Origin of the sequence: Streptomyces mobaraensis NBRC 13819 = DSM 40847, from assembly GCF_017916255.1 — a bacterium.
GTDB lineage: Bacteria > Actinomycetota > Actinomycetes > Streptomycetales > Streptomycetaceae > Streptomyces > Streptomyces mobaraensis.
Map to the genome: position 1 here is coordinate 742,146 of NZ_CP072827.1, position 55,187 is coordinate 797,332.

At 74.9% G+C, this 55,187-nt stretch carries 53 protein-coding genes and 1 riboswitch (2 of these 54 cut by a window edge); of the genes, 22 read left to right on the top strand and 31 right to left on the bottom strand.

Annotated features, from left to right (window positions below; translation table 11 throughout):
• From J7W19_RS02750 to J7W19_RS02760, 3 genes are all read right to left on the bottom strand, one after another.
• Positions 1-20, bottom strand: the beginning of a protein-coding gene (locus tag J7W19_RS02750) for a M64 family metallopeptidase (protein ID WP_004944099.1). Its footprint begins 850 nt before the window's first position; the window shows 20 of its 870 coding nt (coding positions 1-20); it begins with the start codon at positions 18-20; its stop codon lies off the left edge, out of view.
• Between the two features lie 2 nt (positions 21-22).
• Entirely contained in the window at positions 23-418 is a 396-nt protein-coding gene (locus J7W19_RS02755; protein WP_158688773.1) for a hypothetical protein, read from the bottom strand.
• 118 nt (positions 419-536) lie between these two features.
• On the bottom strand, positions 537-1,520 hold the full coding sequence (locus J7W19_RS02760; RefSeq protein ID WP_004944091.1) for an NAD-dependent epimerase/dehydratase family protein: 984 nt from the start codon (positions 1,518-1,520) through the stop codon (positions 537-539).
• A gap of 128 nt (positions 1,521-1,648) precedes the next feature.
• Here J7W19_RS02760 and J7W19_RS02765 point away from each other — a divergent pair, with 128 nt between their 5' ends.
• Together J7W19_RS02765 and J7W19_RS02770 are read left to right on the top strand one after the other, a co-directional pair.
• Positions 1,649-3,157 carry an FAD/NAD(P)-binding protein gene (locus tag J7W19_RS02765; RefSeq protein ID WP_078587999.1) on the top strand — a complete coding sequence of 503 codons (1,509 nt, stop codon included), beginning with the start codon at positions 1,649-1,651 and terminating at the stop codon, positions 3,155-3,157.
• A 145-nt stretch (positions 3,158-3,302) separates the two neighbouring features.
• Positions 3,303-4,265, top strand: coding sequence for a 2OG-Fe(II) oxygenase (locus J7W19_RS02770; protein WP_004944083.1), 963 nt, complete (start codon positions 3,303-3,305; stop codon positions 4,263-4,265).
• 189 nt (positions 4,266-4,454) lie between these two features.
• Here the strand turns inward: J7W19_RS02770 and J7W19_RS02775 are convergent, their stop codons facing one another.
• On the bottom strand, positions 4,455-5,342 hold the full coding sequence (locus J7W19_RS02775) for an aldo/keto reductase (protein WP_004944080.1): 888 nt from the start codon (positions 5,340-5,342) through the stop codon (positions 4,455-4,457).
• A gap of 1 nt (position 5,343) precedes the next feature.
• Complete coding sequence (locus J7W19_RS02780; RefSeq protein ID WP_004944079.1) at positions 5,344-6,264, bottom strand: NAD-dependent epimerase/dehydratase family protein; 921 nt, start codon at positions 6,262-6,264, stop codon at positions 5,344-5,346.
• Between the two features lie 104 nt (positions 6,265-6,368).
• Here J7W19_RS02780 and J7W19_RS02785 point away from each other — a divergent pair, with 104 nt between their 5' ends.
• Positions 6,369-6,899, top strand: a complete 531-nt coding sequence (locus J7W19_RS02785; RefSeq protein WP_004944076.1) for an Lrp/AsnC family transcriptional regulator — start codon at positions 6,369-6,371, stop codon at positions 6,897-6,899.
• Positions 6,900-6,917: 18 nt separating this feature from the next.
• Here J7W19_RS02785 and J7W19_RS02790 read toward each other — a convergent pair whose 3' ends face one another.
• From J7W19_RS02790 to J7W19_RS02800, 3 genes are read right to left on the bottom strand one after another with little or no spacing between them, the layout of a single operon-like run.
• Complete coding sequence (locus J7W19_RS02790; RefSeq protein ID WP_004944073.1) at positions 6,918-7,382, bottom strand: hypothetical protein; 465 nt, start codon at positions 7,380-7,382, stop codon at positions 6,918-6,920.
• A gap of 34 nt (positions 7,383-7,416) precedes the next feature.
• Complete coding sequence (locus J7W19_RS02795) at positions 7,417-8,958, bottom strand: MFS transporter (protein WP_004944071.1); 1,542 nt, start codon at positions 8,956-8,958, stop codon at positions 7,417-7,419.
• A complete protein-coding gene (locus tag J7W19_RS02800; protein WP_004944069.1) occupies positions 8,955-9,605 on the bottom strand; it encodes a response regulator transcription factor in 651 nt (216 codons plus the stop codon). Before J7W19_RS02800 ends, J7W19_RS02795 begins: the two co-directional genes overlap by 4 nt.
• Before the next feature lie 331 nt (positions 9,606-9,936).
• Between J7W19_RS02800 and J7W19_RS02805 the strand changes: the two genes are divergently transcribed.
• From J7W19_RS02805 to J7W19_RS02815, 3 genes are all read left to right on the top strand, one after another.
• Entirely contained in the window at positions 9,937-10,518 is a 582-nt protein-coding gene (locus tag J7W19_RS02805; RefSeq protein WP_004944067.1) for a universal stress protein, read from the top strand.
• 244 nt (positions 10,519-10,762) lie between these two features.
• A complete protein-coding gene (locus tag J7W19_RS02810) occupies positions 10,763-11,971 on the top strand; it encodes a carboxylate-amine ligase (RefSeq protein ID WP_004944064.1) in 1,209 nt (402 codons plus the stop codon).
• Between the two features lie 125 nt (positions 11,972-12,096).
• Positions 12,097-12,876 (top strand): alpha/beta fold hydrolase, encoded by a 780-nt coding sequence (locus J7W19_RS02815; protein ID WP_004944061.1) that lies wholly within the window; start codon positions 12,097-12,099, stop codon positions 12,874-12,876.
• A 4-nt stretch (positions 12,877-12,880) separates the two neighbouring features.
• Here the strand turns inward: J7W19_RS02815 and J7W19_RS02820 are convergent, their stop codons facing one another.
• A complete protein-coding gene (locus tag J7W19_RS02820; protein ID WP_004944059.1) occupies positions 12,881-13,750 on the bottom strand; it encodes an arylamine N-acetyltransferase family protein in 870 nt (289 codons plus the stop codon).
• A 339-nt stretch (positions 13,751-14,089) separates the two neighbouring features.
• Between J7W19_RS02820 and J7W19_RS02825 the strand changes: the two genes are divergently transcribed.
• Entirely contained in the window at positions 14,090-14,644 is a 555-nt protein-coding gene (locus J7W19_RS02825) for a hypothetical protein (protein ID WP_004944056.1), read from the top strand.
• Positions 14,645-14,721: 77 nt separating this feature from the next.
• On the top strand, positions 14,722-15,504 hold the full coding sequence (locus tag J7W19_RS02830) for a dienelactone hydrolase family protein (RefSeq protein ID WP_233478053.1): 783 nt from the start codon (positions 14,722-14,724) through the stop codon (positions 15,502-15,504).
• 11 nt (positions 15,505-15,515) lie between these two features.
• Here J7W19_RS02830 and J7W19_RS02835 read toward each other — a convergent pair whose 3' ends face one another.
• Positions 15,516-16,394 carry a DUF5995 family protein gene (locus tag J7W19_RS02835; RefSeq protein ID WP_158688772.1) on the bottom strand — a complete coding sequence of 293 codons (879 nt, stop codon included), beginning with the start codon at positions 16,392-16,394 and terminating at the stop codon, positions 15,516-15,518.
• 378 nt (positions 16,395-16,772) lie between these two features.
• On the opposite strand from J7W19_RS02835, the gene J7W19_RS02840 reads away from it, so the two are divergent.
• The gene (locus tag J7W19_RS02840) at positions 16,773-18,917 is read left to right on the top strand and encodes a type 1 glutamine amidotransferase family protein (protein WP_233478054.1); all 2,145 of its coding nucleotides are present in this window, start codon (positions 16,773-16,775) and stop codon (positions 18,915-18,917) included.
• Here the strand turns inward: J7W19_RS02840 and J7W19_RS02845 are convergent.
• The 4 genes from J7W19_RS02845 to J7W19_RS02860 all read right to left on the bottom strand — a co-directional run bounded on the left by J7W19_RS02845 (position 18,891) and on the right by J7W19_RS02860 (position 22,637).
• Positions 18,891-19,781: a helix-turn-helix domain-containing protein gene (locus tag J7W19_RS02845; protein WP_004944045.1), complete on the bottom strand. Its 891-nt coding sequence runs from the start codon at positions 19,779-19,781 to the stop codon at positions 18,891-18,893. The genes J7W19_RS02840 and J7W19_RS02845 overlap by 27 nt on opposite strands.
• Before the next feature lie 488 nt (positions 19,782-20,269).
• On the bottom strand, positions 20,270-21,304 hold the full coding sequence (locus J7W19_RS02850; RefSeq protein WP_004944043.1) for a TolB family protein: 1,035 nt from the start codon (positions 21,302-21,304) through the stop codon (positions 20,270-20,272).
• A gap of 97 nt (positions 21,305-21,401) precedes the next feature.
• Positions 21,402-22,061 (bottom strand): pentapeptide repeat-containing protein, encoded by a 660-nt coding sequence (locus J7W19_RS33375; RefSeq protein WP_004944040.1) that lies wholly within the window; start codon positions 22,059-22,061, stop codon positions 21,402-21,404.
• A gap of 51 nt (positions 22,062-22,112) precedes the next feature.
• On the bottom strand, positions 22,113-22,637 hold the full coding sequence (locus J7W19_RS02860) for a hypothetical protein (RefSeq protein WP_004944036.1): 525 nt from the start codon (positions 22,635-22,637) through the stop codon (positions 22,113-22,115).
• 421 nt (positions 22,638-23,058) lie between these two features.
• Between J7W19_RS02860 and J7W19_RS02865 the strand changes: the two genes are divergently transcribed.
• Positions 23,059-23,463 carry a YchJ family protein gene (locus J7W19_RS02865; RefSeq protein ID WP_040889056.1) on the top strand — a complete coding sequence of 135 codons (405 nt, stop codon included), beginning with the start codon at positions 23,059-23,061 and terminating at the stop codon, positions 23,461-23,463.
• Here the strand turns inward: J7W19_RS02865 and J7W19_RS02870 are convergent.
• Complete coding sequence (locus tag J7W19_RS02870) at positions 23,445-23,960, bottom strand: GNAT family N-acetyltransferase (protein ID WP_040889058.1); 516 nt, start codon at positions 23,958-23,960, stop codon at positions 23,445-23,447. The two genes, J7W19_RS02865 and J7W19_RS02870, sit on opposite strands and share 19 nt — an antisense overlap.
• A gap of 169 nt (positions 23,961-24,129) precedes the next feature.
• Between J7W19_RS02870 and J7W19_RS02875 the strand changes: the two genes are divergently transcribed.
• Complete coding sequence (locus tag J7W19_RS02875; protein ID WP_004942532.1) at positions 24,130-24,471, top strand: DUF1330 domain-containing protein; 342 nt, start codon at positions 24,130-24,132, stop codon at positions 24,469-24,471.
• Between the two features lie 59 nt (positions 24,472-24,530).
• Here J7W19_RS02875 and J7W19_RS02880 read toward each other — a convergent pair whose 3' ends face one another.
• The 9 genes from J7W19_RS02880 to J7W19_RS32655 all read right to left on the bottom strand — a co-directional run bounded on the left by J7W19_RS02880 (position 24,531) and on the right by J7W19_RS32655 (position 35,387).
• Complete coding sequence (locus J7W19_RS02880; RefSeq protein WP_004942533.1) at positions 24,531-25,004, bottom strand: C40 family peptidase; 474 nt, start codon at positions 25,002-25,004, stop codon at positions 24,531-24,533.
• 7 nt (positions 25,005-25,011) lie between these two features.
• Positions 25,012-25,162: riboswitch (cyclic di-AMP (ydaO/yuaA leader) on the bottom strand.
• Positions 25,163-25,342: 180 nt separating this feature from the next.
• Positions 25,343-26,434, bottom strand: coding sequence for an endo alpha-1,4 polygalactosaminidase (locus J7W19_RS02885; RefSeq protein WP_004942534.1), 1,092 nt, complete (start codon positions 26,432-26,434; stop codon positions 25,343-25,345).
• A complete protein-coding gene (locus tag J7W19_RS02890) occupies positions 26,389-27,066 on the bottom strand; it encodes a spherulation-specific family 4 protein (RefSeq protein WP_040889076.1) in 678 nt (225 codons plus the stop codon). Before J7W19_RS02890 ends, J7W19_RS02885 begins: the two co-directional genes overlap by 46 nt.
• Positions 27,063-27,968: an NAD-dependent epimerase/dehydratase family protein gene (locus J7W19_RS02895; RefSeq protein ID WP_004942537.1), complete on the bottom strand. Its 906-nt coding sequence runs from the start codon at positions 27,966-27,968 to the stop codon at positions 27,063-27,065. Before J7W19_RS02895 ends, J7W19_RS02890 begins: the two co-directional genes overlap by 4 nt.
• 9 nt (positions 27,969-27,977) lie before the next feature.
• Positions 27,978-28,691: a nucleotidyltransferase family protein gene (locus tag J7W19_RS02900; protein ID WP_004942539.1), complete on the bottom strand. Its 714-nt coding sequence runs from the start codon at positions 28,689-28,691 to the stop codon at positions 27,978-27,980.
• Positions 28,692-28,811: 120 nt separating this feature from the next.
• Positions 28,812-29,858: an SDR family NAD(P)-dependent oxidoreductase gene (locus J7W19_RS02905; RefSeq protein ID WP_004942543.1), complete on the bottom strand. Its 1,047-nt coding sequence runs from the start codon at positions 29,856-29,858 to the stop codon at positions 28,812-28,814.
• A gap of 331 nt (positions 29,859-30,189) precedes the next feature.
• Positions 30,190-31,623, bottom strand: a complete 1,434-nt coding sequence (locus tag J7W19_RS02910) for a hypothetical protein (protein ID WP_004942545.1) — start codon at positions 31,621-31,623, stop codon at positions 30,190-30,192.
• A complete protein-coding gene (gene pelF / locus J7W19_RS02915) occupies positions 31,620-33,143 on the bottom strand; it encodes a GT4 family glycosyltransferase PelF (RefSeq protein ID WP_004942547.1) in 1,524 nt (507 codons plus the stop codon). The genes J7W19_RS02910 and pelF overlap by 4 nt, the downstream gene beginning before the upstream one ends.
• A gap of 66 nt (positions 33,144-33,209) precedes the next feature.
• Complete coding sequence (locus tag J7W19_RS32655) at positions 33,210-35,387, bottom strand: hypothetical protein (RefSeq protein ID WP_004942548.1); 2,178 nt, start codon at positions 35,385-35,387, stop codon at positions 33,210-33,212.
• Positions 35,388-36,056: 669 nt separating this feature from the next.
• Here J7W19_RS32655 and J7W19_RS02925 point away from each other — a divergent pair.
• On the top strand, positions 36,057-37,151 hold the full coding sequence (locus tag J7W19_RS02925) for a hypothetical protein (RefSeq protein ID WP_004942549.1): 1,095 nt from the start codon (positions 36,057-36,059) through the stop codon (positions 37,149-37,151).
• A 58-nt stretch (positions 37,152-37,209) separates the two neighbouring features.
• Here the strand turns inward: J7W19_RS02925 and J7W19_RS02930 are convergent, their stop codons facing one another.
• Together J7W19_RS02930 and J7W19_RS02935 are read right to left on the bottom strand one after the other, a co-directional pair.
• On the bottom strand, positions 37,210-37,962 hold the full coding sequence (locus J7W19_RS02930) for a 2OG-Fe dioxygenase family protein (RefSeq protein WP_004942551.1): 753 nt from the start codon (positions 37,960-37,962) through the stop codon (positions 37,210-37,212).
• A gap of 151 nt (positions 37,963-38,113) precedes the next feature.
• On the bottom strand, positions 38,114-39,004 hold the full coding sequence (locus J7W19_RS02935; RefSeq protein ID WP_004942553.1) for an alpha/beta fold hydrolase: 891 nt from the start codon (positions 39,002-39,004) through the stop codon (positions 38,114-38,116).
• A 324-nt stretch (positions 39,005-39,328) separates the two neighbouring features.
• Here J7W19_RS02935 and J7W19_RS02940 point away from each other — a divergent pair, with 324 nt between their 5' ends.
• The 4 genes from J7W19_RS02940 to J7W19_RS02950 all read left to right on the top strand — a co-directional run bounded on the left by J7W19_RS02940 (position 39,329) and on the right by J7W19_RS02950 (position 43,866).
• Positions 39,329-40,159: an alpha/beta hydrolase gene (locus tag J7W19_RS02940; RefSeq protein ID WP_233478055.1), complete on the top strand. Its 831-nt coding sequence runs from the start codon at positions 39,329-39,331 to the stop codon at positions 40,157-40,159.
• 5 nt (positions 40,160-40,164) lie between these two features.
• Complete coding sequence (locus J7W19_RS32660) at positions 40,165-40,380, top strand: hypothetical protein (RefSeq protein ID WP_233478056.1); 216 nt, start codon at positions 40,165-40,167, stop codon at positions 40,378-40,380.
• 171 nt (positions 40,381-40,551) lie between these two features.
• Positions 40,552-42,399 (top strand): protein kinase domain-containing protein, encoded by a 1,848-nt coding sequence (locus J7W19_RS32665; RefSeq protein ID WP_004942557.1) that lies wholly within the window; start codon positions 40,552-40,554, stop codon positions 42,397-42,399.
• Between the two features lie 117 nt (positions 42,400-42,516).
• On the top strand, positions 42,517-43,866 hold the full coding sequence (locus J7W19_RS02950) for a DUF6777 domain-containing protein (protein WP_004942558.1): 1,350 nt from the start codon (positions 42,517-42,519) through the stop codon (positions 43,864-43,866).
• Here the strand turns inward: J7W19_RS02950 and J7W19_RS02955 are convergent.
• Positions 43,783-44,388, bottom strand: coding sequence for a LysE family translocator (locus J7W19_RS02955; RefSeq protein ID WP_004942559.1), 606 nt, complete (start codon positions 44,386-44,388; stop codon positions 43,783-43,785). The genes J7W19_RS02950 and J7W19_RS02955 overlap by 84 nt on opposite strands.
• An 82-nt stretch (positions 44,389-44,470) precedes the next feature.
• On the opposite strand from J7W19_RS02955, the gene pdxR reads away from it, so the two are divergent.
• Positions 44,471-46,018, top strand: coding sequence for a MocR-like pyridoxine biosynthesis transcription factor PdxR (pdxR, locus tag J7W19_RS02960; RefSeq protein ID WP_078587898.1), 1,548 nt, complete (start codon positions 44,471-44,473; stop codon positions 46,016-46,018).
• A 7-nt stretch (positions 46,019-46,025) separates the two neighbouring features.
• Here pdxR and J7W19_RS02965 read toward each other — a convergent pair whose 3' ends face one another.
• A complete protein-coding gene (locus J7W19_RS02965) occupies positions 46,026-46,607 on the bottom strand; it encodes a TetR/AcrR family transcriptional regulator (RefSeq protein ID WP_004942561.1) in 582 nt (193 codons plus the stop codon).
• Between the two features lie 108 nt (positions 46,608-46,715).
• On the opposite strand from J7W19_RS02965, the gene J7W19_RS02970 reads away from it, so the two are divergent.
• The 4 genes from J7W19_RS02970 to J7W19_RS02985 all read left to right on the top strand — a co-directional run bounded on the left by J7W19_RS02970 (position 46,716) and on the right by J7W19_RS02985 (position 50,944).
• On the top strand, positions 46,716-47,159 hold the full coding sequence (locus J7W19_RS02970) for a nuclear transport factor 2 family protein (RefSeq protein WP_004942562.1): 444 nt from the start codon (positions 46,716-46,718) through the stop codon (positions 47,157-47,159).
• Positions 47,160-47,320: 161 nt separating this feature from the next.
• Positions 47,321-48,445 (top strand): serine hydrolase domain-containing protein, encoded by a 1,125-nt coding sequence (locus J7W19_RS02975; protein WP_004942567.1) that lies wholly within the window; start codon positions 47,321-47,323, stop codon positions 48,443-48,445.
• A gap of 144 nt (positions 48,446-48,589) precedes the next feature.
• Positions 48,590-49,567, top strand: a complete 978-nt coding sequence (locus tag J7W19_RS02980) for a DUF6528 family protein (RefSeq protein WP_004942568.1) — start codon at positions 48,590-48,592, stop codon at positions 49,565-49,567.
• 120 nt (positions 49,568-49,687) lie between these two features.
• Entirely contained in the window at positions 49,688-50,944 is a 1,257-nt protein-coding gene (locus tag J7W19_RS02985; protein WP_004942569.1) for an SLC13 family permease, read from the top strand.
• Positions 50,945-51,082: 138 nt separating this feature from the next.
• Here J7W19_RS02985 and J7W19_RS02990 read toward each other — a convergent pair whose 3' ends face one another.
• The 3 genes from J7W19_RS02990 to ligD form a co-directional block, all read right to left on the bottom strand.
• On the bottom strand, positions 51,083-52,276 hold the full coding sequence (locus J7W19_RS02990) for a hypothetical protein (protein WP_004942570.1): 1,194 nt from the start codon (positions 52,274-52,276) through the stop codon (positions 51,083-51,085).
• 222 nt (positions 52,277-52,498) lie between these two features.
• Positions 52,499-52,903 carry a hypothetical protein gene (locus J7W19_RS02995; protein ID WP_004942571.1) on the bottom strand — a complete coding sequence of 135 codons (405 nt, stop codon included), beginning with the start codon at positions 52,901-52,903 and terminating at the stop codon, positions 52,499-52,501.
• Between the two features lie 102 nt (positions 52,904-53,005).
• Positions 53,006-54,049 carry a non-homologous end-joining DNA ligase gene (ligD, locus tag J7W19_RS03000; protein WP_004942572.1) on the bottom strand — a complete coding sequence of 348 codons (1,044 nt, stop codon included), beginning with the start codon at positions 54,047-54,049 and terminating at the stop codon, positions 53,006-53,008.
• 78 nt (positions 54,050-54,127) lie between these two features.
• On the opposite strand from ligD, the gene J7W19_RS03005 reads away from it, so the two are divergent.
• On the top strand, positions 54,128-55,187 hold the 5' portion of the coding sequence (locus J7W19_RS03005; protein WP_004942573.1) for an ATP-dependent DNA ligase. The gene runs 2 nt beyond the window's last position; the window shows 1,060 of its 1,062 coding nt (coding positions 1-1,060); the start codon lies at positions 54,128-54,130; the stop codon is cut by the window's right edge — 1 of its three bases falls inside, at position 55,187.

Consider the following 55,187-nt stretch of genomic DNA (forward strand, 5'->3'; position numbering starts at 1 on the left):
ACGCCGTCGCCGATGCCCATGGCTACCTCCCCGCTCCGATGTCGAACCGGACGAGTTCGCGAGCCGCCTCGGCCCTCCGCTCGATCTCGGGCGGACTGCCGTGCACCACCAGCTGCCGGGCGTCGGGGAAGCTCGGCACCAGCAGCCAGAGCGTCCCGGAGGCGGGCGCTCCCGCCACCCGCGAGGGAGTCCCCGACTCCTGGTCGTACACCTCGTGTTCAGCGGAGAACGGCGTGGCCAGAACACGCCGGTACAGTACGCACTCCTGGTCGTCCCGCAGCTCGAACCAGAACCCGGAACGCTCGCCTTCACCGATCTCGGCCGAGGGGGGTACGGTCGCCTCGATCCGCTCCTCGGCGAGCAACCGCACGTCCATGCCTTCGTACCCGAGTCGGTACCTGACAGCCTGGCCGGTCATGGGATCCTCCTCTTCGCCGCGCCCGAACGCCCCGGGCACGCCCCCGAGAGGGCTTCCGTCACCCATGTTCCTCCCCCGAGACCGATCACGCCGCTCGGCGCGGGGGAGGCTCACGGGCTCAGCCGCCCAGCAGTTTCGCCTCCGTCTCCGGGGCCAGGCCGACCGCCGGGCGGTCGGGGCGCTGCGGGGGGACGCCGCCGAGGGACTCCAGCCAGGTCCAGGTGTCGGCGACCGTCTCTCGGACGGGCCGGCAGCGCAGTCCGGTGGTCAGGGCCTTGGTGACGTCCGCCGTGAAGAGCGTCGTGTGGTCCTCGCCCGGCGGGAGCCAGATCGGCAGGTCGGTCCAGGGGGCGATCCCCGCCGCGAGGATGGGTTCGGGGTCCGTCCAGCACAGTTCGGCGCCGGAGCGGGTGACGCGGACGCAGGTGTCCAGGAGTTCGCCCATGGTGGTGTGACCGGGCGGGCTGACGAGGTTGTAGGGGCCGCCGAGGCCGCGTGCGGCGGCGTCCAGGGTCCAGGCGGCCAGGTCGCGGGCGTCGATGTACTGGATCGGTGACGCGTACGGGCCAGGGGCCAGGACCCGGCCGCCGCGCGCGACGCGCAGCAGCCACCAGGGCAGCCGGCCGATGTTCTCCCCCGGCCCGAGGATCAGCCCGGCCCTGACCAGCAGCGCCCGCTCGCCGAAGGCGTCGCACGCCGCGAGTTCCCCGCCGCGCTTGGCCTCCGGGTAGGGGACGTCGCCGGCGTCCGGGGAGCCGTCCACCAGCGGGCCGTCCTCCGCGAGGCCGGCCGGGCAGGGGTGCGGGTGGACGGAGCGGCTGGAGACGTAGGCGTAGCCCGCGGCGCGGCCGGCCAGCAGCCGGGCGGTGTCGCGGACCGCCGAGGGGGCGCCCGACCAGGTGTCGGCGACCAGGTCCCACTCGCCGCGGTCCAGCGCGGCCAGCCCTCCCTCCGCCGTCCGGTCGCCGCGCAGCACGGTCGCGCCGGGCGGCGCGGGGTGCCGGCCGCGGTGGAAGACGGTCACCTCCCAGCCGCGGGCCAGGGCCTCGTCCGTCAGGGCGCGGCCGACGAATTCCGTTCCTCCGAGGATCAGCAGTCTCATGATCGTGACCCTGCCCGCACCGGGTCCCGGGCGGAACCCCCGCATGCTCTGGGCGTAATCCGGGGAGGGTCGGATTCCGGGAGGAGAGCGGGAGCGGGCGGGACGCCCACGGGGAAGGCGGTACGGACGTGACGCGACGGAACGACGACGTCAGCGGTGGCGGTGATCGTCGCAGTGACGGTGACAGTGGCGGGCGCACGGTGGCGATCGTCGGGGCCGGGGCCGCCGGGACGAGCGTGTTCGCGCAGCTGGTGGCGGCCCTGCCGCGCGCGGGCGGCGCGCCCGTCGGGTCGGTGCTGGTGGTGGACCCGTCGCCGCCCGGATGGGGCCTGGCCTTCGGGGACGACGATCCCCTGCTGATGTGCAACAGCGCCGTGAACGTCAACTCCCTGCTGGCGGACCGGCCGGACGACTTCGCCGACCACCTGCGCGCCCGGGGCTGGACGGGCGCCCCCGACACCTGCGTACCCCGCGCCGCGATGGCGGCGTACTGCGCGGACCGCTGGTCGAGCGCCCGGGACACGGCCGGTCGGGCTGGTGTGACGGTCCGTCACCTTCCCGTCCGGGCCGTGTCCGTAAGGATCGCCGACGGGCCGCCCCGGCTGCGGCTGGACGACGGATCGGAGCTCGTCGCCGACGACGTCGTCCTGGCCACCGGCGTGCACCGGCCGCGCGTGCCACGGGGGTTCGCCGCGTTCACCGGCCATCCCCGCTACCTGGACAGCCCGTACCCGTCCGCCCGGCTCCGGGCCGCGCTCGGTGCCGAGGGGCGCCGCGTCCTCGTGCTCGGCTCGCGGCAGTCCGCGGTGGACGCCGCCCTGCTGCTGTGCCGGGACGGTCACCGCACCACCCTGACCTCGCCGTCCGGCTCCCTGCCCGCGGTGCGACTCTCGCTGCACGCCCCGCCGCGCGACTTCCCGCCGTTGGAGCGGATGGCCCGGCTGGACCCCGACGACCCGCTGCTGGAACGGCGGTTGACGCGCTGCGTGGTGGAGGCCGTCCGGCTGCTCGGCGACCGTCCGCTGCGCGCGCAGACGTCCTCGGCCGCCGATCCCGTCCGGCGCCTGGCGGAGGAGACGGCGCTGGCCGAGGCGGGGGTGTGCCTGTGGCCCGGGGTGGCCGTGGCCGTGATCGAGGCGCTGACCGCCTTCGCCGACGGCCTGCCGGCCGACCGCACCCGGGCCCTGATGCGGCGCTTCGACTGGTTCGTCGGCCGCTACCTCACCGCGCTCACGGTGGTCAACGCCCGCCGCCTGCTGGCGCATTGCGCGACGGGCGCACTGCGGGTGGCGCCCGCCTACCCGGAGTCCGCCGTCTTCGCGGACGGGGTGTGGCGGGTGTCCGCGCCGGGTTCCGGCACGCCCGAGACCTACGACCACGTCGTCAACGCGACCGGCTTCCACCCGCCGGAGGTCACCTGGCGGGCGGACGGTACGGAGCTCCTGCTCCGCCCCGGCGACACCGTCCTCGACCGTCTTGAGGCGGACCTGCGGGTGCGCCGGGCCCCCGGCGCGCCGCCGGAGCGCGTCTGGCTGGCCGGGACCGGCACGCACGTCCGCATCCCGTTCGCCAATCATCTGCGGACGGTGACCCGGCAGGCCCGGTGGGTCGCCGGGCAGGTGGCGTCCGGCGGCTGAACGCGGTGGCGGGATCGCGTCCTTGCCCGCCGGGTCCCCGGGCGGTGGATACTGGCCGCGGCCGGCGCCCGGCCCGCCGGAGCGGAAGCTTCTGGGCGGCGGGCCGTCGACGCGCCGGGGCGCTGTCCGTCGGGAGGGATGACTCATGGCCATGGTCCGGACACGGCGCGGCGAGGACGGCGTCCTCAACCTTCCCCGGACGGCGACGGGGGTCGACCAGTTCTTCCACGCGGTCCGCGCCCGCCGGCCGCGCCGGCTGCCGGGGGTGCCCGGGGAGCCGCGCTGGCGCGGCGAGTTCGTCGCCCCGGACGCGGACGGGCCGCGCGTCACGCTCCAGGAGTTCGGTTACGCGTCCCGCGAACTCGCCCGCCACGGCGTCACGGTGGACGACACCGCGCTCGTCGGCCCGTTCCGCGTCCTCACGGCGGAGGGGCTGGACCGGCTCGCCGAGGTGTGCGACCGGCTGGAACCGGCCGCCGGATCCAGCCGGTTCATCGCCACCCGCCGACTGCGCGGCGCCGACCTCGTGTCGCCGTTCCTCCACAACATGATCCGCGACCGCGGCTTCCTGCTCGCCTGCTCCCGGATCGCCGGCGTCCCGCTGATCCCGCACCCGCTGCGGCTGCCGACGGCGCAGATCAACTACTTCGAGGGCCGCGGCCGTCCGGAGATCGTCCGGTGGCACCGGGACGGCATGGACTACGTCTTCACGATCCAGCTCAGCGACGGCGCCGACTACGAGGGCGGCCGGTTCACCTACTTCCAGGGCCGCACCGACGAGTTCGACGACGTGACCGCCGACGATCCGCGCATCCGCGAGGCGGACTGCACGGCCCGCGGGGCGACGCTCTTCCTGCACGGCAGCCGCATCTTCCACGCGGTGACCCCCGTGACGCGGGGCCGCCGCGTCACCCTGGTCGTCTCCCTGTTCTGCCCCTACTTCGCCCGGCGCGACTCCAACACCTTCTGGCACCTGGCCGGCGACGACGGCATCCTCGCCACCGTCCCCGGCTGGCTGCGCCTGAAGTGGCCCGTCCGGGACCCGGCCCTGGACTTCGGCCTGCGGGCGGCCAGCCCGGTGGTGACGTGGGAGGACCTGCGCCGCTGAGCCGCGGCGGGGCCCCCGGGCGCCTCTCCCCCGGCGCGCGGGCGCCCGACCCGTACCCGACGGCGCCCTTCGCGCCCGGCACGCGCCCTTCCCCGCTCGGCCGACGGGAACGCGGGCGGCTCGCGGCCCGGAGCCGACGCTCCCGCCTCCGTCCAACCGATGGGACAACCGACGTGCGCCCCCGGGCCGTCAGCCCCCGTGCCCGCCCAGCCGCGTCAGTTCCTCCTCCGTCAGGACGAGGTCGGCCGCCGCCGCCGAGTCGCGGACGGTCTGTGGGCGGGTGGCGCCGGGGATGGGGATGACCGTCGGGGAGGCGGCCAGCAGCCAGGCGAGGCAGACCTGTTGGGGGCTGACACCGCGTTCGGCGGCGATGGTGTGGAAGGCGGCGTGGGCCGCGTCCGCGGCCATGCCGGAGGTGCCGTCGAGGGAACTGCGGGAGATGCCGCCGAGGGGGCTCCACGGGAGGAAGGCGATGCCCAGTTCGGCGCAGAGCCGCAGTTCCGCCGCGCTGTCCCGGACGGCGGGCGAGTAGCGGTTCTGCACCGACACCAGCCGGTCGCCGAGGATGTCGCGGGCCAGCCGGATCTGGGCCGTGTCGACGTTGGAGACGCCGGCGAGGCGGACGGTGCCCGCGTCGAGGAGGTCGCGGAGGGCGCCGAGGGAGTCGGCGAACGGCACCCGCGGGTCGGGCTTGTGGAGTTGGTAGAGGCCGATCGCCTCGGTGCCGAGGCGGCGCAGCGACTCCTCGCAGACGCGCTTGAGGCGGCGCGGGTCGCCGTCGACCGTCCAGCCGCCGTCGGAGGTGCGGCCCCGGCCGCCCTTGGTGGCGACGAGGACGGCGTCGCGGTCGCCGCCGTACGTGGCGAGGGCGCGGGCGACCAGCAGTTCGTTGTGGCCGGGTGCGCCGTCGGGGGCGTGGTAGGAGTCGGCCGTGTCGATCAGGGTGATGCCGGCGTCGAGCGCGGCGTGCACGGTGGCGACGGCACGGGCCTCGTCGGGGCGTCCCTCGATGGACAGGGGCATCGCTCCGTAGCCGATCGCTCCGACGCGGACGTCGCCGAGTGTGCGGTGGCGCATGTCAGTTGTCTCCCTGGGCGGCGGGGGGTGCGGTGGCGGCGGCGACGACGTCCGGCAGCCATGCGGCGGTGTCACGGAAAGCGAATCCGAGCGCGGTGGCCCGGGAGTTGTCCATGGCGTAGAAGCGGTCGAAGGCGAAGGGCGAGTACGGGCCCTCGGGCACGGCCTTCAGGACCGCGCGTCCGCCGGGAATGCGTTCGGCGAGCAGGCGGCACAGTTCGGCGGCGTCGACAAGCCCGTGCGAGCAGGCGTTCACGGGCCCGGTGAATTCCCGTCCGGCCGTCCAGAAAAGGAAGTCCGCTATTTCGTCGACGTGAATGAAGACCGACGGACGGACGGTCGGCGGAACGGCGATCGGGGCGCCCGTCCGGATGCGGTCGGCGTAGTGCGCGAGGCGTCCGGTGAAGTCGTCGGTGCCGCCCAGCACATGGGCCGTTCGGACGGCGACGGACGGGAAGGCGGGGTCGGCCGCGAACACGGCCTCGGCCTGCCGCTTGCCCTCGCCGTAGCTCCAGGGCTCCGCCGGGGCGCGGTCCACCGGCAGGGAGGCGGCGTCGAAGGCGGCCTCCGGCAGCGGGCCGGAGGCGTCGGCCACACCGTCGTACACCTCGATCGTCGAGGTCATCACATAGCGCCGAGTGCGGCCGGTGAAGACCCGGCGGGCGATGTCCGCCTGGACGGGCGTGTAGCAGACCTGGTCGAGGACGACGTCGAAGGCGCGGTCGCCGAGGGCCGTCCGCAGGGCCGTCTCGTCGTCGCGGTCGGCGACGACGTGGGCGGCGCCGGGCGGGGGCGCGGCCGAGCCGCGGTTGACGACGGTCACCGACGCGCCCGCGTCGAGCAGCCGGGAAATCAGCCGTTTTCCGAAATAGCGATTCCCGCCGATGACGCAGACGTCCCGTGGTGCACCGTCGCGTGGCATGGCCGAAGTCCTCCCGTTCCGGGGCGGATTCCCCGCCCGTTCCCCATCCGTTTTCCGACGCGGACCAGTGTTACCGTGACGGGTCGTTTCCTGAAGGGGGAGTCATGGGAGATCCGGCCGTCCTGCCGAAAGAACCTCGGTATCCGCGCGCCGCGGCCAATGATTCGACGGCGGCCTTTGACGCGGTCGACCGGCGGCTGATCGGCCTGCTCCAGGCCGAGGGCCGGATCACCCTCAGTGAACTGGGCCGGCGGGTGCGGCTGAGCCCGGCCGCGGTGGCCGAGCGGGTGCGGCGGCTGGAGGGCGGCGGGGTGATCACCGGGTACGCGGCCGAGGTGTCGCCGGCCCGGCTGGGGTACGGGGTCCAGGCGTTCGTCCGCGTGAACCCGTACCCCGGCTACACGCTGCGCCACCCGGCGGTCACCGTGCTCACGGACCGTCCGGAGGTGCTGGAGGCGCATCACGTCGTCGGCGAGGACTGCTGGATGCTCAAGGTCGCCGTGGTGGACACCGGGCATCTGGAGGAGGTGCTGGAACGCGTCTCGGCGTTCGGGCGGACGACGACGTCGGTGGTGCTGTCGTCGCCCGTCCCGCGCAAGACGCTGCTGCCGGCCGAGCGGCGGCCGGTCTCCTGACACCGGGCCGGGCCGGCGTCAGCGGTTGCCGCTGCTCTGCGCCTGCTGCTCCCGCCAGTACAGGACGAGGAACAGGGCGAGCAGCAGGTCCTCGGGGAGCGCGTCCCCGTCGGCGCCCTCCAGCCGCACCACGTGCGCCCGGCTGCCGAGCTTGTCGTAGGAGATCTCCAGGGGGCCCAGCGTCCGTACCCGGCTGCCGAGTTGGTCGTAGTCGAGGGTGTACGGGCCGATGCGCCGGAGCCTGCTGTTGAGCTTGTCGTAGGTCAGTTCCCAGGTGCCGACGGCGGTGGGCCGGCCGGTCCACTTGGTGTAGGTGATCTCGGCGGGGCCGACGCGGCGGAGGCGGGTGCCCATGGTGTCGTAGTCGAGCTCCCAGGGGCCGACGCGGTTCGGCCGGCCCATCCGCTTGGCGTAGGTGATCTCGGCGGGGCCGATGCGGCGCAGCCGCGTCCCCAGCGTGTCGTAGTCGAGTGTGATCTCCATGCTCCCTCTCCCCGGCGTTCCGCCGTTTCCCCGGTCAGTGGCCGCCCGTGACCTTGAACCCGCGCGGTACCAGCCACACCGTCAGGACGGTGACGGCCGCCACGATGCCGGCGGAGACGTACGCGGTGGTCGTGAGCGCGTCGTCGAAGGCGGCGCGCGCCGCCTCCAGCACCCGCCGGCCGGTCTCGCCGCCGGTGCGCCGGGCGACGTCGGCGGCGCCGCCGACCGAGCCGCGGGCCTCGTCCAGGTCGGCGCCGCCGAGCGGCAGCCCGGTCATGTGCCCGGTGAAGACGGCGCCGTGGATGCTGCCGAGGAGGGCGACGCCCAGGCCGACGCCGAGTTCGTAGGCGGTCTCGGAGACGGCGCCCGCCTGCCCGGCGCGGTGCGGGGGCACGGCGGAGACGAGCACGGCGGCCGCTGCGGTCATGGCCAGCCCGTCGCCGAGGCCGAGCAGCGCCAGGACCCCGGCGACGACGGGGTATTCGTTGGGCACGGGGGTCAGGGCGAGCAGCAGGAAACCCGCGACCAGCGCGCCGAGTCCGGTGGCGAGGACGGTCCTGACCCCGGCGCGGTGCATGATCCAGGGCGACGCCAGCGAGCCCGCGAGCATGGCCGCCGCCGACGGCAGGGTGCGCAGCCCGGCCTGCGACGGCGAGTAGCCGTGGACGTACTGCAGCCACAGCGAGATCAGGAACAGCGCGGCGCCGATCGCGAGCATGGCGAGCAGGGTGGCCAGCGCGGCGGCCAGGAAGGGGCCGTTCCGGAACAGCCGTACATCCAGCAGCGGATCGCGGGAGGCGAGCTGCCGCCGGGCGAAGAGGGCGAGCAGCAGCACGCCCAGGAGCAGCACCCCCACGTCGGCCGGGGCAAGGCTGCCCTTGGCGACGTGTTTGACGCCCCAGGCGAGGGCCACGACGCCGACGACGGAGAGCAGGGCGCCGAGCCGGTCCAGCCGCCCCTGCTGCGGCGCGCGGTACTCGGGGAGCAGGGGCAGCCCGGCCGCCACCGTCACGACGACGATGGGGACGTTCACCCAGAACGCGGCCGACCAGCCGTACCGTTCGACGAGGAACCCGCCGATGAGCGGCCCCAGGCAGGCGCCCGCGCCCGCCACCGCCGCCCAGACGCCGATGGCCAGCGCCCGCTCGCGGTCGTCGGTGAAGACCGCCCGGATCAGCGACAGCGTCGACGGCATCACCATGGCGCCGCCGAAGCCGAGCAGCACCCGTCCGAGGATGAGCTGCCAGGAGCTGTCCGCCGTGGCGGCGACCACGGAGGCGAGGCCGAAGAGCACGAAACCGGTCAGGAAAAGTCGTTTGCGGCCGAAGCGGTCGCCGATCGCGGCGCTGGTGACCAGCAGCCCGCCGAGGACCAGACCGTAGATGTCGATGATCCAGAGCTGGGCGAGCGGGCCCGGCCGCAGGTGGTCGACGAGCGACGGCAGGGCGACGTTGAGGATGGTGGCGTCCATGGCCACCAGCAGCAGGCTGGCGCACAGCACCGCCAGGACCGCCCAGCGGTCCGCCCTCTTCCCCGGCGCGGACCCGGCGGCCCGGCGCGGGCGGGCGCCGGTCATTCGAGGAGTCCCCGGCGCATCGCCTCGGCGACGGCGGCGGCGCGGTCGGACACCCCGAGCTTCTCGTAGAGGCGCTGGGTGTGCGTTTTGACGGTGCTCGCCCCCAGGTAGAGCTCGTCGGCGAGCCGCGGGATGCTCTTGCCCTCGGCGAAGCCCCGGAGCACCTGCCGTTCGCGGTCGGACAGGACCGTCTCGTCGCGGTCGGCGCGCAGCCGGATCTGCTCGACCAGGCCGCCGGACAGGTCCTCGGAGACGACCTGTCCGCCGCGGGCGACCTTCAGCACGGCGTCCACGATCTCCGAGCGCTTGGCGTCCTTCGCGAGGTAGCCCGCGGCGCCTTCCTGGACCGCCCGGTAGACGACCGCGCCGTCGGTGGTCGCGGACAGCAGGAGGGCGCGGGTCGGCAGCCGGTCGCGGACGATCGCGTGCAGGACGGCGAGGCCGTCCAGGCCGGGGAGCCGGTAGTCGATCAGGGCGACCCGCGGTTCCAGCCGGCGGACGGCGTCGAGGGCGGCGGGTCCGTCGCCCACCTCGGCGACCACGTCGATCCGGCCGTCGAGCAGGAGGCCGCGGGTGATGCCCTCGCGGTAGACGGGATGGTCGTCGGCGACCACCACCGTCACCCGCGTACCGGAATCGGTCTCCATGGGCTCGCCACCACTTCCGTGCTCGCGGACGCCGCCGTCCGGGCGAGCCGCCGGGCCCTGCCGGGTCCCCGACGCCGTCCGGGCCGCGCCGTTGGGACTCTTCCGACGTCCCGCCGCCGTCCGGGCCACACCAAAGGGGCCCGCCAGGGCCCGGAGTGCCCCTTTCGTCCACGATAAGCGGACTGCCGCCCGTCGGCCGCTCCGGACGGGCGGTCACCGATCGGGGGACCCCCGGCTCCCCCGCCCCACGGGCCGGCCGCGGGACCCCGGGCGGGCGGGGCGTCCCGCAGCCTGGAGGGGAAGCGACGGACGAACGGAAGGAGTGAGCGGCATGGCCACGGCGAACGAGAGGGAGACGACGGCGATCGAGCGCGTCGTCGTCGGAGTGGACGGTTCCGCGGGGAGCGTGGCGGCTCTCCGGCTGGGCGCCCGGGAAGCGGCCCGGCACAACGCGGTCCTCTGCCCGGTGTACGCGTGGGCGCCGCCCGGCGGCGAGGCGGCCGACGCCCTCAGCCCCGCCCCGGCCGACGTGTGCGCCCACTGGGAGCGCGCGGCGGCGACGGTGGTGCGCGAGACGTGCGAGGCGGCGTTCGGCCCGGCCCCTCCCGGCACGGTCCTCCGCCCGCGCACCGTGCGCGCCGCCCCCGGCCCCGCGCTCGTGGCGCTGGCCCGCGACCCCGGTGCCCTCCTCGTCGTCGGCACCGGCGGGCACGGCCCGCTCCACCGCGTCCTGCGCGGCTCGGTGAGCCGCCACTGCCTGCGGCACGCCCGCTGCCCGGTCCTCGTCGTGCACCCGGCCCCGGCGGACCACCGCGCGGCGCCGGTCCCGGACGGCAGGCCGCACATGGACGCGCCGGTCCGCGGACCGGACGAGGCGCCCACGGGCCCTGCTCCGGTTCCGGCGGGGCGCTGAGCGGCGGCCGTCCCCGGACAGGCGCCGGCGGCGACCGGTCGCGACGGGGCGCCCGTCGTCCTGTCGCGGAAACGGAACGCAACAGTTCAGAACCGGTCGTGTTCGAGCGGTAGGACGGCGCCGGTGGCAGCGCCCGACACCCCCGCGGCACCCGGCGGGCCACCGCCGACGGCCGGAGCCCGCGCCCGTTCGACCTTGGCTCACTCCTGGAAGCCGCCCTCACCAAGGGTGACATCATGACTACATGACCAGCAGAGGGTGGTGGGCGGAGCAGCCGGAGGGCCACCGGGCCGCAGGCGCCGCCGAGGGCGCGCCGCGCGCCGACCGGGGTGCCGGTTCCCTGACCCTGGGGGCCGAGGAGGAGTACCTGCTCGTCGATCCGGTCTCCCGGCGGCTGCGGCCGGACGCGGAGAAGGTAGTGGCCGAGGCCGCCGCGGAACTGGGCGGGCGAGTCACCCGCGAACTCACGCGCTACCAGGTCGAGGTGCGCACGGAACCGCACCGCGACCTCGCGGACTTCGCCGACGACATCGCGTCGCTGCGGCGCGCGGTGGCCCGGGCGGCCGCGCGCCACGGGCTCGCGCTCGTCTCCAGCGGCACGCCCGTACTGGCGCGGCCCGCGCCGACGGCGTTCAGCGACGGGGAGCGTTACACGCGCAGCGTCGCCGAGTTCGGCGCGCTGGACGACGAACAGAGCGTCTGCGCCTGCCACGTGCACATCGGCGTCCCCGACCCGGACCTCGCCCTCGGCGTCTCCAACCACCTGCGCGCCCGCCTGCCGGTGCTCGTCGCACTGGCGGCCAACTCCCCCTTCTGGGACGGGCGTGACACCGGCTACGCGGGCTGGCGCACGATGACGTGGGCCCGTTGGCCGGCCGCCGGACCGCCGCCGTACCTCGCGTCCCGGGCCCACTTCGAGGACCTCGTCGCGCAGCTCGCCGCGACCGGGGCGGTCATGGACCGCTCCGGGCTGTACTGGGACATCAGGCCCTCGCACCACGTCCCGACGCTGGAGTTCAGGGCCGCCGACGCCGCGTCCTCCGCCGCCGACACCGTCCTGCTGGCGGCGCTCGTCAGGGCGTCGGTCGCCACGGCCCTGGCCGACATCGAGGCCGGGAAGGCCCCGCTCCGGCCCTCCGACGAGCTGCTGCGGGCCGCGTACTGGCGGGCGGCGCGCGACGGCCTCGCCGGTTCCGGCGTCGACGTGCGCACCGGGCGCCTCGCCCCCGCGACCGCGCTCGTGGAGCGCTTCCTGGACGGCCTCCGCCCCGACGTGCTGCGCCGCGACGACATGGCGGCCATCCGCGCCGGCTGGGCGCGGCTGCGCGCCCACGGCAACGGCGCGCACCGGCAGCGCGCCGCGTACCGGGTCCGCCGCGGCCTCACCGACGTCGTGGACCACCTGATCGGGGAGGCTTCCGGGCCGGGGGGTCCGCTTCCGGGCGGGCCGTGAGGCCGGACGGACGGCGAAGCCAGGCGGACGGTGAAGCCGGGCGGACGGTGAAGCCCCGGGCGGGCCGTGACGCCGGACACCGGCCCCCGCGCGGAGCCGCCGCCCGCACGTGATCGACTGTCCCCATGCCGCACGCCATCGCCGCCGACGGAACCCGGATCGCCTACCAGGTGCGAGGATCCGGAGCCCCCCTCGTCCTGCTCGCCGGGCAGGCCAACTCCCACCACTGGTGGGACTCCACCCGCGCCGACTTCCACCCGGCCCGCAGCACCATCACCCTCGACCACCGGGGCACGGGCGACAGCGACAAGCCCGAACGCCCCTACAGCACCGAGGAGTTCGCCGACGACGCCGTGGCGGTCCTCGACGCCCTGGGCGTCGAACGGGCGGACGTCTACGGCACGTCGATGGGCGGCCGGGTCGCGCAGTGGATGGCGATCCGGCATCCGCACCGGGTGCGCCGGCTGGTGCTCGGCTGTACGTCCCCCGGCGTCCGGGGCGTGGCGGCCGACGAGGCGGTCCGGGCCGCACTGGCCGTCCCGGACCCGGCGGCGGTCGAACGGACGCTGCTGGACCTGATGTACACCCCCGCCTGGCGGGCCGCGCACCCCGGCCCGTACGGCGTTCTCGGGGACCCGGCCATGCCGGCCCACGCGCGGCGGCGGCACCGCCTGGCCAGCGCGCGGCACGACGCCTGGGACGCCCTGCCGCGCATCGCCGCGCCCACCCTCGTCGTCCACGGCACCGACGACCGCTTCAACCCCACCGCCAACGCGCACCTCCTCGCCGAACGCATCCCGGGCGCCCGGACGCACCTCGTCCGAGGCGGCCGCCACGCCTACTTCGAGGAGTTCCGGGCGGAGGCGAGCCCGCTGGTGCTCGACTTCCTGACCGCCGGGTCCTGAAGGGTCAGGCCGCGTCCAGCCGGTCGGCGAGGCGCGCGACGTCCTCCGGGGGCAGGATGATGCCGAACTCCTCGGCGAGGCACGCCCCGAACTCGTCGGCATCCACCTTGCGCTCGGTGCGGGAGCCGTCCGTGCGGACGGTGGTCACGGCGGCGGCGTCGAGCACGAGCAGCCGTTCGGCGGTGAACCGCTGGGCGAAGGGGCGCCGGACGAACGGGGAGCGGGGGTGCGTGGAGACGTAGTGGCTGCCGACGACGTAGTCGATGGTGTGGTGCGGGGCCAGGGTGAAGGTGTGGCGGTCGAGCCAGCCGTCGGAGCGGCGCTCGTGCAGCCACCAGTCGTCGATTCCCCGCTCCCCCGGGCGCCGTTCCACGCGGAACCGCCGGCCTTCGAAGTCCGCTTCGACGCCGTCGGCCAGCTCGATCGGTTCCAGGGGGCCCGACCCGAAGCCGACGTCGCAGAGCCACGTCCGCCCGTCGTCCTCGGCCTCGACGGCCAGCAGGGCGTGCGTGGCGGGGAGCATCTTGTCCGCGCCGAGGGTGACCCGGCCCAGCAGGCCGGTGAACCGGAAGCCGAGTCTTTCGAGCGCGGCGGCGAACAGCACGACGTGCTCGAAGCAGTAGCCGCCGCGGCGCCGCCGCACCAGCTTGTCCTGGACCGACTCCACGTCCAGCGGGATCGGGACCCCGAGGATGACGTCGAAGTTCTCGAACGGGATCGACGTGACGTGCGCCCGCTGCAGCGCCCGCAGCACCTCCCGGGTGGGCCGGCGCTCGCCCGCGTACCCGATCCGTTCCAGATAGGCGTCCAGGTCCAGCAGGTCGCCGTGCCATCCCCGGCCGGTCGTCGGCCGGCCGGTGTGCGGCGAGGTCATGGCTCCACCTTTCCGGACCGTGGGGGTCCGCTGTCGTACGTGCCCGGCTAAGCGCCGGTGGCCGCCTTTCATCCTTTTCGGCGACCTGGTCCGACCCTACGTGCCGCGGGCCGCCGGGCCATCCGCCGCCGGTCGGGGACGGGGCGGAGGCCCGGCATCGGGCGGACGGCCCCGGGGAAGCGGTCTCGGGTCCTAGGACCGGCCCGGACCCTCCGGCCGGGGGACAACGGGGTCCCCCGGTCCCTCCCCCGGCCGGCCGAGGCCCGGCGGGCGGGCCGCCGCCTAGCGTGGACGGCAAGGACGAGACGGAGGAAACGGACGGAAACGGAGGAAGCGAGCATGGCGAGGATCAGGACACCGGCCGTCGGCACCGGCAAGGCCGTACGGCACACCCCGCGCACTCCCCGCCCGCACGTCCACGACGGCACCGCCGCGCTCTTCGTGGCCACCCTGGTGGTGCTGGAGGCGCTGGCCCTCCGGCTGACGCCGGTGGCCGACTGGGCGTCGGCCACGCTGGCGCTCGGCGCCGCCCTCGCCGCGGTCGCCGTGGTGGCCGGCGTCCTGGGCCACCGGCCGGGCCGCCGCCCCCTCCGTATGCGCCGCGACCGGCGGCCCCCGGCACCGGACGGTGCCGTGTTCGACGCCGCCACCCGCCGGAGCTGCCCGATCGCCGCCCTGCGCCCCACCCTCCCGGCATCGGACCCGACGGCCGAGAACCGGCTCTACGCGGCCTGGGTCCTCGCCCGGCACGGCCGCGACGCGGCCTGGCTGAGCGCCCACCTGGACCTGCCGGACGCGGTGGCGGACGCCGTGGTCCGGAGGGCGGACGCGGAACGGGCGCGGCCGGGGGCGGACGCCGACCGGGGAGGACGGACCGGGGACCGGCACCCGTGAGGCGCGGGACGGGGCACCGGCGCCGGTGCGCGGAACCCCCGGTGGACCGCGCACCGCACGCTCCCTACCATGCCCTGGTGATCGACAACTCAGGGGAACGACGACTCGCCACGACCACCACCACACTGACCATTCCCACGCCGGACGGCCGGGCCGACGCCTTCGCCGTCCACCCGGAAGGCGCGGGACGGCACCCGGGGGTGCTGCTCCACACCGACGCCTTCGGCCCGCGCCCGGTGATCCGGGAACTGGCCCGTGAACTGGCCGGGCACGGCTACTACGTGCTCGTCCCCCACCTCTACTACCGGCACGGCCCGGCACCGGTGATCGAACTGCCCGACCACATCGGGGAGAAGGAGCGGCCGGACGTCATCGCCCGGGTGATGCCCCTCATCGACGAGCACACCCCCGACCGCGTCCTGCGCGACGCCGACGCCTTCCTCGCCTTCCTGGCCTCCCGGCCCGAGGTGGCCGACGGCCCGGTCGGCGCGGTCGGCTACTGCTGGGGCGCCGTGCTGGCGATGCGCACCGCGGCGGCCCACCCCGGCCGGGTGGCCGCCGTCGCCGGGTTCCACCCGGGGGCCCTGGTCACCGACGCGCCCGACAGCCCGCACCGGCTCGTGTCCACGCTCACCGCCGAGGTCCATCTCGGCCTCGCCGAGGGCGACATGACGCCCGAGGCCCGCGACGAACTCGACCGGGCCCTGGACGCCGCGGGCGCCCTCCACACCATCGAGGTCTACCCGGGCACCGTCCACGGCTTCACCATGGCCGACACCGGCGCCTTCGCCCCCTCCGGGCTGCGCCGCCACTGGGACCGCCTGCTGCCGCTGCTCGACCGCACCCTCGCGCACGGCTGACGGACCGGCCGCTACCGGCCCCCCGCCGCCGATCCCCCGCTCCCGCCCCCGCCCGCCCGGCAGTAGGCGTCGCGCACCGCCCGGTACCCCGGGACTCCGGGGACGCCCAACAGCACCGCCCAGCGCGCCGCGTTCGACTCGATCGCGGCCTCGGCCCGCCGCCGCTCCGCGGGGCTCCCGGCGGCGGCCAGCCGGCGGGCGTGTGCCCAGGCGGTCTCGCGCCACAGGTGGAACAGCCCGCCCGCGGTGGGCCGGGCGACCGGGTTCCAGCGGGCGTCGCCGAGGGCGAGGAGGGGGGCGTAGCGCCGGGCGACGTCCTCGACGGCGGGCTGGTAGGCGCGGTCGAGGACGGCCTGGACGCGTGCGTAGTCCGGCTCGCGGGCGCGGCTCGGTCCCAGCTCCGCCAGGACGTACGGCATGTCGCGCTGGATGTGGGCGTTCGCGGCGAGCAGGACGTCCTGGCCGCCGTTGAGGTCGCCCGCGCGGGCGGCGTCGAAGGCGGCGCGCCAGGCGGCCGGGACCGGGCGGCCGGCCCGGTCCGCGTGGTAGGCGGCCAGGTAGCGGTTGACGAAGCCGGTGTTGAGGCTGCCGCCCGCCCAGGCCGGTTCCGCGAACGCGCCCGCGCGCACGGCCGCCCCCAGGGACTCCTCCAGCCGGGTGCAGACCGCGGCGAAGGGCGCCCGGTGGTCGCAGCCGAGGCCGTCGCGGAGCCGGCGCAGCACGCCGGCCGCCTCGTCCACGCAGCCGGCCGGCGGCCCGGCGCAATGGAGTTCATGGGGTACGGCGCCGGGCGGGTCCGCCGCGGCGGGGTCCGCCGCGGACGGGCCGAGCAGGAGCGGCAGCGAGGCGGCGAGGACGACCGCCCGCCGCACCCTTCCGGATCCGGTCACCGCGCCCACTCCCCGATTCCCCACCACCGTCGACGTCACACCGTGTCAACGACGGCGCGGGGCGGGCGTTGCGGCACATCGGCGAACGTCCCGGCGCCGTCCGGAAGGCCGGACCCCACCGACCCCACGATCCCGATAATCCCCTGCAAACCGCCATGCACCGGTCGTCTCACCCGCAGCCCCCGGGCGTCCGAAAACCTCCCCTCCCGGCGTCCGGCCTCTCGCAAGGGCCTTCCTCCCGGCCGCTTTCCCGACAGAATCTCTGCGCACTGCCTGACCATCCGAACCGGCCGACGGGCCCGCGGCGTCAACCGCCGGGTCGGTGTCGGTCGGTCCATTCTCGGGACACCAGGGGGGAATGTGCATCGCATGCGGGGCATGAGCCGCAGAGGACTGTTACGTGCGGGGCTGGGCGCCGGGGGCGCGGCCTGGGCGGCGGCGCACGCGCTGCCGGGGACGGCGTCGGCGGCACCGACGAGACCGATGAGGGTCGATTCCGCGCCGTGGGCCGCGCCGGCCGTACGCCAGGGGGTGTTCCCCGAGTGGGCGCGCTACGCGCGGGTCGCGGACGGCACCTTCGACGAGGACGCCGATCCCGTCCGCGACATGAAGCCGGTGATCAACACCCTCAAGGCGCAGAACGTCAGCGTGATCGAGCTGGACACCATCCTGTCGAACTGGCTCTCCCAGGCCGACTTCGACTTCCACGTCAAGCAGGTCGGACGGTTCACCGAGCTGGCCCACGCCGCCGGGATCCGGGTGGTCATGTACTACCCGTCGCTGGAGCTGATCAGCGTCGGCGGCGAGAAGGGCCGCTCGTTCTACAAGAACGACCACGGCAAGGACTGGGTGCAGATCTCCCTCGACGGGCAGCCGAACGTCTTCTACGGCAGTCTGGTCGTCTGGGTGGACCCGGGCGACGAGAGCTGCTGGCTCAGCCCCAACTCGCCCTGGCGCGACTACTACCTGGCGCGGGTCAAGGCGCTGGCCGGCTCGGGCCTGGACGCGATCTGGCCGGACGTGCCCATCTACTTCGACGGCAAGGCGAGTTGGTGCGACGCCTCGCCCTGGGCCGCGGCGGCGTTCAAGGCCGACACCGGGCTGCCGCTGCCGAAGAAGGCGGACTTCGGGGACACGGCGTTCCGCCGGTTCGTCGAGTGGCGCCACCGCAACCTGCTCCAGTGGCAGCTCGACATCGCCGCCGCGGGCCGGTCGGTCAACAAGGACCTGGTCACCTTCGTCGAGACGGTGAGCATGGACTACCAGTACGCCACGTCCATCGGCCTGGACGGCGCGTACCTGCGGCAGGCGGAGGGCGTCAGCCACGCCTGGGAGGTGGACATCCTCGGCAACTACGACGGCATGCGGCACGCCACCGCGTCCGACTGGACGTGCCTGATCTCCATGTACAAGTACGCCCGCGCGGCCAGCGGCGCCAAGCCGGCCTGGGCGTTCTCGTACGGCTGGAAGGCCGACGACGCCTCGCTGGTGATGGCCGAACTCCTGGCGGCCGGCTGCAACCCGTACGAGGTGAAGAGCCCGTTCAAGAACGCCACCACCGACGCGAGGATGCGCACCCGGATGTACGGGTTCGTGGCGGCGCACCAGCAGCGGCTCTACGACGCCGTCCCGGCCGCCGAGGTGGGTCTCTACCACTCCACCGCCTCCCGGGACTACGTCAGCCCCTCGGTCGGCACCGGCATGTACGTCAACGCCAAGAAGCCGTCCGGGGTCAAGGAGTGGTGGAGCGAGGGCACCCCGGAGGACAGCTGCGCCACGATGCCGTGGCTGGGCGAGTTCCGGGGCACGGTGAAGGCGCTGGTGTACGGGCACGTGCCGTTCGACACCGTGCCGAGCCAGGGGGTGACGGCGGCGGACCTCGCCCGGTTCAAGGTGCTGATGCTGCCCAACCTCCAGGCCGTCTCGGACGCCGAGGCGGAGGTGCTGCGCGGCTGGGTGGCGGCCGGCGGCACGGCGGTGATCACCGGACCGGCGCCCACCGCGCTCACCGAACTGGGCGCGGCTCGGGACGAGTTCGCCCTGGCCGACGTGCTGGGCTTCCGCAAGCGGGATCCGCTCCCGGCCACCCGGGAGAACCGTTTCGGGTCCGGCACCTGCCACTACGTCAAGGACCTGCCGGGCCGGGCGTTCCTGACGGCCGCCGGGCAGGCCGACCCCGGCGCGCTCCTGGCGCCGGTGCTCGCGGCGGCCCCGCCCGCGGTCACGTACAGCGGCGACCGTCGCGTCCACCTGGAGCTGAGCCGGCTCGGCGACGACACCGTCGTCCAGCTGGTCAACTTCACCTGCTTCGGCGACGGTCCGGCCGCCTTCGCCACCAAGCCCGCGGCCTGCTCCGTGACCCTGGCCGTGCCGGAGGGCAAGCGGGTGACGGCCGCCGCGGTGAGCTCCCCGGACGCGGCCTCGCCCGCCCCGCAGCCGGTGACGTGGACGACGTCCGGGGCGACGGCGACCGTCGCGCTCACGGTGGCGCAGTACTCACTGCTGACCGTCACCATGGCCTGACGGGCGGTCCGCCCGGGCCAGTTCGCGCAGCACCGCGGCGGTGGGCGAGCCCTCCGCCGCGGTGTACGCCACCATGATCTCCTCCGTGTTGTCGGTGAGCTGGAAGGTCTCCCAGGAGAGCTCCAGCGTCATCCCGGCCTCCGGGCCGCGGAGCCGGCAGGTGGCGTGGGTGGTGTCGAGGACCGGCAGCTCGGTCCAGATCCGGTCGAAGTCCGGGCTGGCGGCGCGGAGTTCGGCGACGTGCCGGGCGAGTTCCCGGTCGTAGGGCCAGCGGCCGGTCACCGTGCGCAGATAGGCCACCGTCTCGTGGGCCTTCGACTCCCAGTCGAGGTAGAGCGTCCGGGCCCGCGGGTCGGTGAAGACGATCCAGCCGATGGTCCGCCGTTCCACGGGGTACTCGCCGAAGTCGACGAACACCCGGGTCGCCAGCCGGTTCCAGGCGAGGACGGAGCCGTCTCGGCCGACGAGGTAGGCGGGGCTGCCCTCCAGGGTGTCGAGCAGCCGGCGGACGCTGGGCCGCACCCGGGGCGCGGCCTGTGGTTGGGGACCCTTCGCGGGGGCCGGCTCGGCGGGCGCCGGTTCGTGGCGTTCCGGCCGCGCCAGGTCGCGCAGGTACCGCCGCTCGCCGGGGCTGAGCCGCAGCGCGTCGGCGACGGCGTGCAGGACGGCGTCGGATACCAGGGACGCGTTGCCGCGCTCCAGCCGGATGTAGTGGTCGACGCTCACCGCGGCGAGCGCGGCCACCTCCTCGCGCCGCAGGCCGGGCACCCGGCGCGGGCCGTGCGCGGGCAGGCCCACATCACCGGGGTGCAGCCGGGTACGGCGGGAGACGAGGAAGTCCCGGAGGGCGATCTTGGCGTCCACTCCCGCATTCTGCGCACGCGGCGGGGTCGCGGGAGAGGCGGCAACCGGCCACTTTCCCGGGCCCCGGGCGCGGTGCCAACCCCGCTGCCAGGGCGAGTCCTGCCCTCCCTCGCGGCGCGCCGGCGGGGGATGCTGGTTCCGCTTTCCCGTACGTCCCGCTGTAGTCGTACGTCACTGCACATCCCTGTACGTCCCTGCCGGAGCGTCCGGTTTCGCCGGTACGTCCCGTGCTCCCCGCACGTCCGGTGCCGGGCCGCGGGTCCGGCGTACCCGGTGGCACCGCGCCCGGCCTCGGCGCGGCGACCGCCGTACGCCGGGAACGGCCCCGCGGTCCGGCACCGGCCGGTCCCTCTCCCTTCTGGAGGAGTCGAAATGCCTTGTCCTCTCCCGGCGTTCAGGACCCGGGTGGCACGGGACCACACCACCGTCGGCGGGCGTCGGCGCACCGGGTGGCGGGCCGGGCCCGCCCCACCCGGCGGCGGCGCGGTTCAGCCGCGCGGCGCGCGGACGCGCCACAGGGCGGACGGCCGGTCCTCGCCGCCCGGATGGGACTCGAACGCGATCCACTTCCCGTCCGGCGACCAGCTGGGCGCACCGTCGTACGAGGAGTCGTGGCGGGTGACGCGGACCGGGCGACCGCCCGTCACCGGCACGGCGAAGATCTGCGGCAGCTCCAGGCCGCCGGCGGTGGAGGAGAACACCACCCACTTCCCGTCGGGCGACCAGCTGGGGTCGGTGTGCTCGCCGTCCCCCTGGACGGGCAGCTCGCGGAGCCCGCCGCCGTCCGCGTCCATGACGTACAGGCGCCACTCGTCGCTGCCCTGCCGGCGGCGCTGGAAGACCAGCCGGTCGCCGGCGGGCGACCAGTTGGGCTGCCGGTTGTCGGTGTGGGTGCCCGGGCCGTCGACCAGCCGGGTGCGTCCGGTGCCGTCGCGCCGGACCTTCCAGAGGGAGCCGTCGCCGCCGGAGCCGCCCTCGCGCTCGGTGCTCTCCTGGAAGACGATCCACCGGCCGTCCGGGGAGAAGCTGGGCTCCAGGTAGCCGGTGTCGCCGTCGTGTTCCGTCACCCGCTCGGGCCGGCCGCCGGGGCGCAGCACCCACACCTCGTCGCGGCCCGCGCGGTCGGAGGCGAAGGTGACGCCGGCGGACGGGTTCCAGCTGGTCCCCGGCAGGTTGACGGCGGCCCGGTCGGACTCGTCCAGCAGCGTCCGGGGGGCCGCCTGCCGCCGGGCGCCGCCCAGGGGGAGGGTGCGCAGGGCGGCGGCGCCGGCGTTGTAGCCGTCGTGGAAGACCGTGAAGAGGAGGGACGAGCCGTCCGGCGAGAAGGCGGGGTTCTGGGCGCTGGCCCGGCCGCCGGGGCGGTGGAGGAGTTCGGCACCGTCGCGGCGGGTCTCCGCGCCCGGGCCGGCGGACCGTGGGGAACGGGGGTTCTCACGGTCGTCGGACCCGGAGTCGGAGCCCGCCTCGCAACCCGTCAGCAGGACGGCGGCGGCGAGCAGGGCGGCGAACGGTCGTCTGCGCACCGGGCCGACGGTAGCGCAGGGGGGCGCTCCGAGTCCGCCGGAGGGCGGGATGCCCCGGTTCGCGGTCTCTCCCGCGGTGGCCGGATCAGTCGCCTTCTCAGTCGTCTTCCACGATGAGGCCGATGTGCTGGGCCAGGGCGGGGGCCAGGTCGAAGAGTTGCGGGGTGCTGACGGTGGCGCCGCCCAGGTCGCCCAGCCCGGCGGTGATGCCCAGAGCGGCGGCGTCGCGCAGATCGACCTTGGCCAGCCGGGCCCGTTCGAACCGGGCGCGGTCCAGGGTGGAACCCGGGAAGCGGACGTCGGTCAGCGTCGCCCCGCCGAAGTCCACGTCCCGCAGCAGGCAGTCGACGAACGCCACCTCGCGCAGGGTGGCCCCGCGCAGGTTGACCGAGTCGAGCTTGCACTGGCGGAAGACGACGCGGCGCAGCTCGGCGCCGTGCATCTCGACGCCCGCGAGGACGCCGGCGGTGAACTCGCCGTCCAGCCAGGTGGTGTCCGCGAGGCTGGTGCCGACCATGCGGACGGTGTGCAGCCACACGTCGTCGAACCGCGAACGCCGGAGACTGCCGCGCTCGAAGACCGCCGAGGAGAACGCCGCCTCGCTGAAGAGGGAGCTGCCGCCCTGCGCGTCCTCGAAGGCGGAGCCGTCGAAGTGGACGCTCTCGTAACCGCCGCCCCGCTCCATCGGGCCCGTGAAGGGTTCGAGGCGGTGGGCGTAGGGCAGTTCGGTCAGCTCTCGGGAGGCGGGGATGCGCATGCGTCGCAGACTACGGGGTACGGCCGGGCCGCGTGCCCGCCGCCCCCCGTCCTACGGCGCGGGGGCCGCGGCGGGTGCGCCGAGTGCCTGCAGGACGACGCCGAGCAGCTGCTGGAGGTCGCCAAGGATCTTGGTCACATCGGCGGCGAGGCCGAGGACGTTGGCCGCGGCCAGGTCCATGAGGGCCTGGTTGAGGTCCTTGACGAGCTGGTCCACCACCTTCTGGACGTCCGCGACGAGGTCCCGCTGGGCGGCGCCCGGCCGGCCCGGCTGGACGTGCGCCTTGACGGAGGCGCGCAGCCGCGCGGCCTGCTCCGTCAGCTGCCGCTGCATCTCCCGCAACTTGGTGAGATCCGGCTTGGGCGCCTGGAGCTCCTTGCCGATCCGGGCGCCCAGCGAGAGGATGTCGCCCAGGCTTCCGACCGTGGTCAGCCGGTCGGCGGTGTCCGAGGCGGACACCCCCTCCGCCGCCGGGCGCTCCGGCGCCGGGTCCACCGCGAGGGCCGGCCCGGCGACGGCCAGGACCAGCGAGCAGCAGGCCGCTAGGGCGGTGGTGGTCGTTCTGCTGATGCGCATGCGGGCAACTCCCTCCAGGAACGTCCCTCAGGGGGACGAGGCCCACGGTGTGCCGCCGTGCGGGGCCTCGCAACCGCTCGCCGGAGTGGCGCGAGGCGCTTCCGCCGCGGCCCGCACCCGCTCTGACCTGGCCTCTTGCCGCGGCCGGCCGTTCTTGCCGGGGTCGGCGGGGCGTTCGGCCGGGAGGGTGCCCCGGTCCCGCCCCTTCCCGTTTCCTGCGGGGGCAAGCCCCCGCACCCCCGCAACCGCGCTCCGCGCGGTTGTCCTCAATCGCCGGACGGGCTGAAGTGGGCGCTCAGCCCGAATCCAGCCCGTCCGGCGATTGAGGACGAGCGGCGAAGCCGCGACAAGGGGGTCCGGGGCGCAGCCCTGGAAGAAACGGGAAGGGGCGGGACCGGGGCACCCTCCCCGCCGGGGCACAATGCATCACGTGCCCCGAAACACCATCACCCCCACCACCCCCTGCCCCTGCGGCCTCGACGCCACCTACGGCGACTGCTGCGGCGCCTTCCACGAAGGCGCGAAGCAAGCCCCCACCGCCGAACGCCTCATGCGCTCCCGCTACAGCGCCTTCGCCGTGGGCGACACCGCGTACCTCCTCCGCACCTGGCACTCCACGACCCGCCCGCCATCGCTCGACCTCGACCCGACGGTCCGCTGGACGGGGCTGGAGATCCTGGCGGCCTCCGCCGGGACCGCCTTCCACCAGGAGGGCACGGTGGAGTTCCGCGCCCACTGCGTGGTGCGGGGTCACGAGGACGCGCAGCACGAGCTGAGCCGTTTCGTCCGGGAGAACGGCGCCTGGGTCTACGTGGACGCCGTCTGAAGGCGCTCCGGCTCCCACTCGGCCACGTAGTACTTCACCCGCTCGTCCTCCCCCACCCTCCGCATCCCGGCGGCCGTCATGACGCGGTGGGAGGGGACGTTGTCGTGGTCGGCGTCGCCCTTCACGCACCGGATGCCCCGCTCCCGCGCGGACTCCAGGGCCGCGCGCAGCGCCTCGGAGGCGTACCCCTTGCCGCGCTCGGCGGGCAGCAGCCCGTAGCCGACGGTCACGGCCCCGTCCGCGTCCGCCGGCCCGTGGAAGTCCAGCCCGCCGACCACCCGTCCGTCCTCCCGGCGCCGTATCTCATAGGCCCCCGGATGCCGCCCGGGCCCCTCACGCTCCGCCGTCAGAAACCGCTGCGCGGCTTTCACGTCGTCGTCCTCCGGATACCCGGGCACCCAGTGCGGCAGCCGCTCCGGGCGCTCGGCGGCGATGTTCTCGGCCTCGGCGACGGTGAGGCGGTGCAGGATGAGCCGGGTCGTCACAAGATCGTCCATGACCCGATGCGTATCACCCGCCGCCGCGACCCCGCATCGGATTTTGCCGCGGCACGCAACCCGCCTCGGACCGGGTGATGACCCGCCGGGTAATCGCGGAGCCCCGGCCGCCGCGGGCAGAGTGGGGGCACGGCGAACCGCCGGACTCACAGACGGTCAGGAGACGACGATGCCCGCCTACGCACTCGGTCACTTCCACAGCACCACCCCGCACCCGGACATCGTCGAGTACGTCGAGCGGATCCAGGGGACGCTGGATCCCTACGAGGGGCGGTTCGTGGTGCACGGTGGGGAGCTGGACGTGCCGGAGGGGGTGTGGGAGGGGAGTCTGGTGCTGATCGAGTTCCCGGATCTGGAGCGGGCGCGGGAGTGGTACGCGTCGCCCGGGTACCAGGAGCTGATTCCGCTTCGTACGCCGCACGCCGTGGGGGACGTCGTCCTCGCGGCGGGGGTGCGTTCCGGTTACCAGCCGTCGGAGAAGGCGGAGAGCATTCGGGCGGCGCTGGCCTGACGGGGACGGGCCGGCGCCGCCGATGAGGCGCCGGCCCGGAGGGCGTCAGACGTCAGGTGTCAGCGGACGCGGCCGTACCAGACGCTGTTGGTCCAGATCTTCTCCAGGCGGACCTTCTTGCCGGTGCCGGGAGCGTGCCAGATCTTGTTTCCACCCGCGTAGATGCCCACGTGGTAGACGTTGCTGCCGGAGTGGAAGAACACCAGGTCGCCGACGGAGCGGGAGCCGCGCGAGATGTGCCGCGTGGCGTTGTACTGGTCGGCGGCGACGCGGGGGAGCTTCTTGCCGGCCTTCTTGAACGAGTAGAGCGTCAGGCCCGAGCAGTCGAAGCGGTTGGGGCCGGTGGCGCCCCACTGGTACGGGGAGCCGCTCTTGGACGCCGCGACCTTGACGGCCTGGGCGCCCGGGGTGGCCGCCTGGGCGTCCCCGGCCATGCCGGGGAGCAGGACGGACGCCGCGACGGTGGCGGCGGTGAGGGCCGATGCGGTTCCGGCCCGGGAGATGAGCGCGGGTATGCGAGGCAGCGCAGACATGCCGAGTAAGCCCTTCGTCATCCGCCTGCGAAAGATGACCTGTCGGGTTCGGGCTGACAAAGTTGCCCGGCCACCATGTGGCTTCACCCCTAGGACCACCGCCATCGTGGTCCGTCTTGCCTGGGTCTCCCGCTCCTGCCGATCCGCGTGTATCCGGTCCGCACCCGGAGCGGCGGCAGGACTCGGCGTCCGCCCGGGTCGCCCGCCTCTGTGACGGGTTCTTGGTTGTTCGGTGCATGATCCTGCACCATCCACCGGCGAAATCCGGTGTCGAAACGGCCGTCTGTGAGGTTCTTCACGCCGGCCGGAAGGTTTCGTTCCGGCGGCTTGACCCCCTCTCAGCAGGGGCGACGCCAGGAATTGAGACCGAGTTTCTTCTGCATGGAACTGAGTCCCAGATCCTTGGTCCGGCCGCAGAACTCCCCGGGATCCAGCTTGTATTCGACGTGGAACACCGCCTTGCCGCGCTTCACGAAGGGCGCCAGTTTGTCGCATTCGCCGAACTCGGCGCACTGTTCGTTCACGGCGAAGTCGAAGTCGCCGACGAGGTCCGGGATCTGGTCGAGGTCGTTCTTCAGGCCGACGGACATCCCGCGGTCATGGGCGAGCCGGGCGATCAGGCGGTTGAACGCCAGTTGGTGGGCGGCGGTCAGGGGGAAGCCGGTCTCGTTCCTGAACCCCTCGGTGAGGTCGGGTTCGACGGCGTCGAAGCCCTTCTTCCGGCACATGTCGAAACGTTCCGCCATGATCGGTTCAAGGACGTCCAGCCGCCGGATGTCGAGCCACTTCTCGCCCTTCCAGCCCTCGTTGTCCGCGCCGAGCACCGCCTTGGGGAACTTCTTCGCGTCGGGCCGCCAGTCCTCGTACGCGCCCACGTTGACGTAGCAGACGACCTTGCGGCCGTCGGCGTGCAGCCGTTCCACGGTCGCCGCGTCGTTCTCGAAGCCGTCGATGTCGTAGACGGGGACGTCCACCGAGGTGTCGACCTTCCCGTCGAGCTGCCACTGCCAACGGGTGCCGGGGCGCGGCTGCCAGCGCGCCGCCCGGTCGGCGGGCTTCCCGGACGACGGGGACGACGGAGAGGCCGATTCCGGTGTGGACGGGCCGGCGGACGGGGTGTCCCGGGACGGCGCCGGGCTCGTGCCGCGCCGGGGTTTCCCGGGCGCCGTGTCCCGGTGGCCGGGCCGGGGTCGCGCCGACGCGCTGGACCTGCCGTCCCGCTCGGGCCCGTCCGCTTGGTCCTCGTCCTCCGAGCCCGACCCCGAGCAGCCGGCCACGACGAGCAGGGCCGCGGCGGTCAACGCCCCTGCGCCCAGGGCCCGGCGGGCCCCGCGGCGCCGGGGACCGCCCGGTTCCGGACGTGCGGCTCCCGGAAGTCCGGAGTTCAGGCGCGCGGTTTCCAGGCGCTCGGCGGTGGTGCGGTCTGCCATGGGTTCTCTCCTGTTCCCGGCACCGCGCAGTGCACTCCCGCGCCGCGCAGCCCGGCCGTGCGGGACACATGACCGGCCCGCTCCTGGGGCACACCGTAGACCAAGTGGCAGAAGCGTGAGGGGAGATGGGTCCTCGTCCAGTCGGGGACCCCGGCCCTCCGGTACGCCTCCCAGTCGCCCTCGAAGGTCACGAGCAGGTCGGCGATCCGCGCGTACCCGGGGTCCGGGTGCGTCCCATGATTGAATACGACCGTACGGCACCCCAACGCCCGTGCGCAGACGGCGAGTCGGCGGTACCGGGCGAGGAACTCGGGGGCCGTGGGCACCTGGTCGAGGAACACCCCGTCGACGCCGTACCAGCCGCGGTGCCTGCGGACGTCCGCCAGTACCGCGCGCGGGGGGCGGCGCCCGTAGCCCGTGTCGACGTACCCCAGCACCGGGGCCCCCGCGTCCCGGAGCCGGCCGGCGGCGGTGCGGAAGGCCGGGTCGGGCCGGCGCCCCGGGCCGTCGGCGGCGTTGAGCACCACGCCGCGCAGCGCGGGGGCGGCCCGCAGCAGGGCCGCCCACGCGCCGGGGTCCACCGCCGGGTGGACGTACAGCGGCACGAGCAGCCGCCGCTCCCCAGCCGTCACCGCGCCGCCCGCACCGGCCGGAGCCGGGCCTCGGCCCACAGGTCGGCGAGGGTGTCGTCGAACGCGTACTCCGGCCGCCAGCCGAGCGCCCGGCCGGCGGCCGTGATGTCGGCCTGCTGCCAGGGCAGCGCCGCCGAGCGCGGCGAGCCGTCGCCGCCCTCGTCGACGCGCCCCCGGAACCCGGCGGCCCGCGCCAGCCCCTCGGCGACCTCCCGGGCCGTGTGCGCCGTCCCGCTCCCGATGTTGAGCACGCCGGTGACCGGCTCCGGGGCGGTGACGGCGAGCGCGACCGCGCGGGCCACGTCCCGGGCGTCGACGAAGTCCCGGTGCGCGGAGAGGTCGCCGGTGCGGACGACGCCGTCGGGGCCGGCCTCGCGGATCCCCTCGGCGAGCCGGCCGGGCAGCGAGGTGGGCGGCGAGCCGGGGCCCAGCGGGTTGAACACCCGCAGCACGAGCGCGTCCAGCCCGGACCCGGTGACCGCCAGGGTGCCGGCCAGCTTGGCGGCGCCGTAGAGGCCGAGCGGGGCGGTGGGCGCGGACTCGGTGAGCGAACGGGCGCCGTCCCCCGCCCCGTACTCGGCGGCCGACCCGAGGTGCACCAGCCGGGCGGCGGGCGCGGCCAGCCGCAGCGCCTCGCACAGCACCGCCGGGCCGCGCGCGTTGACGGCGGTCAGGGCGGTGGCGGTGCCACCGGTGACCCCCGCGCAGTTGACGACGGTGTCGGGGGCCGCGCCGCGCAGGGCGACGGCCAGGTCGGCGGGGTCGGCGCCGGCCAGGTCGCAGGGGAGGGCGGCGCCCGGCGACCGGCCGCCGTCGAGCACCCGCGCGCCGGGAAGGGCGCGCAGCCGCTCGGCGGTGTGCCGGCCCAGGAAGCCGGTCGCGCCCAGGACGAGGATCCGCATGCGGGTCGTTCACGCTCCTTTGATCAGCAGGTCGCGGCGGTGGGAGAACTCCGCGTTGGCCCGGTCGTAGTCGTCGGGGCGCCCGATGTCCAGCCAGTAGCCGTCGAACTCGTAGGCGTTCGGCGGCGTCCCGGCGGCCAGCAGGTCGAGGACCAGCTCGTCGAAGCCGAGCGGCAGGCCGGGGGTGTAGCGGGCCAGGGCGGTGCGGGTGACGCCGTAGACGCCCATCGAGACGCGGTAGTCCATGCTGGGCTTCTCGGAGAAGCCGGTGACGCGGCCGGCCTCGGTGGTCAGCACGCCGAAGTCGATGCTGACCTTGCGGGGGTAGGTGGCGATGGTGAGCGGGGCGCCGGAGGCGCGGTGGTCGCGCAGGACGTCGGCGAAGTCCAGGTCGGTGAGGACGTCGCCGTTCATCACCAGGAAGTGCTCGGGCAGCCGGTCCGCCATGGTGAGCAGCGGGCCCATGGTGCCCAGCGGGCTCTGCTCGGTGGTGTAGTCGACGCGCAGGCCCCACTGGGAGCCGTCGCCGACGTAGGCGCGGATGATGTGCCCGAGGTGGCCGATGGCCAGGGTGCAGCTGGTGAAGCCGGCGCCGGCCAGCTGTCGCATCACGATCTCGAGGATGGCGTGCTGGTCGCCGATGGGGACGAGGGGCTTGGGCAGGGCGGTGGTGTAGGGGCGCAGCCGGATGCCCTTGCCTCCGGCCAGGATCACTGCGTGCATGGGTGCCGTTTCCTCTCTGCTGACGTGGCTCGCGTGCGGGGACGGTTCGGATCGCGGGTGTGGACCGGGGGACGGTCACACGGCGTTCGGTCACACGGCGTTCGGTCGCACGGGGTGCGGTCACACGTTGTAGATGCCGGTCTTGTAGCGGGCCAGGTTGGCCGGGTCGCGGAAGAACTCGACGGTGGCGGCGAGGCCGTCCTCCAGGCTGTGCGCGGGCGCCCAGCCGGTGGCGGCCCGCAGCCGGGAGGCGTCGCAGACGAGGCGCATGACCTCGGAGGCGGCGGGCCGGACGCGGGCGGTGTCCTCGCGGACGTCCAGGTCGGTGCCCATGATCTTGCCGATCAGGCCGACCAGGTCGCCGACCGAGATCTCCTGCCCGGTACCGGAGTTGAAGGTACGGCCGACGACGCGCTCGGCGGGCGCGGTGCCGACGGCGCGGAAGGCGGCCACCGTGTCCTTGACGAAGCTGAAGTCCCGGGTGGGACGCAGGTCGCCCAGGGTGATGGTCCGCTCCCCCGCGGCGACCTGCCCGATGACGGTGGGGATGACGGCGCGCATGGACTGGCGCGGGCCGAAGGTGTTGAAGGGGCGCAGGGTGACGACGGGCAGCTCGAAGCTGGCGTGGTAGCTGTCGGCGAGCCGGTCGCCGCCCGCCTTCGAAGCGGCGTACGGGGACTGGGTGTTGATGGGGTGGTCCTCGGTGATCGGCACGGTCTGCGCGGTGCCGTACGTCTCGCTGGTGGAGGTGTGCACCAGGCGGCGGATCCCCAGGTGGCGGACGGCCTCCAGGACGTTGAGGGTGCCGGTGACGTTCGTCTCCACGTAGCTGTGCGGGGCGCGGTACGAGTACGGGATCGCGATCAGCGCGGCCAGGTGGTAGACGGTGTCCGCGCCCTTGACCAGGTCCTGGACGGACCCGGGATCGCGGACGTCACCGAGGACGACCTCGACGGAGTCGAGCACCTCGGCGGGCAGGACCTCCAGCCAGCCGTAGGAGGAGAAGGAGTTGTACTGCACCATCGCCCGCACCCGGTGGCCGTCGGCGACGAGCGCCTCGACCAGGTGCGAGCCGATGAATCCTTCGGCGCCGGTGACGGCGACGCGACCGGTCGCGGTCTCGGAGCCGGTCGCGGATGCGGTGGGGGACGGGGACTGCGGGGTCATGCGGAGTGCTCCTTCGGTGGGCGGGGCGGGCGGGGTCGTGGTAGCGAGCGGCGTGGTTCGGGGACGTACTCGGACGCGCGGTGGGCCGACGTGCGCTGCGGCGCTGTGCGGTCCTGTGGTACTCGGAACGGCCGGGCTCCGGGGCCCCAGGACCGCCGGTACTCGGTGAAGCGGGGCGCGGGCCGCGGGCCGACGCGCGTCGGGCCGGTGCCCGTACCGCCCCGCCGGCCGGCGGCCGTTCCGGCGCTGGGCCCCGGGCCCCCGGCGCGCTCGGCCGGCAGAGCCGGGCCGCCCTCGCCGCCCCGGACCGGGCGTCTCCGCCCGGGTGGCCTCAGCGGTGCGCCGTGATCCGTCCGAGCCGTCCGATCGCCGTGGCCGCCAGGGCGGCCGACGTACAGGCGCAGACGGTGAGTTGGACGGCGGCCGGGGACGGGAGCCGGGCCGCCAGGGCGGCGGCCTCCGCCGCGCCGGCCGCGAGACAGAGCAGGGCCGGAGCCCAGGCGATGCCGTACGCCTGGAGCAGCAGGCCGGTCCAGAGCACCGCGCCGAGGGCGAGCAGGGCCGCCGTGCGCAGCGGGGTCGGCGGCGGGCCGCCGGGCCAGACGGCGTCGGCGGCGAGGACCAGCGCCGCGAGGGCGGTGAGGTAGGCGGCGAGGCACAGGCCGAGGACCCGGGCGACGCCGGCCGGCAGGCCGCGGAGCGTGGTGGCGCGGGCGAGGACCTTCAGGGCCCTGCTGCGGAACCGGTAGAGCAGCCATTCGGCGGCTCCCATGCTGAGGGTGAGGGCGATGACGGCGGGGCCCGCGGGGTCGGCGTGACTGCCGTGGCGCAGTACGTCGCCGAGCGCGGCGACGCCGGTGAGGACGCCGCAGCCGAGCCCGAAGAGCCCGTAGGGGGCGGAGGCGAGCGGGGTGAGGGCGGGCGGTGGCGTGCCCTCCTCCCGTACGGCCAGGACGTTCTGGTACGCCGCGGTGCCGATGACCCCGGCCAGGGTGGCGATCAGCAGTCCGACGGCCAGGGCGCGGGGCGGTTCGGCGACGAGGACGGCCGCTCCCCCGGCGGCGACGGGCAGCAGCGTGTACAGCAGGAGGCGTTCGCGGCCCAGGACGAGCAGGACGGTGGCGGCCGACAGGTAGAGGGCCTGGCCGACGGCGAACGAGGCGGCTCCGGCGGGCCCGTGGAAGGCGAGGGCCGCCGCGGTGGCCAGGAGCGCGCCGAGCGGCGCGCCGGTGCGCAGGCAGCGTCCGGCCGCGGCCCGGCCGCCGGCGGCCAGCCGGAGGTAGGCGCGGTGGGCGAGCGCCTGGTTCCACGCCCAGGCGGTCAGCGCGGCGGCGACCAGTCCGGCGGTGCCGTCGGGCAGTCCCCCGGCGCCCCGCCCGCCGGTGAGCAGCGGTGCCCCGAGGGCGTACCCGAAGCCGGGGAGGGTGAAGACGAGGGAGCGCAGCAGGACCAGGGCGGGCTTGACCTGCCAGGGGTCGGGGGCGGGCGGGGGTTCGGGGTAGGCGCGCGAGACGCGGGCGAACAGGTCGGCGGCCAGCTCGAAGGCGTCGCGCCGCCCGTAGCGTCCGGCGATCTGTTCGCTGGTCAGGCCGTCGGCCTCCAGGACGGCGGCGATCTCGTCGGGGTGGACGGCGGCGGCGCAGACGTCGTGGAGTTCGCGGGCGAGTTCGTCGATGGGGCCGTTCCCCGGCCGGGGCCGGGGGACGGCGGTGAGGTCGGGGACGGCCTCCGGGTCGGGTGGTACGAGCCGCAGTGGACCGCTCATCGCACACCGCCGGCGGCCAGGGCCATGGCGGGCGGCGGCCCGAAGGGGACGGCCGGGGCGAAGAGGACCGAGCGCCGCCGGGAGGCGGCGAGGTCGTGGTAGATCTCGCGGAAGGCGCTGATGGTCTGCCGGAGGGTGAACTGCTCGATGACCCTTAGCCGCGCCGACTCCCCCATCCGGGCCCGGAGTTCGCGGTCGCCGAGCAGGGTGAGGGCGGCCTCGGCCATGCTCTCGGGGTCGCGCGGCGGGACGACGAGCCCGCTGTCGCCGACGGCCTCCCGTACGCCGCCCACGTCCGTCGAGACCGTGGCCCGGCCGCAGGACATGGCCTCGATGAGGGTGAAGGGGAAGCCCTCGCTGATGCTGGAGAGCATGACGACGTTGCCGGCCGCGTAGGCGTCGCGGATGTCCTCGACGCGCCCCTCGAAGGTGACGGCGGCCCCCACCCCGAGTTCGGCCGCCAGCTTCTCGCAGGCGGTCCGGTAGCCCTCGCCGCCGCGCGGGGTGCCGCCGAACAGCCGCAACCGGGCCTCCGGGACGCGCCGTTGGACGAGAGCGAAGGCGCGGATGAGCGTGTCGAGGCCCTTGATGGGATCCACGCGCCCGGCCCAGCTGAGGGTCGGCACCTCCGGTTCCGGTCCGGCGGGCGGGAACGCGGCGGGGTCCACGCCGTTGTAGACGGTGCGGATGCGGTCGGGCGGGGTGCCGCCGTGCTCCTCCCAGCGGCGGTTGTAGCGGTTGCCGGGGGTGACAAGGGCGGCGCACCGGTAGGACTCGACGGCGAGCTGCCGGAACAGGCCCAGCATCAGCGCCTTGACGGGCCAGCGGTAGGGCTCGGTGCGGAACCCGAGGTAGCGCTCGCGCAGGTAGATGCCGTGTTCGGTGAGGAGGAAGGGGGTGCCGTACCGGTGGTGGGCGATCAGGCCGGGGACGGCCGCGAGGCCCCCGCTGACGGCGTGGGTGATGCCGTCGGCGGGGACGTCGGCGGCCAGCGGGCGCAGCGCGTGTTCCAGCAGGTCGGTGGCGGTGAGGGCGTCGTGGAGGGTGGGCCGGGCGGCGGCGGTGGGCAGGGCGGGCCGGTTCCAGACGCGGACGAGGACGCGGACGGCGTCCTCGCCCTGGAGGAGGGCCGGCAGGGTGCCGCCGGCGGCGTGGTCGGCGAGCCGGTGGAAGGCGGGGGCGAAGTCGCCCTCGTGCGCCGGGTCGAGGAGGGAGAGCAGGAAGCGCTCGTAGCCGGCGAGGAAGGTGCGCAGCGCCCGGCCGCGGGGCGCGCGGCCGGCGGGCGTGGTGCCCCACAGCGGGAGGGCGTCCACGCGCCGGACGTTGGCGGGGAGCGTCCAGGCGAGCCGTTCCCGTCCGGTGCCCGTGACGGCGATGATCCGGAAGGGGATGTCGGGCATGCCCTGCACCAGCTGGTCGCACCAGACGCTGACCCCGCCGTGGCTGTGGGGGTAGGTCCCCTCGGTGAGCAGCGTCACCGAGGGGGCGTCGGCCGCGGGTGCGGCAAGGGGTCCGTGCATGGGTATTCGGTTTCTCCGCGAGAGACGGTGTGGCGTGAGGAGGTGCGCACGGAGGTACGGCGGTGCTCAGCGCCGGGGGCCGTCACCCGCGCCGCGCGGGACCCGGTGGCCGGCGCCCGGCGGGACGGGCAGGGTGGGGGCGGGCGCCTGGACCCGGGCGGCGGTGCCGGTGGCGTGCGGTGCGGCCGGGGCACCGGCGGCGGGCAGGGTGAAGACGGCCGCGCTCTGGCCGGCGGCCGGGGCGGCCCAGCCGGAGCGCTGTCCGGCGTAGGCGGCGCCGAACGGCGCCGAGGTGCCGTTCTTCACCTGGGTGGTGCCGGTGGGCAGGGTGAGGGTGGCCTCGACCCCGGCGGGCGCGGTGACGGTGACCTGGGTGCCGACGCGGTAGGCGGTGACCTTGCCCGCGTCCACGGCGGCGGACCAGGCGGCGCGCTTGCGCATCTCGGTGCCGATGTCGCTCATGCGGAGGCTGACCAGCGGGGTGTTGTCGGCGAAGAGGGCGGTGTGGTCGGCGAGGACCTTCTCCAGGACCTGGTAGCCGATCCGCTCCTCGGCGAGGTTGGACTGGTGCATGAAGTGCGGGCGCGGGTCGTTGGAGAGGACGTGCCCGAGGGCGATCCGGGCCTCCAGGGGCGCGATGTAGGAGGCGAAGCCGGTCTTGGTGTCGAGCGGGGCCTTCAGGCAGGTGGTGACGGCGGAGTTCTCGCAGATGCCGCTGCCGCCGTCGGCCTTCTTCGTGTAGAGCCAGTTGTACTCGTCGGTCTGCTCGGCGGCCGTGCCCACGTTGTAGTAGACGTTCATCGGGTAGCGGGAGACGGTCAGCGCGGGGCCGGCCTGGCGCTGCTGCGGTTCCCGGGAGCTGTCGCTGGCCAGCCACTTGACGCCGGTGACGGTGAGGGCGGCGGCCAGGTAGGGGTTGTCGTCCTTCTGCTGCGGCAGGGTGCGCAGGCCGGAGTGCTCACCGGTGACGAGCTCGTCGGGCTCCACCTTCAGGCCGCGGGCGGCGGCCCAGGACAGGTTCTGGGCGATCTCCTGGGTGACCTTCTGGCCGTCCACCCAGCGGATGCGGCCGAGGAGGTCGGTGGAGCACTTCCAGGGGACGACGCTGGTGTTCTGCACACAGCCGAGGAAGGCGTGGGTGTAGGTGTGGTTGAGCCAGCGGAAGGACTGCTGGTCGGCGACGAAGCGGTCGAGCAGCGGGTCGGCGGCGCCGTCGTGGGAGGACCGGTACTCCTCGCTGCCGACGCCGTTGAAGGCGAAGTCCAGCGGCAGGTTGTGGCTCTTCGACCACTCCTTGGCGTACGTGGCGTCGGCGGCCGTCATCCGGATCGGCGGGGCGTCGGGCGACGGGTTGCCGGGGCAGTCGACGTCGCCGGGGGTGCACTTGCGCTTGCTGTCCCAGCGGTCGTCGGAGGCGAAGAGGTCGTCGACGTGGACGCCGAGGTAGTTCCGCGAGGCGCCGAGGTGGACGCCCTGGGTGAGCCATTCGACGATGCCGCGGGAGACCAGCCGGAACTGTGTCTGGTACTGGTTGGCGACGAAGGTGACGACGAGCTCGCTGCGCCCGTCGTGGCTGTACTGGCCGATCAGCGAGCCGCGCGAGGAGGTGCCGGGGATGGGCGCGTCGACGTACGTGGTGAAGGTGGCGCCGTCGTCCTGCTTCTCCAGCGGGGTGGAGAGGTAGCCGTAACTCTCGTTGACGTCCGGGTCGTTGTTCTCGAAGGGGACGTTCTTCTTCAGGTAGCCGAAGGGTCCGCCGGCGCCCTCGGTGGTGACCGTCGCGGTCTTGCCGTCCAGGGGGCCGCTCCAGCCGTGCTCCTGGGCGGCGTTGAGGCCGACGGCGGGGCGGGCGTAGGTGTAGGCGTCCACCTGGCGGACGCCGAATCGTTTCTCGTATCCGGCCAGGGCGGCCATCTCCGGCGAACCGTCGCCGAACGGGTTGTCGTTGGGCAGCACGACGCCCTGGAACCTGGCGCGCGGTCTGCCGTCCACGGTGTCGCTGAGGTAGGCCGCGTCGATCCGCGGCCGGCCGGCGTCCTTGAGGTCGAGCTTGGTGTACGGCGTTCCGGCGGTGGCGAGTTCGGCGGCTATCGCCTCGACGGCGGGGCCGCCGTCGTCGACGAGCAGGACCCGCAGGTCGACGCGGGGCGCCGGGTCGTCGGCGCGGGCGCCGACGGTGGGCAGCGCCAGCGCCGTCAGTGTCGCGGCGGCCCAGGCCGCGAGCAGACGTGTGGTACGTACCATGGTGCAACTCCCCCCTGCTGGGACGGCGGTGGCACGGCGGCGCCGTCCTCTTGGTGAAGATGTCCGCGCGGGGTGGCCGGGCCCCGGCGCGCACGGGTGGTCGAACCCCCGGCTGTTCGGTCGCGCTCGGCCGGCTCCCCACGCCGGCCGTACTGGTCTCTCCGGCGCCCTTGGTCGAGGGCGTGGGAGCGGGGGACCACCGGGAGGCTCAACCGCCCCTCGATCGCCCAGCCATATAGTGCGCCATGCCGGAACGCGGCGTATGTCGCACGGCGCAGGAGGCCGCCGGCGTTTACGTGTGCCTGGCCGGAATCCGCCGTAGCGCGGCCGGCACGGGACGGGACGGCGCCCTTCCGCTCGTTCGCCCGGCCCTCCGGGGTGACCTGCCACGACGCCGCGGAGCCCGGGTTCCGGACTCGCGTCTCCCGAACATCAGTCCGCGCTGCCGGAGATGCGGCGTGTGCCGCGAGATCGGCCTGATGACAACTGTCGGATTTGCCGGTTTTATTCACCCTCGCGCGGTACGACATCGGACGCCGACGGACTGACACCGGAGGGGCGCCTGCGGCCGCCCGGATCCGCCGGGGCCGTTGCGACTCTTGACGCCGTCGCGCTTGTCATGGACATTACGGCTGCTTGGCATGGACCAACCCCACCGGGAGGCATCCCATGCGCAGACACCCCCATCCCCTCGCCACCGGCTGCCGGACGCTCCTCGCGGCGGCCCTCCTCCTCGCGTCCGCCGCGCTGACGGGCGCCGCCGCGCAGGGCAGCGCGGCGGCGGAACCCGACACCCGGCCGGCCGGCACGACGACGGCGGCGTCCGCCGCTCACCCCATGCGCACCACCGCGACGCCCGGCACCCGCCCCGTTCACGGAGAGTCCGCCGGCGCCGCCACCGCCGAGCCCACCGGCACCACGACCGCGTCCGCCCCCGACCCCGCCGCGCCCCACCGCGGCCGGGTGACCGGAGCCCGTACGCCCGACCGCTCCCCCGCCCGCGACCGGGCCGTCCGCGCCTTCGCCGAGGGCCGCCGCGCCGCCGCCCGCGAGGGCGGGCCGGACCGGCACCGCCGGCCGGCGCGGCCGGACGCGGACCTCACCCACGACTGGTGGGGCGTCTTCCCCCGGCCCGGCACCCACGACGGCATCACGGCCACCCACACCGTCGACCCCGCGTACCACGTCCGCGACTCCGAGAACTTCACCTACGCGCCCACCACCAAGGCCCAGAACTCCTGCATGGAAGTGGTGACGGCCTACTGGCAGAGCGGCCCCGAACTGTGGGCCTGGGACTGGTGCGGGGCGGGCGGTCCCGCCAAGACGCTGCCGATCGACGCGGCGTTCCTCGCGAAGTACACCCCCGGCGGCACCGCCCCGGCCGCCTACAGCGTCCAGTTGGTGCGCGAGGGCGGCTCGGGCAACACCTGGGGCGCCTACCTGTACAACCACCGCACGGCGAGCTGGGAGCTGCTCTACCGCCAGTCGGGGAAGGACCAGAGCGGGCTGGACCACGGCTGGGACATGTTCGAGATCTACGCGAGCGTCAACCCCGCCACCGGCGTGGGCTGGTACTGCACCGAGGCCCGGAACACCGTCTTCGACAGCTCCGCGGTCAAGCTCCGCCGCGGCGGCTCCTGGAACCCGGCGAGCCCGGCGGACTCGCCCTGGACCGACCCCGCCCCCAACGGCCGGGACTTCCTCTGCCCGGCGCTGAGGTTCCTCCGCGCGGGGGCCAACGACCACTGGACCGTCCGGCAGTGACGCGGCCCCCGGGCGGGGACGGCCGACTCCCGGGCGGGGATCGGCCCGCGAACGGGGATCAGCCCTCGCGAGCGGGTCGCCCCGCGAACGGGAAGAAGTCGACCAGCAGCATGTCCCGCACACCCCGTCCGGCCCCCGCGGCCGGACGGATGGGCGTGACGCCGTGGAAGACCCGGCGGTCGTCGAGGACGATGGTCTCGAACGGCGTGGTCAGCAGCGCCTCGTGGACGGGCACCCGGTCCAGGTCGTAGAGGCGCGAGTCCGCCCCCTCCACGTTCTCGCGCCGGATCAGCACCTGGGCCACGTAACAGTGCCCGTCCTGGTGGACGCCCTCCGGGGCCGGATGCCCCTCGGCGTCCACCGTGGCGACGACGCGGATCTGGTGCACCCCGCAGGCGTCCATCCCCTCGCGCGGCCCGGGCAGCCGCTCCCGCAGGACCCGGACCACCGTCTCCAGCGCCGGCCCCTCGGCCACGGCGTCGGCGAGCGGCGCGAACAGGCGGCCCACCCCGCCGTTCACCTTGTTCACCGCGCGGTCCTGGAAGAAGGCCACGTGCGGCAGCCGCTCCAGACCGCCGTCGGGAAGGATCCGGAACCTGCTGTACCGGCGGAAGCGGTACGGCGTGCCGGTGCCCAGGTGGGCGTCGGCGGGCAGGTCGTCCCAGGACTCGGTGAACAGGGCCACCGCCGCCGGCGGCAGAGTCCCGAGGGATCCCGCCAGCAGGTCGGCGGGGAAGTGGACGAACGGTGGCGGGAGTTGCCCGTCGACCGTCCCGGGCTGCTCGGTGACGCGCAGGGACGCAGGGGTCATCGGTCTTCCTCAGCCTTCGGTGAGCCTTCAGTGAGCCTTCAGTGAGCCGTGTACCGATGACCGAGCCTACGCACGGGCGGGACGGAAGGGCAGCGTCCGACAGCTTCCGTCACATGCATCACACTTGACACACTGGCAACAGGGTGTCGCCTCACACCTCCTTGGCCAGGAAGGCGAGGACGCGCTCGACGTACTCGGCCGGCTTCTCGGCGGGCACCAGGTGCCCCGCGCCCTCGATGAAGGCCGCCTCGGACCCCTTCGACAGCGAGGCGCCGATCGCGGCCAGCCCGGCCTCGTCCAGAACGACGCTCTTGTCCTCGGTGCCGTGGAGGTACAGGGTCGGCTGGACCGGGACCTCGCCCCAGAGGGCGGAGTGCCGGGCCGCCCATTCCGGCGTCCCCATTTCCTTCGGTGCGAAGTTCATCCGGTAGAGGTCGATGGCGGCGCGCAGCCGGGCCGGCTCGCCGAGCGCCTTTCGCACGGCCTCGAAATCCGCCGTGGCGTCATAGGCGTCCGCGGTCCACTTCTCCTGCATGACCCGGCGCACCCACGCCATGTCGTCGGCGGCGAGGACCTCGTCCGCCATGTCCATCTGGAAGAACCAGAAGTGGTTCAGCCGCTCGATGCCCTCGTAGGTGTTCGCGTATTCGCCGAAGAAGGCGAGCGGCGGGACGTCGCTGGCCACCACGCGGGCCCAGCGCTCCGGTGCGGTGTGGGCCACCGCCCAGGCCGTGGCCGCGCCCCAGTCGTGGCCGATCACGACCGCGTCGGGGCCGCCGCCCAGCGCTTCGTGCAGCGCGTTGGCGTCCGCGACCAGGTCGGCGAGGCGCATGCTGCCGTCCGCGGGCAGGGCCGAAGGGGCGAACCCGCGGATGTTCGGCGCGACGGCGCGGTAGCCGGCGGCCGCGAGCGCGGGTATGACATGGCGGTACGTGGCCTCACCGGACTCGGGGAATCCGTGAAGAAGAAGGGCGAGGGGGCCTTCGCCCTCCTCCGCATATGAAATCTCGACGCCGTTGACGACGACGCTGTTGCGCTGCATACGGGAATTACCTCATTACTGGATTGCCGGCCGATGCGTTCCCCGGCTTTCCGCCGGAGTGGTTCCCAGCCTCCGCTCCCGGCCTTTTGTGCACAAGTACCCACTTATTGGTAAGCCCTTACCGCGTGGTAATCTCCTGGTCGCCGTGCTCCGGCATCTTCACTCGTGGCGTCCGCGGGCGGATGTGCGTGCCGCCAGTGACCGCCATAACATGAGATTGCGGTGCATTTGCGGAACCGCCCCCGGCCGTCCTCCCTCTCTCTCGGGTGAAAGCACCTTCCAGGAGGAGTCACCACCGTGGGTCTCACGTCCCAGAATCTACTGTTGCTCTTGGTGTTCATCGCGGTCGCGGTGTGCGCCCTGGTTCTGTGGCTGTGGCCGCGCGCCGCCCGCAAGGGGGTGCTGTCCTGGGCCGCGCGCCTGGGCATGCTCGTCGTCGCCCAGGTGAGCGTCCTCGCGGTGCTGCTCGTCGCCGCCAACAACGAGTTCGGCTTCTACTCCACCTGGAAGGAACTGTTCGGCCAGAACTCCAGCCACCAGGAGCTCCAGCCGGGCAAGGAGGGCGAGAAGCGGCCGCCCGCACTCGTCGTCAAGGGCCAGGAGTCGGTGGGGCTCGGCCCGCGCGAGAAGGGCGGGCAGGTGGACCGGATATCGATCCACGGGCCGGTCACCGGCCTGAGCATGGACGGGTACGCGTACCTGCCGCCGCAGTACTTCCAGAAGGGCCACGAGAAGGACCGCTTCCCGGTGATCGTCGCGGTCACCGGCCAGCCGGGCGTCTCCAGAAACCTGATCACCCAGATCAAGGTCCCGCAGGCCGCGTCCAAGCTCGTCAAGGAGCGCAAGATGCGGCCGACGATCGTTCTGATGGTCCGTCCCTCGGTCGTCGCCGACCGTGACACCAACTGCACCGACGTCCCCGGCGGCCCGCAGGCGATGACCTTCTTCAACCAGGACCTGCCGGTCGCCGTCAACGACAAGTACCGGGCCGACAACTCGCGCGGCGGCTGGGGTGCCGTCGGCAACTCCACCGGCGCTACGGCGCCGGCGCCGGCCTCTCCGCCGACTTCTTCGCCCGCCAGGACCGCGAGACCGGCGACCTCTACGCCGGCAGCAAGCAGCTCAAGAACGAGGCCGACCTGGTCTGGCGCCTGACCCACATGCCCGCGCCGCCGGTGTCGCTGCTGGTCGGCGTCAGCAAGAAGGGCGAGGAGAAGTACCTCAAGCAGGCCGAGCACTTCGCCGCGAAGGCCAAGTGGCCGACCAAGGTCGAGAAGCTGATCCGCGACGAGGGCGGCCACAACTTCCAGACGTGGCGCGAGGAGTACCCCGAGGTACTGCGCTGGCTCGACAAGCAGCTCGCCGACCCTCGCTGACCCTCACGCCCCCCTCCCCGCCCCCGCCGGACCCCGTCCGCCCGCCCTTCCCGTCAACACGGTGACACTCCCCGGGAACGGGACGGCACGCCGTCGCGTCCCAGCCGGTGTGGCCCGATTGCGCGGGTGCCCGGAGCGGCCCGGGTCCCACGGGGGAGGGGGCGGGACGGCATGGACGCCAACGGCGGCGACGAGCGGTTTCCCCTGCTGGCCGGGCGGTACCGGCTGCTGGGCAGGCTCGGCAGCGGCGGCATGGGCGTGGTGTGGCGCGCCTTCGACGAGGTGCTGGGCCGCGAAGTGGCCGTCAAGGAGGTCCGCGCCCCCGAGCACCTGCGCGAGGCCGACGTGCGGGTGCTGCACGCCCGGCTGGTCCAGGAGGCCCGGGCGGCGGCCCGGATCAGCCACCCCTACGTGATCACCGTGCACGACGTGGTGGAGGAGCACGGCCGCCCGTGGATCGTCATGGAACTGGTCCGCGGCCGTTCGCTCGCGGACGTCCTGGAGACCGACGGCCTCCTGTCGCCCAAGGAGGCGGCGCGCGTCGGGTCCGCGGTGCTCCTGGCGCTCCGCAGCGCCCACGCCGCCGGCGTCCTGCACCGCGACGTCAAGCCCGCGAACGTCCTGCTCCAGGACGACGGACGGGTGGTGCTGACGGACTTCGGCATCGCCCTCGTCGAGGGCACGGGCACCCTCACCCGCACCGGCGACGTCATCGGCTCGCCCGACTACCTGGCCCCGGAGCGGGCGCTCGGCAAGCACCCCGGCACCCCCTCGGACCTGTGGTCGCTGGGCGCCACGCTCTACGCGGCCGTCGAGGGGATGTCGCCGTTCCGCCGCGCCTCGGCGCTGGGCACGCTCCAGGCCGTCGTCCACGAGGACCCGCCCCCGCCCCGCCGCGCCGGCCCGCTGGCGCCGCTCCTGCTCGGCCTGCTGCGCAAGGACCCGCACACGCGCATGGGTTCGGTGGAGGCGCAGCGGCTGCTGGACGCGGCGGCGGTGGGCGGACGGACGGGGGCAGCGGCTTCTTCCGGTGATCCGGGTCGCTCCGCCGGGAGTCACGGCGAACGCGGCACCGGCGGGGCGGCGGGCGCCGTTCCCGGCTCCTCGGGACGGCAGGCCCCGGACGGGACGACGGAGGAGCGGGCCGCCGCCGGCCCGCGTACGGGCGGGGGCACGGCGACGGGTGCGGGGACGCCCCGGCCGCGGTCGGGCACCGGCACGGCGACGGAGCCCTGGCACACCGGGCCGGGGGCACCCGCCCGGCCGGGCACGGCGGCGCGGGCCTCCGGCGCCACCGCCGGACCGGAGCCGGCTCCGGGCTCCGGCGCCCACGGCGGATCGGGGCCGCCCTCCAACCCCACGGGCCGGGGCACCCCGGTCGACCCGCGAACGCCCGCGGGCCGGAACACCTCCGGCACCGCCCGCACACCCGACGGGCCCCCGGCCGCGCCCTCGTACCCCGACCCCGGCACCCCGTCGGGGCACCTCCCCACCTACATCCCGACCTCGCCCGACGTCCGCCCCTTCACACCGTCCCCCTCCCCCGCCCCGGGCCACCCGGCTCCCGGGACCGGAACGCCCCCCGCCCCCTACGCGCCGTACACCCCCTACACCCCTGCCCCCTCCCCCGGCTCCCCGGCCGTCCTGCGGTCGGCGGGAACGCCGGGTCTCGTGACCGGCGGTGGCGGGGCGGCGCCCGCCCGCGGCGGCCGGTGGTCCGCGCGCAGGCTGGCCGCTCCCCTGCTGGCCCTGCTCATCGCGGGCGGGGGCGTCTCGGCCGTCCTGTTCCTCGACGACGGCAAGGACCCGGGGACGACCCCTTCGGGCGGGACGTCGACCCCGTCCTCGGCCCCGGGGCCGGTACGGCAGCCGGAAGCGACCTCCGGGACCGACGGCGGCCGTTCGTCGGCGCCCGCGCCGACCGGCGACGACCGCTCCGGCGGACCCGCGGAGTCCGCGCCCGGCCCCACGACGACCTGTCCGCCCGGCAGTTGGGTGGCGACCTGCCGCCCCTACTGACCGCCATTCCCCTTCCCGCGGCAGCGTCCGCGAGAAGCCCATCCGCAGGCATCAGCAACCACTGACAGTCATCGGCAGTCATCGGCAGTGCAAGAACCGGCAATCGGGGGTGCGCACATGTGGCTGATACCCGTCCCCATCGACGCGGCGAACAGGCGGAAACGGCGGCGGCTCCGGGCCGTCGCCGTGCTGGCGGTCCCCGCCCTCGCCATCGGCCCGGCCCTGGCGGCGTGTTCGTCGGACGATTCCGGCGGCGGCGACCGCAAGAAGACCATCGCCTTGGAGGCGGTCGGGCAGACCGGCGACGCGCCGTTCGTCTCCGACCCGCACAGCGACGTCCAGGGCGTCAGTTCGACGGACGGCGGGGGCACGGCGATCGGCGACGCGCCGGGCGCGTTCGGCGGCACCCGGCAGATCTCCCGTTGCGACAAGGCCCAGTTGCTCAAGGACCTGGCGGGCGACCCGGTCAAGGCGAAGGCGTGGGCCGAGGCCCGGGGCATCGCGGAGCCGGCGATCAGGGAGCACGTCACCGGCCTGACGCCGGCGGTCCTGATGCACGACACGCTCGTCACCAACCACGACTACGACGGCGACGGCCGGACGCGGGCCTATCCGGCCGTGCTGCAGGCCGGGGTGGCGGTGCTCGTCGACGCCTACGGCAAGCCGGCGGTCAAGTGCAACTGCGGCAACCCGCTGCGGGAGCCGGACTCCTCGGTGAACGTGCGCGACGCGGCGTTCGACGGGCGGCGGTGGGAGGGCTTCGCCGTGGCGACGGTCACGGTGATCCTGCCGCGGCCGGCCGAGAAGGGGCCGATGAAGGCGCTCCCGCTGGTCGACACCGACCGGAAGGACCGGATGTTCCACCGCGAGGTCGGTGACGACGGCTCGCACGACTCGGCTCCTACGCCCCGGCCGCCGACGCCGTCCGGCGCCCCGGGAAGCCCCGGTACGGGTACGGGCTCACCCTCACCGGGCGGCTCCGGCCCGTCCTCCGGCCCGTCCTCCGGCCCGTCGGCGCCCTCCTCCGGCTCCTCCGATGGGTCCGCCTCCTCGAACGCGCCCTCGGGCGCCTCCTCCCGGCCGCCCTCCTCCCGGCCGTCCCCGTCCGCCCACGACTCCGCGCCGAGCGGCTCCTCGACCCGCCCGCCCTCGACGCCGCACACCCCGGCCTCACCGCACACCCCGACGGCTCCCCTCCCGCCGTCGAAGCGTCCCTCGGCCGCCCCGCCCACCCACGTGACCCCGACGCACGACGCCGCGGTCAAGCCCTCCGCGCCGCTGATGGCCACGCCGCCGCGTCCGCCGCGGACGGTCTCGCCGCCGGCCGCCCGGCCGGCCGAACCGCCCTCGGCGGGCGGCGGGCACTCCGCGCCGCGGGCGCCGTCAGAGGAACGCCAGTCCGATCCCCAGCGCCGCGAACCCGCCCGCGAAGGCACGGCGAACCCACAGCGTGGCACGGGGACTTGAGACCACCCGGTCCCGGAAGGCCGCCGCGAACCGCCCGTAGGCGACGAACACGAGGAAGGTGAGGAGGATGAAGACGGCGCTCAACTCGACCATGCGCAGCAGGGCGTGCGGCTCGTCCTCGCTCACGAACTGCGGGAGGAAGGCGAAGAAGAACAGGGTGAGCTTCGGGTTGAGGATGTTGATCAGCACACCGTCGACGATCGTCCGGGCCGCGGAGCGGGGCGCGGCGTCCTCGTCGGCGGCCAGCGATCCCTTGTCCCGGAGCGTCGCCCAGGCCATGAACAACAGGTAGGCGACACCGGCGTACTTGAGGACCTGGAAGGCCAGGGCGCTGGTGTGCAGGAGCGCGGCCAGGCCGGTGACGGCCGCCGCCATGTGCGGCAGGGTGCCGAGCGTGCAGCCGGTGGCGGCGACGAGGCTCGCCCGGGCGCCGCGCGAGAGGCCGGCCGCCATGGTGTAGAGCACACCGGTGCCCGGAGTGGCCACGACGATCAGTGAGGTCAGCAGGAATTCGATGCTCAAGGTGCTCCGTCCCGGATGCGCGTGCCGGGTCCTGTCCGCCCCGGCGTCTTCTCCTCTCCGACCCTGCCGTCACAATGGCCCGATGGACAGGTCCAAAGAGCATGTGTCCGAAGGGTCCATAGCGCCGGGTGCCCCCGGCCCGGAGCCCACTTCCCCCGACTCGCAGCCCACCGCCCCCGACGCGGAACCGGGTGCCTCCGGTTCGGACTTCCTCCAGCTCGACGTCGGCGACGCGCCGCCGGGCGGGCTGGCCGACTGGCTGACCCGGCGGCTCCGCGAGGCCATCGCCGACGGTCGGCTGCCGGTGGGCAGCCGGCTGCCCCCGACCCGGCTGCTGGCCGGTGAACTGCGGCTGTCCCGAGGCGTGGTGATCGAGGCGTACCGCAGACTGACGGAGGACGGGCACGCGGCCGGACGCGGCCGGCACGGCACGTTCGTGGTCGCGGCACCGGCCACGGCGCACCCCGCCCGATCCGCCCGGCCCGCCCGGCCCGACGGGCTGTTCACGACCCCCGGGGCGGACGCGTTCGACGCGCTGCGCTCCGCCCCGGCCCGGATCGACCTGTCGCCCGGGCTGCCGGACCTCGCGGCGTTCCCGCGGACGGCGTGGCTGGGCGCCGAGCGCGCCGTGCTCGGCTCCCTCACCGCCTCCGCGTTCGGTTACGGCGACCCGCGCGGGACGCCGGAGCTGCGGCTGGCCCTGGTCCGCTGGCTCGCCCGGACGCGGGGGATCGTGGCGGACCCGGACGAGGTGATCGTCGTCGGCGGGGTCGCCCAGGCGATGGGCCTGGTGGCCCAGGTGCTGGTGCGGGCGGGGATCGGCGAGGTGGCGGTGGAGGACCCGGGTTCGCTGGGCGCCCGGCAGCACTTCCGGTACTGGGGGGCGGCGACGCCGCCGGTGCCGGTGGACGCGGAGGGCGTCCGCGTCGACGCGCTGCGGGCCTCCGGCGCGCGGGCCGTACTGCTCACTCCGGCGCACCAGTTCCCGACCGGGGTGGTCCTCGGGGGCGCCCGGCGGCGGGCGTTGATGGACTGGGTCGCGGACGGCGGTCTGATCGTCGAGGACGACTACGACGCGGAGCACCGCTACGACCGGCCCCCGGTGGCGGCGCTGCGGTCGATGCTCTCGGACGGCGTCTGCTACATGGGGAGCGTCTCCAAGCTGTTCGCCCCCGCCCTGCGCGTGGGCTGGCTGCTCGCGCCCGCGCGGTACCGGGAGGCGCTGGTGGACGCGAAGCGGTTCACGGACCTGGGCAACGCGGCGCTGCCGCAGCTGGTGCTGGCGCGGCTGCTGGAGTCGGGTGAGATGGAGCGCCATCTGCGGCAGTCGCGGCGGCGGCACCGGCGGCGGCGGGACGTGATGGTCGAGGCGATCGGCGCCCGGCTGCCGGGCGCGGTGGTGCACGGCGCCGCCGCCGGACTGCATCTGACGGTCACCTTCGACGGCGGTCCGGACGACGCGGCCGTGGCCGCGGCGGCCCTGGAGCGTGGCGTGAAGGTGCAGCCGCTGTCCTGGCACAGCGTCCGGCAGCGGCGGCCCGGCCTGGTGCTCGGTTACGCGGCGCTGCCCGCGTCCGACATCGTGGAGGGCGTGGCGACGGTCGCGGAGGTGATCCGCGAGCTTTCCTGACGCCTCGTCAACTCCCGTTTCCCATCAGGGCCCGCGCCGCCGCGCGCGCGTGCAGCGCGGGCTCGGGGCTGCCGGAGAGGGCCGCGGTGGTGATGGCACCCTCCGCGAGGAGGAGGAGCTGGTCGGCCAGCGCCTCGGAGCCGCCCGCGGCGGCGGTCAGTCCGGCCAGGTAGCGCCGGAAGGCGTCCTTGTGGTGCCGCGCGGCGGCGGCGACGCCGGGGTGGGTGGCGCCCAGCTCCCCGTAGGAGTTGACGAAGGCGCACCCCCGGAAGTCCGGTTCGCCGAACCACGTGTGGAGCCAGTCGAAGACGGCCAGCACCCGTTCGGCCCCGGCCGGGCGCGCGTCGGCGAACCGCTCCAGCGAGGCGCGCCAGCGCTCGTCCCGGCGGCTCAGATACGCCTCGACGAGGGAATCCTTCGAGGGGAAGAGCTGGTAGAGCCGTTTGAGCGACACCCCGGACGCGGCCCGGATCGCGTCCATGCCCACCGCTTGCAGCCCCCGGCCGTAGAACAGCTCCTCGGCCGCGTCCAGCACTCTGCCCTCCGGGCTCTCCGACAGCTCCGGCCCCGCCTGCGCCACGGACCCCACTCATCCTCTCCCTTGCCACGAGAACCACCGTTCTCCTACGCTACCGCACACCACGGAGAACGATCGTTCTCCATCCCTCGCGGCCGTCGGCCGCACAAGGAGACCGCCATGCCCGAAACCCCGAGGCCCCCGCTGCCGCCGTTCACCGCCGAGACCGCCCTGGAGAAGGTGCGCGCCGCCGAGGCGGCCTGGAACAGCCGCGATCCGGAGCGGGTCGCGCTCGCGTACACCGAGGACTCGGAGTGGCGCGACCGCGACGTCTTCCTCACCGGCCGCGCGGAGATCACCGCCTTCCTCCGCGACAAGTGGCGCCGCGAACTCGACTACCGCCTCCGCAAGGAGCTGTGGGCGTACACCGGCGACCGGATCACCGTGCGCTTCGCGTACGAGTGGCACGACGCGGCGGGCCGCTGGTTCCGCTCGTACGGCAACGAGAACTGGGAGTTCGCCGCGAACGGCCTGATGCGGCGCCGCTTCGCGAGCATCGACGACGTCCCCATCCGGCAGCACGAACGCCGCCTGACCGCACCGCCCTCCGCCCCGGGCGCCTGAGCCCGCCCCTCCCATGCACCCACCGATGCACGCACCGCGTGCATAATGGCGGCATGCGCGCGCCGGGCCGTCGGCCACCGGCGTCCCGGCGCGCCCCCATGCCCTGTTCCCCGGGTCGGACGGCCGACGCGCGGCCCGCCCCGCGGCAGACGGAAGGACGCATGACCGTGAGCAACCCACTGGACCCCGCGGCGCTCGACGCCGCCCTGGAGAACGTCCACCGCGCCGGAGTACCGGGCCTGTTCGCCGAGGTGCGCGACGGCGACCGGGTCTGGCGCGGCGCCGCCGGCGTCGCCGACACCGCCACCGGCCGTCCCGTCACCGCCGACATGCGGCACCGCGTCGGCAGCATCACCAAGACCTTCACCGCCGCCGCGGTCCTGCGACAGGTGGAGAGGGGGACGATCGGCCTGGACACCCCGATCGGCCGGTACCTCCCGGAGCTGGTCCCCGGCGCACGCGGTGCGGCGATCACGGTCCGGATGCTCGTCAACCACACCAGCGGACTGGCCGAGTACCTGCCCTACGCCTACCCGTCCCTCAAGTCGTTCCCCGACCTCACCGGCACCCGCCCCGAGAGCCTGGACGACCACCGGTTCACCCGCTTCGACTCCGCCGACCTGATCAGGATGGGCGTCACCGCCCCTCCCGTCGGCGCCCCGGGCGGCACCCCGGGCTTCTACTCCAACACCAACTACCTGCTCCTCGGCGCCCTCCTGGAGCGGGTCACCGGCACCACGGCCGAGCACTGCGTCACCCGGGACGTCATCGAACCCGCCGGCCTCCGGGACACCGAGCTCCCCACCGGCCCCCACCTCCACGGCCCCCACCCGCGGATGTACGAGGCGTGGTTCGGCATGATCGACCCGCCGCGCGACTACAGCGACTACGACATGTCCTGGGTGGGACCGGCGGGCGCCCTGATATCGACCGTCGCGGACCTCAACCGCTTCTACGGCCTGCTGCTCGCCGGCGAGATCGTCACCCCGTCCTCGCTGGCGGAGATGCGGCGCACGGTCCCGGTCGTCTCCCAGGAGGGCAAGACCATCGCCTACGGCCTCGGCCTGCACCCGATGGAGACCCCCGGCCGGGACACCTTCTGGGGCCACGGCGGCACGGTCTGGGGCGCCGGAGCGCTGTCCGCGGTCCGGGCCGACGGCGGGCGGCGGGTGTCCGTCGCGGTCAACCTCCAGCGGTGGAGCGGGTTCGACGCCTCCGGCAGGCCGCGGCCCCATCCGATCGACGACGCGCTGGCCGCGTTCCACCGCCTCGCGATGTACGGCTGACCCAGGGGCCCGCCGGTCCGTCACCGCCGCGCCCGGCGGGCGCTCCCCGGGGCGAACTCCCCGTCCCGCCGGGCGTGGCGCCGCACCGCCGCGCGCCGTCCGGCCCATTCTGGCCCTCGTGCGCACCCCTGAACCGGACCGCCCGTGCGGCGCCTGCTGACGGCCGCCCTGCTGGCCGCCGTCGCGCTGACCGGCCCCGCCGCCGGCGCGCAGCCGAGGGCGGGCGGGGGCCGGGGCGCGGCGGGGACGCCCATCGTCGCGGCCGACCAGGCGAGCCGGGCCGTGCACGTCCTGCGGTCCGAGCCGCGGAGCTGGGACGTGGCCCGGGGCACCGGCGTCCTGTGGTCGTGGAGCGCCGACGGCCAGGCGGGACTCGCCGACCTGGACCCCGGCTCGTCGTGGAGCAACCCGAGCGAGGCCAAGCTCCGCGAACTCGACGGCCGCCGCTACCTGCTGGCCACCGCCTCCGGCGGACTGGCGGCGGTGGTCGGCTACCCCGGGCGGGAGGTGTACTGGGCCGCCCACACCGGGCCGGGCAACGCGCACAGCATCGACCTGCTGCCCGACGGCAACGTCGCCGTCGCGGCCAGCACCGGCGGCTTCGTCCGCGTCTACGCGGCCTCGGCCGGCTCCCGCGCCACCCGTCACGCGGAGGTGCCGCTGCGCGGCGCGCACGGCGTCCACTGGGACCCCGGGACCCGGCTGCTGTGGGCGCTCGGGAGCCGGGAGCTCGTCGCCCTGCGGGTGGGCGGACCGGCCGACGACCCCGGCCTGGCCGTCGTCCACCGCAGTGCCCTGCCGACCCGCGACGGCCACGACCTCGCCCCCGTCCTGGGCACGAAGGGCCGCCTCTGGGTGACCACCGGCACGGCCGTCTACCAGTACGCGACGGGCCGGCGCCGCTTCGTCGACTACCCGCTGAGCTCCCGGATCAGCGCTCCCGGCGTCAAGAGCATCGGCGACGACCCCGCCACCGGCCGGATCCTGGTGGCCCGGCCCGAACCGGGCCACGCCTGCGTCTGGTGCACGTCCGTCCTCACGTTCCACCGTCCGGACGGCACCAAGCGAATGGTGCGGGGCGCGATGTACAAGGCCCGCTGGTGGACCTCGCGCCGGGACTGACGCCCCCGCCCCCGCACGGCGGGGTCCCGCGGCCGTCCTGCACACTTTCCCGGTGACAAGACGCACGACCGCACCGCCCCGGCCGACGCCCGCCCGCGCGCCCCGCACGGGAACCGCCCGATGAGCGCTCCCCTGGCCGAGTCCCTCTCCGTCGTCCTCCTCCTGGCGGTGCTGGCCTGCACGGTGGTCCGCCCCTGGGGGCGGTCCGAGGCGGTGTTCGCCGTTCCGGCGGCCGGTCTGGTGATCGCCGCCGGGGCGGTCCCCCTGGAGCACGCCCGCGCCGAGGCCGGGCGGCTCGGGCCGGTGATCGGTTTCCTGGCGGCCGTCCTGGTCCTCGCCCGGCTCTGCGACGACGAGGGGCTGTTCCGGGCCTGCGGTGCCTGGATGGCCCGTACCGCCGCCGGACGGCCGCACCGGCTCCTCGCCCAGGTCTTCGCCCTGGCCTCGCTGATCACCGCCGTCCTCAGCCTGGACGCCACGATCGTGCTGCTGACGCCGGTGGTCTTCGCCACCGTGGCCCGGCTCGGCGCCCGGCCGGGTCCGCACATACACGCCTGCGCCCACCTGTCGAACACGGCGTCGCTCCTCCTCCCCGTCTCCAACCTCACCAACCTCCTCGCGTTCGACGCGACGGGCCTGGACTTCACCCGGTTCGCGGCCCTGATGGCGCTGCCCTGGCTGGTCGCCATCGGGACGGAGTACGTGGTGTTCCGGCGCTACTTCGCCGCCGACCTGGCCGCAGGCGCCCAGGCGCCGCCCGCCGCCGCCCCGGCCGAGGTGCCGGTGTTCGCCCTGGCCACGGTGGCGGGCACGCTGGCGGGCTTCGTCGTCACCTCCGCGTTCGGGGTCGAGCCCGCGTGGGCCGCCCTCGCCGGGGCGGCCGTGCTCGCGGTCCGCGCCCTGGCCCGGCGCCGTACGACGCCCGGCGCCCTGCTGCGGGCCGCGTCGGTGCCGTTCCTCGCCTTCGTCCTGGCCCTGGGCGTCCTGGTCCGCGCGGTCGTCGACAACGGGCTCGCCGGCGGTCTCGGCCGGCTGGTCCCGGACGGCACCGGGCTGTGGGCCCTGCTCGCCCTCGCGGCGCTGGCCGCCCTGCTGGCGAACCTCGTCAACAACCTCCCCGCCGTCCTGGTGCTGCTGCCGCTCACCGCCCCCGCCGGCCCCGGCGCGGTGCTCGCGGTCCTGCTCGGGGTCAACATCGGCCCCAACCTCACCTACACCGGGTCCCTGGCCACCCTGCTCTGGCGGCGCATCGTGCACGAGCACGACGAGACGGTCGCGCTGGGCGAGTTCACCCGCCTCGGCCTGCTCACCGTGCCCGCCGCCCTGGTGCTGTCGGTGACGGCGCTGTGGGCGTCGCTCGCCCTCATCGGCCCCTGACCCCGCGCGCCAGGGGCCGGGCAGGGGCGGCCGTACCGGGCACCCGGCCCCGGTGATCGGCGCCGCGCACCGCGCCCGCGCCGGACCGCCGGCCCGCCCGCGGCCGGGCCCGGAACCGCGCCCCGTCCGGGCGCGCCCTCACCGCGAGACCGGACGCGGCCCTTCCGCCAGCCGGGCGCGGACGTCCGCGGCGGCGTCGAGGCTGCCGGGCACCCGCTCCCAGAGGGCGAGCAGGGCCGGTGCGAGCATGGGCGCCCGATCGCCGCTGTGCTGCCAGCAGTAGTGGGCGCGTTTGAGGGCCGCGACCGCCTCGGCGTCCGACGGGCCGCCGCGGGCCAGCCGGTTGGCGGCGGCGGACATCCACAGTTCGGCCGCGCGCGGGTGGTCGCCGGCCAGCCGCGCGAGGTCGGCGCGGACCTCGATCCACAGCCCGGCCTCGGCGCTCTGCGGGCCGTGCCGGCGCAGCACCTGCTGCTCCCAGGCGGCGGCCATCGCGGCGGCCTCGTTGTGCCGGCCGGCGTTGGCGGCGGCCAGGATCCGCGGCAGCGCGTCCTCCTCGCGGGCCGGCGCCGGCTCCTGCCGCGCGGGCTCGGCCGCCGCGACGGGCGCCGGAACGGAGGGCGCGGGAACGGCCGACGCCGGCGCGACGTGCACCGGGTTGGCGAGGACGGGCCCGGGCGTGCCGTGCCGCAGGACGAGCCGGTCCTCCGGCAGCCCCGCCTGGTCCAGGGCCAGTTGGTGCATCAGCGCCGGGTCGAGGACGGGCCCCGCCGTGGGGTGCCCGAGGTCGAGGACGGTGAGCAGGGACCGGGTGTAGGGCGACGCCTCGGCGGGGGCGCGGTCCGGGCTGGGGGTGACGACGCCGCACACCGCCGGTCCCGCGGTCAGCCGTCCGTCCCGGACGGCGGCGGCGACGTGCGGCCAGGATCTCCGGTCGGCCTCGACGTCGACCACGAGCAGGGTGGGTCCGGCGTGTTCGCCGAGGGTGCGGGTCAGCCACTCCCACGGCAGCCCGGTGTAGCGGACGGTGGCGGGGGTGCTGTCGCGGAGCGCCAGGTGCACCTCGCCGCCCTTGCGGGCCGGCACCATCAGGTGGCCGGTGACCCACACCAGCAGGGGTCCGGGAACGGTGGCGGCGTCACGGAGGTAGGCCAGGACGCTCTGCGGCCCGGCCATCGCCGGGAGCTGGACCACGTCCGCGGTCGCGGCGGCGAGGAAACCGCGCGGCCCGGCCCCGGCGACGGCGTGCGCGGTCGGGTTCGGCACCAGGCCCCGCCGCCGGTCGGGGGTGCCGTCCAGCAGCAGAACACAGCCATGGGTCAGGTGGTCCAACGCGTTCTTCCTTCCGGCCGATACGGAGGCTCGTGGCCCGGTGCGGTGCCCGGTCCGGACGCCACGCCCGGTGCCGGTCCCACGTCCGTGCGGTACGTTCCGTGCAGTACGTGAGGCAACTGTAGGCGCCACCACTCGTATCGGCTCCGGCAATCACCCCGTGCGCGCGGGGTGGGGGGTCCCGCCCGCGCGCGGACGGGACCCGGTGCGCCCTGCGGCGCGTCAGCCCATGGCGTTGCGCGACTGGGTGCTGTCGTCCATGGCGCTGCGGCTGAGCATCCGGCAGTAGGGGACGTTGGCGGCCTTGTCGTCGATGTACTTGGCCGCGACCCAGGTCTGGCGGTCCCTCAGCTGGTACCAGACGTTGTTGCCGCCGATGTCCTGGGCGCGGACCTTGCACCGCAGCCCGATCTGGATCCGGTGGCGCAGGATGCCGCGCACGGAGGCGTCGGTGCTGGGCAGGGCGCGCTCGTTGACGCCGGTGCGGGCGCTGACCGTGCCGTACGCCCGGGCGGCGCCGTCGGGCGTCGCCTCGGCCGGTGCGGCGAGCAGCGCGGTACCCGCCGCGGTCGCCGCCAGCACGCCGGCGACGAGCCGGCCGGCACGGGTCGCGAGTCTCCTGGACATGGAACTCCTCTGGTACGAGGTGGGAACAGAGCATTGCCCAGGTTCCACCAGCGATGTCCGGGTAAACACGGACAACGGGTGATAGGCCCGACTGGCGTGCCGTCAGCCGGCGGCATCCTTTCCGTCCCCGCCGCCCTGGGCCGCCTTCTTCGCCCGGCTGGGCTGGACGCGCTTGGGCTCGCCCTCCATCTTGGGGTGCTCCGGCGGGTACGGCAGGTCGCCGAGTCCGTGCTCGCGCTCGTCGCGGGCGGCGAGTTCCAGGGCGGCGTCCAGGGCGCAGGGGTGGTCCTCCATGTCCGCGTGCACGTCGCCGAGTTCGGCGTACCGGGCCGGCATGGTGGTGATGTCGAAGTCCTCGGGGACGGCGCTCTCCAGCTCGTCCCAGCGGAGCGGCGCGGAGACGGGGGCGTGCGGGCGGGGCCGGACGGAGTAGGCGCCGGCGATGGTGCGGTCGCGGGCGGTCTGGTTGTAGTCGACGAAGACCTTGGCCCCGCGCTCCTCCTTCCACCAGGCGGAGGTGACGTGCTCGGGCATCCGCCGCTCCAGCTCGCGGGCGACGGCGATGGCGGCCCGCCGCACCTGGACGAAGGTCCAGCGCGGGGCGATGGGCACGAAGACGTGCAGCCCCCGGCCGCCGGAGGTCTTGGGCCAGCCGGTCAGCCCCAGCTCGTCGAGGAGCCCGCGCAGTTCCAGCGCGGCGCGCACGGCGTCGGCGTACCCGGTGCCGGGCTGCGGGTCGAGGTCGATGCGCAGTTCGTCGGGGTGGTCGGTGTCGTCCCGCCGGACGGGCCAGGGGTGGAAGGTGAGGCAGCCGAGGTTGGCGGCCCAGAGGACGGCGGCGGTCTCGGTGGGGCAGATCTCGTCGGCGTACCGGCCGCTGGGGAAGGCGATCCGGCCGGTGGGGATCCAGTCGGGGAGGTTCTTGGGCGCCCGCTTCTGGAAGAACGACTCGCCCTCGACGCCGTCGGGATAGCGCTCCAGGGTGGTCGGACGGTCCCGCAGGGCGCGCAGGACGCCGTCGCCGACGCTCAGGTAGTAGCGGGCGACGTCGTACTTGGTGTAGCCGCGCTCCGGGAAGTAGACCTTCTGGGGGTTGGACAGCCGTACCGTCCGCTCGCCGACGGTGAGCTCCAGCGTCTCTGCCATGCGGCCACGCTAAGGCGTCCGGGGGGCCGGGCGCCTGTCGGCGGGCGGGCCGGCGCCGCCGCCCGCACAATCGGGATCATGGACCTTCCGGTGATGCCGCCCGTGGAGCCGATGCTGGCCAAGTCCGCGGCGACGATCCCCCCGGGCATGCAGTACGAGGCGAAGTGGGACGGTTTCCGGGCCGTCGTCTTCCGGGACGGCGACGAACTGGAGCTGGGCAGCCGCTCGGGCCGCCCGCTGACCCGCTACTTTCCGGAGCTCGTGGCGGCCCTGAAGGACCGCGTACCGGAACGCTGTGTGCTCGACGGCGAGATCGTCGTCGCCCGCGGCGGCCGGCTCGACTTCGACGCCCTGCTGGAACGCATCCATCCAGCGGCCTCCCGGGTACGCCGTCTGGCCGAGACCACCCCCGCCGCGTTCGTCGCCTTCGACCTGCTGGCCCTCGGCGACGCGTCCCTGCTGGCCACCCCGCAGCGCGAGCGCCGCCGGGCGCTGGAGGACGCGCTCCGCGCCGCCGGCGACCCGGTCTTCACCGCGCCCGTCACCTACGAACTCGACGTCGCCCACGGCTGGTTCGAGCGGTTCGAGGGCGCCGGCCTGGACGGCGTGATCGCCAAACCGCCGGACCTGCCGTACCGGCCCGGCGAGCGCGTCATGGTCAAGGTCAAGCACGAGCGGACGGCCGACTGCGTCGTCGCGGGCCTGCGCCCGCACAAGAGCGGGCCGGTGGTCGGCTCGCTGCTGCTGGGCCTGTACGACGCCGGGGGCCGGCTCCAGCACGTCGGCGTGTGCGGCGCGTTCACCATGAAGCGGCGGCAGGAGCTGATGGCGGAGCTGGAACCGCTGCGCATGCCCACCGCCGAGGGCCACCCCTGGCAGGACTGGGCCGACGCCGACGCCCAGGCCGCCACCCGCCTCCCGGGCGGCCCCAGCCGCTGGACGGGCAAGAAGGACCTCTCCTGGATCCCGCTGCGCCCGGAGCGCGTCTGCGAGGTCGCCTACGACCACATGCAGGGCGACCGCTTCCGCCACACCGCCCGCTTCCGCCGCTGGCGCCCGGACCGCGAGCCGGCCGGGTGCACGTACGCGCAGCTGGAGGAGCCGGTGTCGTACGACCTGGCGGAGGTGCTGGGGGGTT

Bases quoted from the DNA above. Each gene is read 5' to 3' on its own strand.
- J7W19_RS02755 (WP_158688773.1), bottom strand. From the start codon at position 418: ATGACCGGCCAGGCTGTCAGGTACCGACTCGGGTACGAAGGCATGGAC.
- J7W19_RS02760 (WP_004944091.1), bottom strand. From the start codon at position 1,520: ATGAGACTGCTGATCCTCGGAGGAACGGAATTCGTCGGCCGCGCCCTG.
- J7W19_RS02770 (WP_004944083.1), top strand. From the start codon at position 3,303: ATGGCCATGGTCCGGACACGGCGCGGCGAGGACGGCGTCCTCAACCTT.
- J7W19_RS02775 (WP_004944080.1), bottom strand. From the start codon at position 5,342: ATGCGCCACCGCACACTCGGCGACGTCCGCGTCGGAGCGATCGGCTAC.
- J7W19_RS02780 (WP_004944079.1), bottom strand. From the start codon at position 6,264: ATGCCACGCGACGGTGCACCACGGGACGTCTGCGTCATCGGCGGGAAT.
- J7W19_RS02785 (WP_004944076.1), top strand. From the start codon at position 6,369: ATGGGAGATCCGGCCGTCCTGCCGAAAGAACCTCGGTATCCGCGCGCC.
- J7W19_RS02790 (WP_004944073.1), bottom strand. From the start codon at position 7,382: ATGGAGATCACACTCGACTACGACACGCTGGGGACGCGGCTGCGCCGC.
- J7W19_RS02795 (WP_004944071.1), bottom strand. From the start codon at position 8,958: ATGACCGGCGCCCGCCCGCGCCGGGCCGCCGGGTCCGCGCCGGGGAAG.
- J7W19_RS02800 (WP_004944069.1), bottom strand. From the start codon at position 9,605: ATGGAGACCGATTCCGGTACGCGGGTGACGGTGGTGGTCGCCGACGAC.
- J7W19_RS02805 (WP_004944067.1), top strand. From the start codon at position 9,937: ATGGCCACGGCGAACGAGAGGGAGACGACGGCGATCGAGCGCGTCGTC.
- J7W19_RS02810 (WP_004944064.1), top strand. From the start codon at position 10,763: ATGACCAGCAGAGGGTGGTGGGCGGAGCAGCCGGAGGGCCACCGGGCC.
- J7W19_RS02815 (WP_004944061.1), top strand. From the start codon at position 12,097: ATGCCGCACGCCATCGCCGCCGACGGAACCCGGATCGCCTACCAGGTG.
- J7W19_RS02820 (WP_004944059.1), bottom strand. From the start codon at position 13,750: ATGACCTCGCCGCACACCGGCCGGCCGACGACCGGCCGGGGATGGCAC.
- J7W19_RS02825 (WP_004944056.1), top strand. From the start codon at position 14,090: ATGGCGAGGATCAGGACACCGGCCGTCGGCACCGGCAAGGCCGTACGG.
- J7W19_RS02840 (WP_233478054.1), top strand. From the start codon at position 16,773: ATGAGCCGCAGAGGACTGTTACGTGCGGGGCTGGGCGCCGGGGGCGCG.
- J7W19_RS33375 (WP_004944040.1), bottom strand. From the start codon at position 22,061: ATGCGCATCCCCGCCTCCCGAGAGCTGACCGAACTGCCCTACGCCCAC.
- J7W19_RS02860 (WP_004944036.1), bottom strand. From the start codon at position 22,637: ATGCGCATCAGCAGAACGACCACCACCGCCCTAGCGGCCTGCTGCTCG.
- J7W19_RS02865 (WP_040889056.1), top strand. From the start codon at position 23,059: ATGCATCACGTGCCCCGAAACACCATCACCCCCACCACCCCCTGCCCC.
- J7W19_RS02870 (WP_040889058.1), bottom strand. From the start codon at position 23,960: ATGGACGATCTTGTGACGACCCGGCTCATCCTGCACCGCCTCACCGTC.
- J7W19_RS02875 (WP_004942532.1), top strand. From the start codon at position 24,130: ATGCCCGCCTACGCACTCGGTCACTTCCACAGCACCACCCCGCACCCG.
- J7W19_RS02880 (WP_004942533.1), bottom strand. From the start codon at position 25,004: ATGTCTGCGCTGCCTCGCATACCCGCGCTCATCTCCCGGGCCGGAACC.
- J7W19_RS02885 (WP_004942534.1), bottom strand. From the start codon at position 26,434: ATGGCAGACCGCACCACCGCCGAGCGCCTGGAAACCGCGCGCCTGAAC.
- J7W19_RS02895 (WP_004942537.1), bottom strand. From the start codon at position 27,968: ATGCGGATCCTCGTCCTGGGCGCGACCGGCTTCCTGGGCCGGCACACC.
- J7W19_RS02900 (WP_004942539.1), bottom strand. From the start codon at position 28,691: ATGCACGCAGTGATCCTGGCCGGAGGCAAGGGCATCCGGCTGCGCCCC.
- J7W19_RS02905 (WP_004942543.1), bottom strand. From the start codon at position 29,858: ATGACCCCGCAGTCCCCGTCCCCCACCGCATCCGCGACCGGCTCCGAG.
- J7W19_RS02910 (WP_004942545.1), bottom strand. From the start codon at position 31,623: ATGAGCGGTCCACTGCGGCTCGTACCACCCGACCCGGAGGCCGTCCCC.
- pelF (WP_004942547.1), bottom strand. From the start codon at position 33,143: ATGCACGGACCCCTTGCCGCACCCGCGGCCGACGCCCCCTCGGTGACG.
- J7W19_RS32655 (WP_004942548.1), bottom strand. From the start codon at position 35,387: ATGGTACGTACCACACGTCTGCTCGCGGCCTGGGCCGCCGCGACACTG.
- J7W19_RS02925 (WP_004942549.1), top strand. From the start codon at position 36,057: ATGCGCAGACACCCCCATCCCCTCGCCACCGGCTGCCGGACGCTCCTC.
- J7W19_RS02930 (WP_004942551.1), bottom strand. From the start codon at position 37,962: ATGACCCCTGCGTCCCTGCGCGTCACCGAGCAGCCCGGGACGGTCGAC.
- J7W19_RS02935 (WP_004942553.1), bottom strand. From the start codon at position 39,004: ATGCAGCGCAACAGCGTCGTCGTCAACGGCGTCGAGATTTCATATGCG.
- J7W19_RS32660 (WP_233478056.1), top strand. From the start codon at position 40,165: ATGCCCGCGCCGCCGGTGTCGCTGCTGGTCGGCGTCAGCAAGAAGGGC.
- J7W19_RS32665 (WP_004942557.1), top strand. From the start codon at position 40,552: ATGGACGCCAACGGCGGCGACGAGCGGTTTCCCCTGCTGGCCGGGCGG.
- J7W19_RS02950 (WP_004942558.1), top strand. From the start codon at position 42,517: ATGTGGCTGATACCCGTCCCCATCGACGCGGCGAACAGGCGGAAACGG.
- pdxR (WP_078587898.1), top strand. From the start codon at position 44,471: ATGGACAGGTCCAAAGAGCATGTGTCCGAAGGGTCCATAGCGCCGGGT.
- J7W19_RS02970 (WP_004942562.1), top strand. From the start codon at position 46,716: ATGCCCGAAACCCCGAGGCCCCCGCTGCCGCCGTTCACCGCCGAGACC.
- J7W19_RS02975 (WP_004942567.1), top strand. From the start codon at position 47,321: ATGACCGTGAGCAACCCACTGGACCCCGCGGCGCTCGACGCCGCCCTG.
- J7W19_RS02985 (WP_004942569.1), top strand. From the start codon at position 49,688: ATGAGCGCTCCCCTGGCCGAGTCCCTCTCCGTCGTCCTCCTCCTGGCG.
- J7W19_RS02995 (WP_004942571.1), bottom strand. From the start codon at position 52,903: ATGTCCAGGAGACTCGCGACCCGTGCCGGCCGGCTCGTCGCCGGCGTG.
- ligD (WP_004942572.1), bottom strand. From the start codon at position 54,049: ATGGCAGAGACGCTGGAGCTCACCGTCGGCGAGCGGACGGTACGGCTG.